The organism is Pseudomonas morbosilactucae, assembly GCF_023241715.1.
GTDB classification, from domain to species: Bacteria; Pseudomonadota; Gammaproteobacteria; order Pseudomonadales; family Pseudomonadaceae; genus Aquipseudomonas; species Aquipseudomonas morbosilactucae.
The window spans coordinates 57672-112549 of sequence record NZ_JALQCW010000006.1 but is presented as its reverse complement, the minus strand read 5'-3'; the positions used below and the strand labels follow the sequence as shown (position 1 = coordinate 112549).

The window sequence follows — 54878 nt, the reverse complement described above, 5'->3', positions numbered from 1 at the left end:
AACGGGCCACCCTGATCGAGGCTGGACGCGTAGGCGATCATGCCCCAGCGCGAAACACGACCGTAGGTCGGCTTGAGGCCGGTGAGGTTGGTCAGGGCCGCGGGCTGGCGAATCGAGCCGCCCGTGTCGGTGCCGGTGGCGGCCGGCAGCAGGCGCGCGGCCACGGCGGCGGCCGAACCGCCGGACGAACCGCCCGGCACGTGTTCCAGGTTCCACGGGTTTTTCGCCGCGCCGTAGTAGCTCGACTCGTTGCCCGAGCCCATGGCGAATTCGTCCATGTTGGTCTTGCCCAGGGTCACGGCCCCGGCAGCGGCCAGCTTGGCGACCACGGTGGCGTCGTAGGGCGCCTTGAAGTTGTCGAGCATCTTCGAGCCGCAACTGGTGCGGATGCCCTGGGTGCAGAACAAGTCTTTGTGGGCGATCGGCGCACCGAGCAGGGCGCCGCTCTCACCGTTGGCGCGACGGGCGTCGGCGCCTTGGCCTGGGTCAGCGCCAGGTCTTCGGTGAGGCTGATGAAACTGTTGAGCTGAGGGTCCAGCTGGGCGATACGCGCCAGCAGGGTTTGGGTCAGCTCTTCGGAGGAAAACTGTTTGTCGGCGAGTCCGCGGGCGATCTCGGCCAGGGTCATGTGATGCATTGCAGGCTCTTTCCCTTTAGTCGATGACTTTCGGAACCAGGTACAGGCCGTTTTCGACCGCTGGCGCGATGGACTGATAAGCCTCGCGGTGATTGGACTCGGTCACAACGTCTGCGCGCAGGCGCTGGCTGGCTTCCAGTGGGTGGGCCAGGGGCTCGATACCGTCGGTATCGACTGCCTGCATTTCATCCACCAGCCCCAGAATGCTGTTGAGGGCGGAGGTGATGTGTGGAAGATCGGCGTCATTGAGGCCAAGGCTGGCCAGATGCGCGATTTTTTCCACGTCGGAGCGTTCAAGCGCCATGGGATTCTCCAGTGGAAAACAGAACGGAAGTCGTCCGTGTGTTAGATTGTCGGAACACTACCGCATTTCTACGGTCTTATGGCCGCGATCGAGGGGGTTGGTGCACAGAAAAGCGGCCAATTTAACATATTGGCGCCTTGCCCAAAATCCCTGTCGTTGTTAGAGTTTGCCGCACTTTTTTACCCACGCGTTGCCTAGGGTCCCTTTCCCATGTTCAAGAAACTGCGTGGCATGTTTTCCAGCGATCTTTCCATTGACCTGGGCACTGCCAACACCCTTATTTACGTGCGCGAGCGCGGTATTGTCCTGAATGAACCATCGGTTGTGGCCATTCGGACCCACGGTAATCAGAAGAGTGTTGTCGCGGTTGGTACCGAAGCCAAGCGCATGCTCGGTCGTACACCGGGCAACATTGCCGCCATTCGTCCGATGAAGGACGGTGTGATCGCCGACTTCAGCGTCTGTGAAAAGATGCTGCAGTACTTCATCAACAAGGTTCACGAAAACAGCTTTCTGCAGCCTAGCCCTCGTGTGCTGATCTGCGTTCCATGCAAGTCCACTCAAGTTGAGCGTCGTGCCATCCGTGAATCGGCCCTGGGTGCCGGTGCCCGTGAAGTGTTCCTGATCGAAGAGCCAATGGCCGCTGCGATCGGTGCCGGCCTGCCGGTTGAAGAAGCCCGTGGTTCGATGGTCGTGGATATCGGTGGTGGTACCACTGAAATCGCGCTGATCTCCCTGAACGGTGTGGTCTACGCCGAATCCGTACGTGTTGGCGGTGACCGTTTCGACGAGGCAATCATCACTTACGTGCGTCGCAACTACGGCAGCCTGATCGGTGAATCCACCGCTGAGCGCATCAAGCAGGAAATCGGCACTGCCTACCCGGGTGGTGAAGTACGTGAAGTCGACGTACGTGGCCGTAACCTGGCCGAAGGTGTGCCACGTGCTTTCACCCTGAACTCCAATGAAGTGCTGGAAGCTCTGCAAGAGTCCCTGGCAACCATCGTTCAGGCCGTGAAGAGTGCCCTGGAGCAATCGCCTCCGGAACTGGCTTCGGATATCGCCGAGCGTGGTCTGGTGCTGACCGGTGGTGGCGCCTTGCTGCGCGACCTCGACAAGTTGCTGGCCCAGGAAACCGGTCTGCCGGTGATCGTCGCCGAAGACCCGCTGACCTGTGTTGCTCGCGGCGGTGGCCGTGCATTGGAAATGATGGATAAGCACACCATGGACCTGCTCTCCAGCGAGTGATTTCGCTGCAGGCATCTATGCTGTTTCGCTCACAGGCAGCACTTTGCAGTGCTGCCTGTGGCGTTTAACTTCTGTCAATCTGCATCCAGGCCGGTTTGATGCCTTATGAATAAAGACAACATTTGCCTGGGAGGAGCGGCTTATTAAACCGCTTTTCGCCAAAGGCCCCTCATTGGGCGTGCGCCTGTTGGTGCTGGTCGTGCTGTCGGTCGCGCTGATGGTGGTCGATGCCCGCTTCACACTGTTCAAGCCAGTGCGTAGCCAGATGTCGCTGGTGCTGATGCAGTCCTACTGGATCACCGACCTGCCGCAACGGCTATGGCAGGGTGTGGCCAGCCAGTTTGGCAGCCGCACCGAATTGGTGGCCGAGAACGAAAAACTCAAGACCGAGAACCTGCTGCTGCAGGGGCGCATGCAAAAGCTCGCGGCCCTGACCGAGCAGAACGTCCGTCTGCGCGAGTTGCTCAATTCCTCTGCGTTGGTCAACGAGAAGGTCGAAGTGGCCGAGTTGATCGGCATGGACCCCAACCCCTTCACCCATCGCATCATCATTAATAAAGGTGAGCGTGACGGCGTGTTCCTGGGGCAGCCGGTGCTCGACGCCCGCGGTCTGATGGGGCAGGTGGTCGAACTGATGCCGTACACCTCCCGTGTGTTGCTGCTGACCGACACCACCCACAGCATTCCCGTGCAGGTCAATCGCAACGGCTTGCGGGCGATCGCCAGTGGCACCGGTAATCCGGAGCGCCTGGAGTTGCGCCATGTGGCCGACACCGCGGATATCAAGGAAGGCGATCTGCTGGTCAGCTCCGGTTTGGGCCAGCGGTTCCCAGCCGGTTATCCGGTGGCGACGGTCAAGGAAGTGATCCACGATTCCGGCCAGCCGTTCGCCATTGTGCGTGCCGTGCCGACCGCAGCGCTGAACCGCAGCCGCTACTTGCTGTTGGTGTTCAGCGACCCGCGCACTGCCGAAGAGCGCGCCAACGACGCTGCCCAGGCCCAGGAAGCCCAGGATCAGCAAGGCGCCGCACCGGTCGTTCCGGCCACTGTGCCCAAGCCTGCGACCGCCGCTCCGGCCACTCCGGCAGCGGCCACCGCTGCGCCAGCGCCTGCGGCTACCCCGGCCAAGCCTGTGGCCACCCCGGTCAAACCGGTCACTAAACCTGTGGTGAAGCCGGCGGCCAGCAAGCCGCCCGCTGCAGCACCGGCCACCACCGGAGGACGAGAATAATGCCGGGTACCAAATACTCCCAGAATGGCTGGATGGTCTGGTTGACGTTCGCCGTCGGCATGTTGCTCAGCGTCTCGCCGTTGCCGCAATTCATGGAAATCCTGCGCCCACTCTGGCTGGCCCTGTTGCTGGCTTTCTGGGCCCTGGCCCTGCCGCACAAGGTGGGCATGGTCACCGCCTGGTGCCTGGGATTGGCAGAGGATGTGCTGTACGGCACCCTGCTGGGCCAGAACGCCTTGATCCTGACCCTGATCACCTTCCTGGTGCTGTCCTTGCAACAGCGCCTGCGCATGTTCCCGATGTGGCAGCAGAGCCTGGTGATCCTGGTGATCTTCGGCCTGGCGCAGTTGGTCCAGCTCTGGCTCAGCGCCCTGACCGGCAACCGCCAACCCACCCTGGCCCTGGTGCTGCCCGCCTTGGTCAGCGCCTTGCTCTGGCCGTGGGTCAGCTTCGGTCTGCGTGGCTTGCGCAGACGTTTCAAAATCAACTAATTCGGTCAGGCATTGGCCCGCACCTCGACAGGGAGATGTCTTGATGAGTCCGCTTTACCTCGCTTCCGGCTCGCCGCGTCGGCGTGAACTGCTGACGCAGATCGGCGTGCCGTTCACCGCCATCAGTGCGGACATCGATGAAACCCCTCTGCTTGATGAGTCGCCTGCGGCCTATGTCGAACGCCTGGCGCGTGGCAAGGCCGCCGCCGGCCTGGGCCTGATCGCCAGCAGCCATTCCCTGGCCCCAGCCTGTGTGCTGGGCGCCGACACCGCGGTGGTGCTCGACGGACGGATCCTCGGCAAACCGCTGGATCAGGCCGACTCCCTGGCCATGCTCACGGCGTTATCGGATCGCGAACATGAAGTGCTGACCGCCATTGCCGTGCTTGACGACCAGCGTTGCGAGTCGCGAGTGGTGCGCAGCCTGGTGCGTTTTCGCCCCATCAGTCCTGAGGAGGCGGCGGCCTACTGGGCCAGCGGCGAGCCCCAGGACAAAGCCGGTGGTTATGGCATTCAGGGGCTTGCTGCGGTGTTTGTCGCGGGGCTCAATGGCAGCTATTCCGCTGTAGTTGGCCTGCCGCTGTGCGAAACCGCAGAACTGCTCGGCCATTTCGGCATACCCTGTTGGCAAAACCTTACAGTGCGCTAAGCGCCGTACCCACCGATGCGGCCTTCTTATCGTGAATATGCCTGAACGAGATCCTGCCATGAGTGAAGAGATTCTGATCAACATCACGCCGATGGAATCGCGCGTAGCGGTGGTCGAAAACGGAGTTCTGCAAGAAGTTCATGTCGAGCGCACCCAGCGTCGCGGCATCGTCGGCAACATCTATAAAGGCAAGGTGGTGCGGGTACTGCCCGGCATGCAGGCGGCCTTCGTCGATATTGGTCTGGATCGGGCGGCGTTTATCCACGCTTCGGAAATCTCCGTACGTGAAGGCCCGGCGGTGGAAAGCATCAGCGCCCTGGTGCACGAAGGGCAGAGCCTGGTGGTGCAGGTCACCAAGGACCCCATCGGTTCCAAGGGCGCGCGCCTGACTACTCAGTTGTCGATCCCTTCACGTTACCTGGTGTACATGCCGCGTACCGCCCATGTCGGGATTTCCCTGAAGATCGAAGACGAAGGCGAGCGCGAGCGCTTGAAGAAAGTGGTCAGCGACTGCGTGGCCCAGGAAGGCATCAAGGAAGCGGGCGGTTTTATCTTGCGCACGGCCGCTGAGGGCGCCGGGGTCGACGAGATCATGATGGACATCCGCTACCTGCGGCGTCTGTGGGACCAGATCGGCACCCAGATCAAGACCATCGGCGCCCCGAGCGTGATCTACGAAGACCTGGGTCTGGCCCTGCGTACCCTGCGTGACCTGGTCAGCCCGAAGATCGAGAAAATCCGTATCGACTCCCGGGAAACCTTCCAGAAGACCACTCAGTTTGTTGCCGAGCTGATGCCGGAAATCGCCGATCGCCTGGAGCATTATCCGGGTGAAAGGCCGATCTTCGATTTGTATGGGGTCGAGGACGAGATCCAGAAAGCGCTGGAGCGCAAGGTGCCGCTCAAGTCCGGTGGCTACCTGGTGGTGGACCCGGCGGAAGCCATGACCACCATCGACGTCAACACTGGCGCCTTTGTGGGCCATCGCAACCTTGAAGAAACCATCTTTAAGACCAACCTCGAAGCCGCCACTGCTATCGCTCGCCAACTGCGCCTGCGCAACCTCGGCGGGATCATCATCATCGACTTCATCGACATGGAAGATGAAGAGCACCAGCGTCAAGTCCTGCGCACCCTGGAAAAACAGCTGGAGCGGGATCACGCCAAGACCAACATCATCGGCATCACCGAGCTGGGCCTGGTGCAGATGACCCGCAAGCGCACCCGGGAAAGCCTGGAGCAAGTGCTGTGCGAACCCTGCAGCAGTTGCCAGGGACGGGGCAAATTGAAAACCCCGGAAACCATCTGTTACGAAATTTTCCGCGAGATTCTGCGTGAAGCCCGGGCTTATCAGGCAGAAGGGTATCGGGTGCTGGCCAATCAGAAAGTGGTCGACCGCTTGCTCGATGAAGAGTCAGGCAACGTCGCGGAGTTGGAAGGCTTTATCGGCCGGACCATCAGGTTCCAGGTCGAAACCATGTATTCCCAGGAACAATACGACGTGGTGCTGCTCTGAATCCGCGTGTTTTTCAGGATTGGAAACGGCTGGTCTCAGCTTTTTGCATGACTATTGCCTTGGGAGCCAACTGACATGGAGCGGCTGATCCGCGTGTTCTCCGCGCTGACTCGCTGGGGGCTGGGCTTCTGCGCATTGGCGCTGGTCCTGGCGGCCTTGTACGTCAGTCTCGGCCGGGAGTTGACCCCGCTGGTGGCCGAGTATCGAGCCGAGGTCCAGGCCAAGGCCGAGGATGCCCTGGGCATGCCCGTGCACATCGGTCGCCTGGAGGGCACCTGGAGCGGTTTCTCTCCGACCCTGTTGGCCCATGACGTGATGATCGGTGACGGTGCCAATGCCTTGCGCCTGGATCAGGTGCGGGTGGTGCCGGATATTTCCGCGAGTCTGCTGGCCCGTGAAGTGCGTATCGGGCTGCTGCAGCTCAGCGGCCTTAGCCTGAGCCTCAAGGAGGACCAGGATGGCCGCTGGCGCCTGGAAGGCTTGCCGGTGCAGGACGACCAGCCGTTCGACCCCGAACAGATGCTCACCCGCATGCAGGTGCTTGGCGAACTGTCGCTGCTCGACAGCCAAGTAACGTTGCAGCCTTTTGAACACCCGGCCCTGACCCTGACCTACGTTGGCCTCAACCTGCGCACCGGCCCAAGCCGCCAGCGCCTGGACGCACGCCTGACCCTGCCCGACGGCCAGCCCCTGGCCTTGAGCTTGCGTACCCGCCTGAAGGCCAACGCCTGGCGCGAAGCTCGGGCCGATGGCTACGTGAGCCTGCCGCAAAGCGATTGGGCCCGGTGGCTGCCGCCGCGCCTGACCCGGCAGTGGCACTTTTCCGAACTCAAGGCCGGTGGCGAGCTGTGGTTCGCCTGGGACAAGGGCGCGTTGCAAAGCGCCAGCCTGCGCCTGAACGCGCCACAACTGACCGGCGCTTATGCGGAGCGCAAACCGATCACCCTCAAAAACCTGGCAGTCAATGCCAACCTCCAGCGCCGCGACGATGGCCTGCGGGTGCAGCTCGACAGCCTGGCGGTGAACCTCGGGGAAACCCGCTGGGAGTCCCGGCTGCAAGTGCAGCAGAAGCGGGCCGACGACCCGGCCCAGGAAGTGTGGAACCTGCAGGCCGACCGTCTCGACCTGACGCCCATCACCCCAGTGCTGGACGCCCTCGTGCCGCTGCCTGAAGGGGTGGCCAAGGCGGTGGACAGCCTCAAGGTCACGGGCGCGTTGCGCAATGTGTTGCTGGACGTGCGGCCCCAGGCCACGGGCGATCAGCGTCTGAGTTTCGCCGCCAACCTGGAGCGGGTCGGCTTTGATGCCTACCACGGTGCCCCGGCGGCACGGAATGTCACCGGCAGCATCAGTGGTGACCTGGGGCAGGGCGAGTTGCGCATGGACAGCAAGGATTTCTCCTTGCACCTGTATCCGATCTTCGCCAAGCCCTGGCAGTACATCCAGGCCAACGCCAAGCTCACCTGGAAGCTGGATCAGGACGGTTTTACCCTGATTTCCCCTTACCTGAAGGTACTGGGCGAGGAGGGCAAGATCGCTGGCGACTTCCTGATCCGCCTGCATTTCGATCACACCCAGGAAGACTACATGGACTTGCGGGTCGGGCTGCTGGAGGGGGACGGGCGCTACACCGCCAAGTACCTGCCGCAAGTCCTGAGTCCGGCATTGGATGAGTGGTTGCGCACGGCGATTCTCAAGGGTGCAGTGGACCAGGGCTTTTTCCAGTATCAGGGTTCGCTCAATCACGGCGCCCTCGACACGGCCCGCAGCATCAGCCTGTTCTTCAAGGTGCATGACGCCGAACTGGCCTTCCAGCCGGGCTGGCCGCACCTGACCAAAGTCAACGGCGATGTGTTTATCGAAGACAGCGGCGTGCGCATTGTTGCCAGCAAGGGGCAGTTGCTGGACACCCGGGTCCGCGATGTTTTCGTCAACATCCCCCATGTTGCCAGCGGCGAGCATTCCCATATGTTCATCGATGGCCAGTTTGCCGGCGGCCTTGGCGATGGCGTGAAGATTCTTCAGGAAGCGCCCATCGGCACCGGCTCGACCTTTGCCGGTTGGCAGGGCGAGGGCGACCTGCAGGGCAAGTTGAACCTGGACATCCCGCTGGTCAAAGGCGACACGCCGAAAATCCAGGTGGACTTCAAGACCGACAAGGCGCGACTCAAGTTGAGCGAGCCCGCCTTGGAGCTGACCCAGCTCAAGGGTGACTTCCGTTTTGACAGCAGCAAGGGCCTGAGTGGGCAGAACATCAGCGCCCAGGCGTTCGACCGGCCCGTGACGGCGCAGATCTTTGCCGATGGCAAGGCCGGCAAGCCCAACACCCGAGTGGTTGCCAAGGGCCAAGTGGCGGTGAAAAAGCTCACCGACTGGCTGAATGTCAGCCAGCCGTTACCCGTGTCGGGGGATGTGCCGTATCAGCTGCAACTGAATCTGGATGGCGCCGATAGCCAGTTGATCGTCAGTTCGAGCCTCAAGGGCGTGGCCGTGGACCTGCCGGCACCCTTCGGCATGGCCGCGAGCACCGGGCGCGAGAGTATTTTCCGCATGACCCTGCAAGGGGCCGAGCGCCGTTACTGGTTCGATTATGGCGACCTGGCCAACTTCACCTTTGCCGCGCCAGCGGGCAACTTCTCCGATGGGCGTGGCGAGTTGTTCCTGGGAGGAGGCGACGCCCAGTTGCCGGCCGGCAAAGGCCTGCGGGTGCGCGGCGTGTTGTCAGAACTGGATGTCGAGCCCTGGAAGGCCCTGGTGGATCGTTACGCCGGCAAGGACCCGGGCGGCAGTGCCAAGCAACTGCTCAGCGGTGCCGATTTCAAAGTGGGCAAGCTCAGCGCCTTTGGCACCACCCTGGATCAAGTCAGCCTGCAATTGGACCGCAAGCCGGCGGCCTGGGCCCTGCAGATCGACAGCCAGCAAGCCAAGGGCAAGGTGAGTATCGCCGACGCCAAGGCGGTGCCGATGACCATCGACATGCAGTACATCCGCCTGCCGGCGGTCGATCCCCAGGTGCAGGCCGACGAGAATGCCCCGGACCCCCTGGCCTCGGTGGACCCCAAGAATGTTCCGGCCATGGATATCTCCATTGCCCAGCTGTTCCAGGGGCCTGACCTGGTGGGCAAGTGGGCGCTCAAAGTGCGCCCCACCGCCAAGGGCATGGCCTTCAATAGCTTGAGCCTGGGGCTCAAGGGCATGGTGCTGGAGGGCGAGGGCGGCTGGGAAGGCTTACCGGGTGCCCGCGGCAGTTGGTATCGCGGGCGCCTGGGCGGCGGCAACCTGGCCGATGTGCTCAAGGGCTGGGGCTTCGCGCCCACCGTGACCAGTGAGGATTTCCACCTGGATGTAGACGGTCGCTGGCCCGGCTCGCCGGCCTGGGTGGCGCTCAAGCGCTTCTCCGGAAGCCTGGATGCCACCTTGCGCAAAGGCCAGTTCGTCGAAGTGGAAGGCGGCGCCCAGGCGTTGCGGGTGTTTGGCCTGCTCAACTTCAACTCCATCGGCCGGCGCTTGCGCCTGGACTTCTCCGACCTGTTCGGCAAGGGCTTGAGCTATGACCGGGTCAAGGGCCTGCTGGTGGCCAGCGATGGCGTGTACGTCACCCGTGAACCCATCACCCTGACCGGACCTTCGAGCAATCTGGAACTCAATGGCACCCTGGACATGGTGGCCGACCAAGTGGACGCCAAGCTGGCAGTGACCCTGCCGGTGACCAATAACCTGCCGATTGCCGCGCTGCTGGTGGGCGCTCCGGCGGTGGGCGGTGCCTTGTTCCTGATCGACAAACTGATTGGTGACCGCGTGGCGCGCTTCGCCAGCGTCAAATACAACGTCAAAGGCCCGTGGAAAGAGCCGAAAATCACCTTCGACAAACCTTTTTGAGAGCCTTGGGTATTGCTCCATGGAGTAGCATGGCGGCCTACCCGATACGGAGTGCGCCATGTCTCTTGCGGTGATTCAAATGGTCAGCCAGAGCGATGTGCTGGCCAATCTGGCCCAGGCCCGACGCCTGCTTGAGCAGGCTGCGGCCGGTGGCGCGCGCCTGGCGGTCCTGCCGGAAAACTTCGCTGCCATGGGGCGTCGCGACGTGGCCGCTATCGGTCGCGCCGAAGCCTTGGGTGAAGGGCCGATCCTGCCCTGGTTGAAACAGACCGCCCGCGACCTCAAGTTATGGATAGTGGGCGGCACGTTGCCGTTGCCACCGTTGCATCAGCCAGAAGGCAAAGCCAATGCCTGTTCGCTGTTGATCGACGAGCACGGCGAGGTGGCCGCCCGTTACGACAAGCTGCACTTGTTCGATGTGGACGTGGCCGATCAGCGTGGCCGTTACCGTGAATCCGATGACTATGCTCATGGCAGCCAAGTGGTGGTGGCGGATACCCCGGTCGGCCGCTTGGGCCTGACGGTCTGTTACGACCTGCGCTTTCCCGAGTTGTACAGCGAGTTGCGCGCTGCCGGGGCGGAGCTGATTACCGCGCCCTCAGCGTTCACCGCGGTAACCGGCGCGGCGCATTGGGAGGTGCTGATTCGCGCCCGTGCCATCGAGACCCAGTGCTACCTGCTGGCGGCTGCCCAGGGCGGCGTTCACCCAGGCCCCCGCGAGACCTTTGGCCATGCCGCCATTGTCGATCCCTGGGGGCGGGTGCTGGCAGAACAGGATCAAGGCGAGGCCGTGCTGCTGGCCCAACGCGATAGCAGCGAACAGGCGTCCATCCGGGCGCGGATGCCGGTGGCCAGTCACCGGCGCTTTTTCTCGCAAGGCGCCCAGCGACTTGCTTAAGAACGACGAATTTAAGGCGCAAAGCATATGAGCGGGTTGTTGTCCTCAGTCAGTGAACACCTTTTAGCCCCTGGTGGCGTGACCATTGAAAGCCTGCAGAGTGTGCTGGGCGATCTGGCCGGCCCTGGGATCGATGCTGCCGACCTGTATTTCCAGGGGCAGATTTCCGAGTCCTGGTCCCTGGAAGACGGCATCGTCAAGGAAGGCAGTTTCAACCTTGATCAGGGCGTTGGCGTGCGGGCGCAATCCGGTGAGAAGACCGGCTTTGCCTACAGCAATGCCATCACCCTCGAAGCGCTGGGCCAGGCGGCGCGTGCGGCGCGCTCGATTTCCCGGGCCGGGCAGAACGGCAGCGTGCAGGCCTTCAGCACTCAGGACGTGGCGCAGTTGTACGCGCCGGACAACCCCCTGGAAGTCATCAGCCGTGCCGAGAAGGTCGAGCTGCTCAAACGCATCGATGTCGCCACCCGTGCCCTGGACCCGCGCATCCAGCAGGTCAGCGTGAGCATGGCCGGGGTCTGGGAGCGCATCCTGGTGGCTTCCACCGATGGCGGCTTGAGCGCCGATGTGCGGCCGCTGGTGCGTTTCAATGTCAGCGTGATTGTCGAGCAGAACGGCCGGCGCGAGCGCGGCGGCCATGGTGGCGGTGGGCGCACCGACTACCGGTACTTCCTCAGTGAAGACCGCGCCATGGGGTATGCCCGTGAGGCGCTGCGCCAGGCCCTGGTGAATCTGGAAGCCATTCCGGCACCGGCCGGCACCTTGCCGGTGGTGCTGGGCTCCGGCTGGTCCGGGGTGTTGCTGCACGAAGCGGTGGGCCACGGCCTGGAAGGCGATTTCAACCGCAAGGGCAGTTCGGCCTACAGCGGGCGCATGGGTGAAATGGTCGCCTCGAAGCTGTGCACCATCGTCGATGATGGCACCCTGGCCGGCCGTCGCGGCTCGCTGACCGTGGACGATGAAGGCACCCCGACCGAGTGCACCACCCTGATCGAAAACGGCGTGCTCAAAGGCTATATGCAGGACAAGCTCAACGCCCGCCTGATGGGCGTGGCGCGCACCGGCAACGGTCGTCGCGAATCCTATGCGCACCTGCCGATGCCGCGCATGACCAACACTTACATGCTGGCGGGCGAAAGCGACCCGGCGGAAATCATTGCCTCGGTGAAAAAGGGTATCTACTGCGCCAACCTGGGTGGCGGCCAAGTGGACATCACCAGCGGCAAGTTCGTGTTCTCCACCAGCGAGGCGTACCTGATCGAAGACGGCAAGATCACCGCTCCAGTCAAGGGCGCGACCCTGATCGGCAACGGCCCGGAAGCCATGAGCAAAGTGTCCATGGTCGGCAATGACTTGTCGCTGGACAGCGGCGTGGGGACCTGTGGCAAGGATGGCCAATCGGTGCCGGTGGGCGTGGGTCAGCCGACCCTGAAAATCGATGGCATCACAGTGGGTGGCACGGGAGCTTGAGGCGTGGAGCGGCGGGTGGGCTGCGTGGCAACCCACCCGGTGCGAGGATCAGCGCAGACCGCGTTGAACTTCGTCCAGCTCACGGATGTACTTGAAGATTTTACGGCTGGAGGCCGGCGCCTTGTTATGGGCCAGCTCATGCTGCGCCTGACGGATCAGGGAGCGCAGTTGTTGACGGTCCGCTTCCGGATAGTCAACGACGAACTTCTCCAGCACGCCGTCATCGCCTGCGATCAGGCGATCGCGCCAGCGTTCCAGGCCGTGGAAGCGTTCGTTGTACTGCCGGGTGGAGGCATCGAGTTGGTCAAGCAGTTGCAGAATCGCCGCAGTGTCCTGGTCACGCATCAGCTTGCCGATGAATTGCAGGTGGCGTTTACGGGCGATGTTCGCAGTGTGCTTGGGCGCATCGGCCAGAGCCCGGCGCATGGCGTCGGTCAACGGCAGTTTTGCCAGCAAGTCGGGTTTGAGTGTTGTAAGGCGCTCGCCGAGGTCAACCAGAGCATGCAGCTCGCGTTTGACCTGGGATTTGCTTTTCTCCCCATCGAGGGAGTCGTCGTAAGAATCAACCATGGTGGCAGTCCGCAAAGAAACGCCGCCATGATAACCAGTCGGGGGCCGCTTGTCCGGCCCGGTCGCTCGAAGGCCTGAGCCGAAAGCAGAATTTGAGTGGAGAAAACCATGAGTGCAGCAGAAAGCGTCGGCCCACAAGCTTTGCCGGCACTGCAGGAACAGGTTGAGCAGATCATCGCCGAGGCCAAGCGCCAGGGCGCCAGCGCCTGTGAGGTCGCGGTTTCTCTGGAGCAGGGCCTGTCCACGTCGGTGCGTCAGCGGGAAGTGGAAACCGTCGAGTTCAATCGCGACCAGGGCTTTGGCATCACCTTGTATGTCGGCCAGCGCAAGGGCTCGGCCAGCACCTCCGCCAGCGGCCCGGATGCCATTCGCGAGACGGTCGCCGCGGCGCTGGCCATTGCCAAGCACACCTCGGAAGACGAGGCGTCGGGCCTGGCCGATGCGGCGCTGATGGCCAAGGACCTGAAGGACTTCGACCTGTTCCACGCCTGGGACATCACCCCGGAACAAGCCATCGAGCAGGCGCTGGCCTGCGAAGCGGCAGCCTTTGCCGCCGACAGCCGGATCAAGAACGCCGATGGCACCACCCTGAGCACCCATCAAGGTTGCCGCGTCTATGGCAACAGCCACGGCTTTGTTGGCGGTTATGCCTCGACCCGGCACAGCCTGAGCTGCGTGATGATTGCCGAGGCCAATGGCCAGATGCAGCGTGATTATTGGTACGACGTCAGCCGCCAGGGCAACCTGCTGGCTGACCCGGCCAGCATCGGCCAGAAAGCTGCACAGCGGGCCGCCAGCCGTCTGGGGGCGCGTCCGGTGCCGACCTGTGAAGTGCCTGTGCTGTTCTCCGCAGAACTGGCCGGTGGCTTGTTCGGCAGCTTCCTGGGGGCGATTTCCGGCGGCAATCTGTACCGCAAATCGTCATTTCTGGAGGGCGCCCTGGGCCAGCAACTGTTCCCGGAATGGCTGACCATCGACGAGCGCCCACACCTGATGCAGGCCATGGGCAGCGCGGCTTTCGACGGTGATGGCCTGGCCACTTACGCCAAGCCGTTCGTCGAGAAGGGCGAGTTGGTGTCTTACATTCTTGGCACTTACTCCGGGCGCAAGCTGGGGCTGCCGAGCACCGCCAACGCCGGCGGTGTGCACAACCTGTTTGTCACCCATGGCGACGAAGACCAGGCGGCGTTGTTGCGGCGCATGGGCCGCGGCCTGTTGGTCACCGAGTTGATGGGCCATGGCTTGAACATGGTCACCGGCGACTACTCCCGCGGCGCGGCGGGCTTCTGGGTGGAGAACGGCGAGATCCAGTTCGCGGTCCAGGAAGTGACCATCGCCGGCAACATGCGCGACATGTTCAAGCAAATCGTTGCCGTGGGTAACGACCTGGAACTGCGCAGCAATATCCGCACCGGTTCGGTGTTGATCGAGCGGATGACCGTCGCGGGCAGCTGATCTGATTGCAGGGCCCCAGGCGCGCCACCTTTTCGGGTGGCGCGCTTTTTTTTGAGCAAAATTCGTACACGCCAGATTGATTTGATTATCAATATCAGATAACAATGAGTCTCATTTCGTAGATGAGCCCCGGTCATGAGTACTGCCCTGCACGAGCAGCATTACCTCGAAAGCTGGCGTTGGATGAGCCGCCAGATCCGTTGTGCCCTTGATCCAGACGAGCCGCGCCTGATCGAACATTACCTGGCCGAGGGTCGCTATCTGGCCTGTTGCACCAGCACTTCCGCCTGGACCGTGGCTGAAACCTCCTTCCGTTTGTTGCTCGATACCGCGCTCGACACGGCCTTGCCCTGGCATTGGCGCAGCCAGTGCCTGGACCAGGCCTGGCGCCCCCTGCGTGATCTGGAGCGACTCTCTTTGTGCAAATGCCGGCTCAAGCGCTGGCAAAGCTATGCCTGGCAGTTGGCGACGTGCTCGCTGCTGCCTTCCATCCCCCTGATCGAACTGGTGCAAGGATTTCCCGATGAGTAATACCCGTATCGAACGCGACAGCATGGGCGAGTTGCAGGTCCCCGAGCACGCGTTGTATGGCGCGCAAACCCAGCGTGCGGTGGATAACTTTCCCATCAGCGGGCAGCGCATGCCGGCGCAGTTCATTCGCGCCTTGATCCTGGCGAAGGCTGCTGCGGCCAAGGCCAACGTCGAACTCCAGCAACTGAGCGAGTCGCAGGGCAAGGCCATTGTCGATGCCGCCCAGGGCCTGCTGGAAGGTGACTACATGCAGCACTTCCCGGTGGATATCTTCCAGACCGGCTCCGGCACCAGTTCGAACATGAACGCCAACGAAGTGCTGGCAACCCTGGCCAGCCGCCTGCTGGGCGAGGCGGTGAACGCCAACGACCATGTCAACTGCGGCCAGAGCAGCAACGACATCATCCCTACCACCATTCACGTCAGCGCCGCCTTGACCCTGCACGAACAACTGCTGCCGGCGCTGTTGCACCTGGTGGCAGTGATCGAGCGCAAGGCGGTCGAAGTTCATCCGTTCATCAAGACTGGACGTACTCACCTCATGGACGCGATGCCTGTGCGCATGAGCCAGGTGCTGGAAGGCTGGGCCCAGCAACTCAAGGCCAATATCGGTCACCTGCAAGACCTGCTGCCGAGCCTGCAGGCGCTGGCGCAGGGCGGCACGGCCGTCGGCACCGGGATCAACGCTCACCCTGAATTCGCCGCGCGGTTCAGCCAGCAGTTGAGCCGCTTGACCCAAGTGACGTTCACCCCGGGCGTGAACCTGTTCGCCCTGATCGGCTCCCAGGACACCGCCGTGGCAGTGTCCGGTCAGCTCAAGGCGATTGCGGTCTCGCTGATGAAGATCGCCAACGACTTGCGCTGGATGAACTCCGGTCCGCTGGCGGGCCTCGGCGAGATCGAACTGGAAGGCCTGCAGCCGGGCTCCTCGATCATGCCGGGCAAGGTCAACCCGGTGATACCGGAAGCCACCGCCATGGTGGCGGCGCAAGTGATTGGCAATGACTCGGTGATCACCGTGGCCGGCCAGTCGGGCAACTTCGAACTCAACGTGATGCTGCCGATCATTGCCCAGAATTTGCTGAGCAGTATCGAGTTGCTGGCCAACTCCAGCCGTCTGCTGGCCGACAAGGCCATCGCCAGCTTCAAGGTCAATGAACCCAAGCTCAAGGAAGCGCTGTCGCGCAACCCGATCCTGGTAACCGCCTTGAACCCGATCATCGGTTATCAAAAAGCCGCGGAAATCGCCAAGACCGCCTACAAGCAAGGGCGTCCGGTGATCGATGTGGCCCTGGAACACACCGATCTTTCCCGTAGCCAGCTGGAAGTCCTGCTGGATCCGGAAAAGCTCACCGCCGGCGGCGTGTAATCCCCGATCCGGCTTTGGAGGCTCACCATGGAACACTGGAAACGCACGATCGAAAGGGCCAATCGCTTCTTCATTCAGGGCGATCTTGTGGATGCTCGCGAGTATTACCTGCAGGCGCTGGCCTTGGCCCAGGTGCTGTTCGAGCGCTGGTCGGATGCCGATGAAGCCGTAGCGGCCTGCGTCATTTCCCACCACAACCTGGCCGACCTGCACTTGCGCCTGAACCAGCCGGAGGAAAGCGCGGAGTACCTCTGCGCTATCCACCAGCGCCTGTTGCAGACCCTGCAGGACAACCGGCTGCCTCTCGCTTTGCGCGAAGCGGCGTTTCGCCAAAGCAGCAAGACCTACGTTGAGCTGCTGAATTTCATCAGTGAACACGGCGAATACCCGCGTACGCATCGCTTGCTGGAGAACCACGTCGCGCAAATGGCGCCTGACGTCGCGATCCCGAATGGCCCACATTACGGAGCACATTGAATGTCCTTTACCTTGCCTGCACTGCCTTACGCCTACGACGCCCTGGAACCGCACATCGATGCGCAGACCATGGAAATTCACTACAGCAAGCACCACCAGACGTACATCAACAACCTCAATGCCGCGGTAGAAGGCACCGAGTGGGCTGACTGGTCGGTTGAAAAGCTGGTGGCCAGCGTCCAGCAGCTTCCAGAAAAACTCCGCGCTGCGGTGATCAACCAGGGTGGCGGGCATGCCAACCATTCGCTGTTCTGGGCGGTCATGACGCCGTCGGGTGGCGGCAAACCCGAGGGCGCTCTGTGGCAGGCCATCGAGGAACAACTGGGGGGCTTCGACAGCTTCAAAGAGGCGTTCACCAAAGCGGCGCTGACCCGTTTCGGTAGCGGCTGGGCCTGGCTCAGCGTGACCCCGGAGAAAAAGCTGGTGGTGGAGAGCAGCGGCAATCAGGACAGCCCGCTGATGAACGGCAACACCCCAATCCTTGGCCTGGACGTGTGGGAACACGCTTATTACCTGCGTTACCAGAACCGCCGGCCGGAATACATCAACGCGTTCTACAACGTCATCAACTGGCCTGAAGTGGCTCAGCGCTATCAAGCAGCCGTGGCTTGAGTCTCCAACCTGACAAGATCTAAGGCCGACTATGGGCACTGAAACACTGGCGATCAGCGGCGGACGAATGTTTCGTTATGCGTTCGGTTCGCTGTTGCTGTTGGCGGGGACCGCATTGCTGGTGGCTCAAGGACTGAGCTGGCTGAACCTGGAGCCGCGACTGTTGCGGGCGTTACAAGGCGGGGCGATCTGTGCCCTGGGCACGGCCCTTGGGGCTGTGCCGGTGCTGGTGATCCGCCGGATGCCTGTGGCGTTGAGCGACACATTGTTGGGGTTTGGTGCGGGCGTGATGCTGGCGGCCACCGCCTTTTCATTGATTGTTCCGGGCATTGCGGCCGCTGAAAGCCTGGGGCTTTCGCCCTGGGCCTCCAGTGGCCTGATCAGCTTGGGCATCATGCTGGGCGCGTTCTGCCTGTTTCTCGTGGATCGTAGGCTCTCCGGCGTCACTCCGGAGGTGCTGGTGGGCACGCCGCAGCACCCGTTGATTCCGCCGCGTATCTGGCTGTTTGTGTTTGCGATCATCGCCCATAACATTCCCGAAGGCATGGCGGTGGGGGTGTCGGCCGGTGGCGGTATGGCCGACGCTGACAGCCTGGCCATGGGCATTGCCCTGCAGGATGTGCCAGAGGGGCTGGTGATCGCGTTGGTGTTGGCAGGGGCGGGGATGTCGCGGGTCAGGGCGTTCCTGATCGGTGCTGCATCCGGCCTGGTTGAGCCGGTCTTTGCCCTGCTCTGTGCCTGGCTGGTCAGCCTTGCCGAGCTGTTGTTGCCCTTGGGCTTGGCCTTGGCGGCGGGGGCGATGCTCTTGGTGGTGACTCAGGAAGTGATTCCGGAGTCGCGACGCAACGGCAATGAAAAACTCGCCAGCCTTGGGCTGTGCATCGGCTTTTGTCTGATGATGGTGATGGATACGGCACTCGCTTGAGTGCCTGGCGGCAGGCTTGCCCTGTCGCCTTTACTCGCCTTCGTCGAAATAATTGTTGATCAGTGCCACCAGCGCATCCAGCGCTTCCTGCTCCTGCTCGCCTTCGGTTTTCAAATGAATCTTGGTGCCCTTGCCGGCGGCCAGCATCATCATGGCCATGATGCTTTTGCCGTCGACCATGGATTCCGGGGTTCTGCCCGCTCTGATCTGGCAAGGAAACTGACCGGCAACGCCGACGAATTTGGCTGAAGCACGGGCATGCAAGCCCAGTTTGTTGATGATTTCAATTTCCAGAGCAGGCATCGCGGGGTAGATCCTTTCAGCTAAGGTCGCGGTGGCGAACCTGGACGTTCTTCAGGGATTGTTGCAGCACCTGACCCAGGCGTTCGGTCAGGTAGACGGAGCGGTGATGCCCGCCCGTGCAGCCAATGGCAATAGTGACGTAGGCGCGGTTGCTGGCAGCGAAGCGCGGCAACCACTTGAGCAGGTAGCTGGAGATGTCCTGGAACATCTCCTCGACATCCGGCTGTGCCGCCAGGTACTCGGCAACCGGTTGATCCAGCCCCGACTGGTCGCGCAGCTCGGGTTTCCAATAGGGGTTGGGAAGGCAGCGCACATCGAATACCAGGTCCGCATCCACCGGCATCCCGCGTTTGAACCCGAATGACTCCACCAGGAACGCCGTGCCCGGTTCAGGCTGGTTCAACAGGCGCAACTTGATGGTGTCGCGCAGTTGGTACAGGTTCAGGTTGGTGGTGTTGACCTTGAGGTCGGCCAGATCGACGATCGGCCCGAGCAATTGGGTTTCGTCGTGAATGGCCTCCGCCAGGGAGCGATTAGCGCTGCTGAGCGGATGGCGCCGGCGGGTTTCCGAGAAGCGCTTGAGCAGGGTTTCCTCGTCGGCGTCCAGGTACAGCACATCGCACTGGATGTGCCGGGCACGGACTTCTTCCAGGAGCTCGGGGAAGCGCGACAAGTGGCTGGGCAGGTTGCGTGCGTCAATGGACACCGCCACCAGCGGTTGTGCCAGCTCGGTGTGGATCAACGCACGCTCGGCCAGCTCGGGCAGCAGCCCGGCGGGCAAGTTGTCGATGCAGTAGTAACCGTGGTCCTCAAGGACATCGAGGGCGGTGCTTTTACCCGAGCCGGAACGGCCGCTGACGATGATCAAACGCATGGCTAGTGACCGTTCTGTTCGTCCAGGACAACCTGATACAGGGCTTCATTGCTGGAGGCACTGCGCAGCCGGTCACGCACTTCCTTGCGATCCAGCATGCTGGCGATCTGCCGAAGCAGTTCCAAGTGAGCATCGGTGGCCGCTTCCGGGACCAGCAATACGAACAGCAGGTCGACCGGAGCGCCATCAATGGCGTCGAAATCGATAGGGGCGTCCAGGTGCATCAAGGCGCTGATAGGCGACTCGCACCCTTTTAGACGGCAGTGAGGAATGGCGATGCCGTTGCCAAAACCCGTAGAACCGAGTTTTTCACGGGCAATCAGGCTCTCGAAGACATCCTGCATCTCCAGATCAGGCACTTCGCGGCTGATCAGGTTGGCAATTTGTTCGAGGGCGCGTTTTTTACTGCCGCCCGGCACGTTCACGAGGGAACGGCCGGGGGTCAGGATACTTTCAAGTCGGATCATGGGAGGGGAGTGTTAGCGACCCGTGCCTTGGAGAAGGTGGAGTTGCTTTTCCTTATGCTTTTTCAGTTGGCGGTCGAGCTTGTCCGTGAGCAGGTCAATCGCAGCATACATATCGTCATGTTCTGCATTGGCGACAACCTCCCCACCGTGGATGTGCAGCGTGGCTTCGATTTTCTGTTTCAGTTTCTCGACAGCCATCGTTACCTGCACATTGGTAATCTTGTCAAAGTGGCGCTCCAGTCGGTCGAGTTTTTCGCCGATATAAGCGCGCAGGGGTTCGGTCACTTCCAGTTGGTGTCCACTGATGTTGACTTGCATACAGCTTCTCCTTCGTTGCCAGTGCATAAGGCGGCAGGCTGGGTTGCCTGCCACTTAGGTTGTGTCCGAAATCATCCTTGCCTGATTGCTGCTCGGTTGCTTTCGAACACACCCTGGAACGCTGTGGCTAGCCCGGCGACTACATCAACCGCTTCCGTTCGCTGGAAGGCGCGATCCCAAGGGATTCGCGGTACTTGGCGACGGTACGACGGGCTACCTGAATGCCTTGTGCCTCCAGTAAACCAGCGATCTTGCTGTCACTCAACGGCTTTTTCTGATTTTCCGCAGCGACCAGTTTTTTGATGATCGCGCGGATCGCCGTGGACGAGCATTCGCCGCCTTCGGAGGTGCTGACGTGGCTGGAGAAAAAGTATTTCAGTTCATATATGCCCCGTGGGGTATGCATGAATTTTTGCGTGGTCACCCGGGAAATGGTCGATTCGTGCATGCCCACCGCCTCAGCGATATCGTGCAGGACCAACGGCTTCATCGCTTCGTCACCGTACTCGAGGAAGCCCCGCTGGTGTTCGACGATCTGGGTGGCGACCTTCATCAGGGTTTCGTTGCGGCTTTGCAGGCTCTTGATGAACCAGCGCGCTTCCTGCAGCTGGTTGCGCATGAAGGTGTTGTCGGCGCTGGTGTCGGCGCGGCGGACAAAACCGGCGTATTGCGCATTCACTCGCAGGCGCGGTACGGATTCCTGATTGAGCTCTACCAGCCAGCGCTCGTTGTCCTTGCGCACAATAACGTCGGGCACAACGTATTCGGCTTCGCTGGACTCGATTTGCGAGCCCGGGCGCGGGTTGAGGCTCTGTACCAGTTCGATGACTTGGCGCAGCTCGTCTTCCTTGAGCTTCATGCGCCGCATCAGTTGGCTGTAGTCGCGGCTGCCCAGCAGGTCGATGTAGTCGGTGACCAGGCGCTGGGCTTCGGCCAGCCATGGGGTCTTGGCCGGCAGTTGACGCAATTGCAGGAGCAGGCATTCGCCCAGGTTGCGGGCGCCGATGCCGGCCGGTTCGAATTGCTGGATGCGATGCAGGACGGCTTCGATCTCGTCCAGTTCGATGTCCAGTTCCGGATCGAAGGCGTCGAGGATCTCCTCGAGGGTTTCATCCAGGTAGCCCTGATTGTTGATGCAATCGATCAGGGTCACGGCGATCAGGCGATCGGTGTCCGACATCGGGGCCAGGTTCAATTGCCAGAGCAGATGGCTCTGCAGGCTTTCGCCGGCGGAGGTACGGGTGGTGAAGTCCCACTCGTCGTCATCGTTGCTCGGCAGGCTGCTGGCGCTGGTCTGGTAGACGTCTTCCCAGGCAGTGTCGACGGGCAGCTCGTTGGGGATGCGCTCGTTCCATTCGCCTTCCTCGAGGTTGTCCACCGTGGGGGCGGTTTCCTGGTAGGAGGGTTCCTGGATGTCGGTGTTGGGTTTCTGCTCGGCGTTGTCGGCCAATGGGTCGCTGTTATCGAAGTCGTCGCCTTCTTCCTGGCGTTCGAGCATCGGATTGGACTCCAGGGCCTCCTGGATTTCCTGTTGCAGGTCCAGGGTCGACAATTGGAGCAGGCGGATGGCCTGTTGCAGCTGCGGTGTCATCGTCAGCTGCTGGCCCATTCTCAGGACTAGCGATGGTTTCATGGCAGGGGCTTAACACCTTATTCGCCGGCGCACATGCGCCATCCACTACAGGGCGCCGAGGCGCCAAACATAAGCAAATTATATGCCTGAAACTGAAGTGTTTGCCTAGAGCGCTGTAACAATAAAAATTGCAGGATTTTATTGCTTGCGGCGCCCTGGCGACTGGCCAAACACCTCAGTGCTTACAGGCGGAACTCATGGCCCAGGTAGACTTCCTTGACCAATTCATTGGCCAGGATGGTCTCGGAGTCGCCTTCGGCAATCAGCTGGCCGTCGTTGACGATGTAAGCGGTTTCGCAGATATCCAGGGTTTCACGGACGTTATGGTCGGTGATCAGCACACCAATGCCCTTGGCCTTGAGGTGATGAATGATCTGCTTGATGTCGCCGACCGAGATCGGGTCGACACCGGCGAAGGGTTCGTCCAGCAGGATGAACTTTGGTGCGGTAGCCAGGGCGCGAGCAATTTCCACACGGCGGCGTTCACCACCGGACAGGCTCATGCCCAGGTTGTCGCGGATGTGGTTGATGTGGAATTCCTGCAGCAGGCTCTCCAGCTCTTTGCGCCGACCGGCCTTGTCGAGTTCCTTGCGGGTCTCGAGGATGGCCATGATGTTGTCGGCCACCGACAGCTTGCGAAAGATCGAGGCTTCCTGGGGCAGATAACCGATACCGGCACGGGCGCGGCCGTGCATGGGCTGGTGGCTGACATCCAGGTCGTCGATCATGACCCGGCCCTGATCCGCCTGGACCAGGCCGACGATCATGTAGAAGCAGGTGGTCTTGCCGGCGCCGTTGGGGCCGAGCAGGCCGACGATCTGGCCGCTGTCGATGGACAGGCTGACGTCACGCACGACCTGACGGCTCTTGTAGCTCTTGGCCAGATGCTGAGCTTTCAGAGTTGCCATTACTGGGCCTTCTGCTCTTCAGTTTTCTTTTTCGGCTGGATCACCATGTCGATCCGCGGACGTGGCGCGGTCACCGAGCTGCCATTGGCGCGGCCGGCATTGGCGACCTGCTTGACGGTGTCGTAGACGATTTTCTCGCCTTCGGTGGTGTTGCCGTCATTGATGACCTTGGCTTTGTCGATCAGCACGATGCGGTTCTGCTGGGCGTGGTACTGGATGGTCACTGCGTAGGCCTGGACCGGTTTCTGGTCGGTGGCTTTCTGCAGTTGCTCGAAGTAGGCCAGGTTGCCCACCGAGGTCACCACGTCGATCTCGCCCGAGGTGGCGCGGGTAATGGTCACGGTGTTGCCGGTGATCTTCATCGAACCTTGGGTAATGATCACGTCACCCTTGTAGGTGGCGATGCCTTGTTTGTCATCCAGTTGCGCGTCATCGGCCTGGATGCGGATGGGTTGCTGGCTATCGTTCGGCAGAGCCCAGGCGCTCACGCTTCCCAGTGCTGCGCCCAGACTGAGCAAAATAGGGAGGGTTTTAACGAGCCTCATACTGTCCTCTTACGTTCGATAGCAGGTTCATCCTGCCGTCTTTCAAATACGCTTTCATTCCCTTGGCAGTCGTCACGCCGCCGGCGCCGTCGATTCTAACGGCTTGCTCGGTCTGCGCATATTGCTTCTGCGGGAATACTGTCATCCGGCTGGTGGTGATCAGCAGGTTGCGATTCTTGTCGTCTTTGCGGGCAACCCGTACCGAATCGATCAGCTCGACCTGGGTGCCGTCCGGGTTGACCTCGCCACGCTCGCTCTGGACGTGCCAGGGGAAGGTGGTGCCGCGGTACATCTGCAGGTCAGGCTTGGTCAGCAGGGTGACTTCGGTGGTCTTGACGTGCTCGACCTTGTCCGAGGTCATTTCGTACTGCATCTTGCCGTCGGGCAGGTACTGCACGCTGCGGGCGTTGATCACGTAATAGTCGATGGCGCTTTCGTCGACCTGGGCCACAGGCTTGTCGAGAAAACGTTCCGGGCTGATGTTCCAGTAGCCCACGGCCGCGAACAGCGCGGTGATGACCCCGAAAATCAGGATGTTGCGAATCTTTTTGCTCAGCATAAGGGGCTCTATAAGTAAGCGGCGTTGGCCGCATCGAGGCTGCCTTGGGCACGCAGGATCAATTCGCAGAACTCACGTGCGGCGCCTTCGCCGCCCCGGGCCTGGGTGATGCCGTGGGCGTGCTCGCGGACGAAGCTGGCCGCATTGGCCACAGCCATGCCCAGGCGACGCGACGGATCACGGGCAGGTCCGGCAGATCGTCACCCAGGTACGCGACCTGTTCGTAGCTTAGGTTGAGTTGGCCGAGAAGCTCGTCCAGGACCACCAATTTATCCTCGCGGCCCTGATACAGGTGGGGAATCCCCAGGTTCTTGGCGCGGCGCTCGACCACCGGGGTCTTGCGCCCGCTGATGATTGCCGTCTGCACACCGGCGGCCATCAGCATCTTGATGCCTTGGCCATCCAGGGTGTTGAAGGTCTTGAATTCGCTGCCGTCTTCGAGAAAGTACAGGCGGCCATCGGTGAGCACGCCGTCGACGTCGAACACCGCCAGTTTGATGTGTTTGCCACGTTGCAGCAGATCGTCGCTCATTACATGACTCCCGCGCGCAGCAGGTCGTGCATGTTCAAGGCGCCGATGGGGCGGTCATCCTTGTCCACCACCACCAGGGCGCTGATTTTGTGATCTTCCATGATTTTCAGGGCTTCGGCCGCGAGCATGTCGGCGCGGGCGGTCTTGCCGTGAGGGGTCATGACGTCATCGATGCTGGCTTCATGGATGTTGATGGCGCGGTCCAGGGTCCGGCGCAAGTCACCGTCGGTGAAGATCCCGGCCAGGCGGCCATCGGCTTCGAGGACCACGGTCATGCCCAAACCTTTACGAGTCATTTCCATGAGCGCGTCTTTAAGCAGGGTGCCGCGCTGCACGTTCGGCAGTTCGGCGCCTTCGTGCATCACGTTCTCGACTTTCAGCAGCAGGCGACGGCCCAGCGCGCCACCTGGGTGCGAGAAGGCGAAGTCTTCGGCGGTGAAGCCACGGGCTTCCAGCAGGGCCACGGCCAGGGCATCACCCATTACCAGGGCGGCGGTGGTCGAGGAGGTTGGTGCCAGGTTCAGCGGGCAGGCCTCGGTCTCGACGTGCACGTTGAGGTTGACCTCGGCGGCCTTGGCCAGCGGCGAGTTCGGGTTGCCGGTGATGCTGATCAGCTGGATGCCCAGGCGTTTGATCAGCGGCAGCAGGGTGACGATTTCGTTGGTGGAGCCGGAGTTGGACAGCGCCAGGATCACGTCGTCCCGGGTGATCATGCCCATGTCGCCGTGGCTGGCTTCGGCTGGGTGGACAAAAAATGCCGTGGTGCCGGTGCTGGCCAGGGTGGCGGCAATCTTGTTGCCGATGTGCCCGGACTTGCCCATGCCGACCACGACCACTCGGCCCTTGCTGGCCAGAATCATCTCGCAAGCGCGTACGAAATCTGCGTCGATATGGGGCAGCAAGCCTTCTACGGCCTGAATTTCGAGGCGGATGGTGCGTTGTGCTGATTGAATCAGGTCGCTGGATTGGCTCATGTCTGAAATCGTATAGCCCGATGAAAAGGCGGCGATTATAGCGGTAATGAACAAATCCCTCACGCAAGTTCGTCAGGCTTTGTTGCGCCGGGCTGGGGAAAGCGCTGAATCGCCTGTCCTCGACCTGAACGGCCTCGGCTTCGGCCTTGGGCGCTCCGTATCAGCAGTGATATAGTTCGCCGCCAGTTCGGCCTGCCCTGAGGATGTACTCCCGGCAGGGAGCCAAGCGTCCTAGTGAAAGGCTGCATCGCAAGGAGTTTAGATGAGTGCCGATAACGCCTACGCGGTCGAGCTGAAGGGACTGTCCTTCAAGCGCGGTGCGCGCAGCATCTTCAATAATGTCGATATCCGTATTCAGCGGGGCAAGGTCACCGGCATCATGGGGCCTTCCGGCTGCGGGAAAACCACGCTGCTGCGGCTGATGGGCGCGCAATTGCGGCCCAGCGCCGGCGAAGTGTGGGTCAACGGGCAGAACCTGCCCGCGCTGTCGCGCAGTGATCTGTTCGATGCCCGCAAGCAAATGGGCGTGCTGTTCCAGAGCGGAGCCCTGTTCACCGACCTCGACGTCTTCGAGAACGTGGCTTTCCCCTTGCGGGTTCATACCGAGCTGCCGGAAGAGATGATCCGCGACATCGTCCTGCTCAAATTGCAGGCCGTCGGGCTGCGCGGCGCCATCGACCTGATGCCGGATGAGCTGTCCGGGGGCATGAAGCGCCGGGTGGCCCTGGCGCGCGCCATTGCCCTGGATCCGCAGATTCTTATGTACGACGAGCCATTCGTGGGCCAGGACCCGATTGCCATGGGCGTCCTGGTGCGCCTGATCCGCCTGCTCAATGATGCCCTGGGCATCACCAGCATCGTGGTCTCCCACGATCTGGCCGAAACGGCGAGCATCGCTGACTACATCTATGTGGTGGGCGATGGCCAGGTGCTGGGCCAGGGAACTCCTGCCGAGCTGATGGACTCCGACAATCCGCGCATCCGTCAATTCATGAAGGGCGATCCTGACGGCCCGGTACCGTTCCACTTTCCAGCGCCGGACTACCGCGCAGATCTCCTGGGGAAGCGCTGATGCGCAAAATATCGTTACTCGAACGGGTTCGCCTCTTCGGTCGTTCAGGCATTGATGTCCTGGCGGTACTGGGGCGTTCCAGTCTGTTTCTGTTCCATGCCTTGTTGGGGCGCGGCGGCATCGGCTGTGGCTTTGGTCTGCTGGTCAAGCAACTGCACTCGGTGGGGGTGATGTCCCTGGTGATCATCGTGGTTTCCGGGGTGTTCATCGGTATGGTGCTGGCCCTGCAGGGGTTCAACATCCTGTCCAGCTACGGTTCCGAGCAGGCGGTGGGGCAGATGGTCGCCCTGACGTTGCTGCGTGAACTCGGCCCGGTGGTGACGGCGCTGCTGTTCGCCGGTCGAGCGGGTTCGGCCCTGACCGCGGAAATCGGCAACATGAAGTCCACCGAGCAGCTCTCCAGCCTGGAGATGATTGGTGTCGATCCGCTCAAATACATCATTGCCCCGCGTCTGTGGGCAGGTTTCATTTCCCTGCCGTTGCTGGCGATGATTTTCAGCGTAGTGGGGATCTGGGGCGGCTCCTGGGTGGCGGTTGACTGGCTGGGGGTCTATGAAGGTTCCTACTGGTCGAACATGCAAAACAGCGTGACCTTCAGTGGTGACGTGCTCAATGGTGTGATTAAAAGTATTGTTTTCGCCTTTGTAGTGACCTGGATTGCCGTATTCCAAGGCTACGACTGTGAGCCCACTTCAGAGGGGATCAGCCGTGCCACTACCAAGACCGTGGTGTACGCCTCCCTGGCGGTGCTCGGCTTGGACTTTATTCTGACCGCCTTGATGTTTGGAGATTTCTGATGCAAAACCGCACCCTGGAAATCGGTGTCGGCCTTTTCTTGCTGGCTGGCATCCTGGCTTTGCTGTTGCTGGCCTTGCGGGTCAGTGGCTTGTCGGCCGCCGCGAGCACCGATACCTACAAACTTTACGCGTACTTCGACAATATCGCCGGTTTGACTGTCAGAGCTAAAGTGACCATGGCCGGTGTGACTATCGGCAAGGTCACGGCTATCGATCTGGACCGCGACAGCTTCACCGGCCGGGTGACGATGCAATTGGAAAAGCGCGTGGATAATCTGCCGACTGACTCCACTGCATCTATTCTGACTGCGGGCTTGTTGGGTGAGAAATACATCGGCATCAGCGTGGGTGGGGAAGAGTCCCTGCTCAAGGATGGTGGCACCATCCATGACACTCAGTCGTCGCTGGTACTGGAGGACCTGATCGGTAAGTTCCTGCTCAATACCGTTAGCAAAGACGCTAAATGAGGAGTTTGTTCATGATCTCTACCTTGCGACGTGGCCTGTTGGTGTTGCTTGCGGCGCTACCTTTGATGGCTAACGCCGTGACCGGGCCTTCCGCCCATGAACTGGTTCAAGACACCACCAACCGCCTGCTGGCGGACCTGGCGGCCAATAAAGAGCAGTACAAGCAGAGCCCGAGCGCCTTCTACGACGCCTTGAACGGTATTGTCGGTCCGGTGGTGGATGCCGATGGCATCTCCCGCAGCATCATGACCGTGAAGTACTCGCGCAAAGCCACCCCGGAGCAGATGACCCGCTTCCAGGAAAACTTCAAGCGCAGCCTGATGCAGTTCTATGGCAACGCCTTGCTCGAGTACAACAACCAGGGCATTACGGTGTCCCCGGCCAAGGATGAAAGCGGCACCCGCACCAGCGTCGATATGCAGGTCAAGGGCAATAACGGGGCGATCTACCCCGTGTCCTACACCCTGGAGAAGATCAACGACCAGTGGAAAGTGCGCAACGTGATCATCAACGGCATCAACATCGGCAAGTTGTTCCGTGATCAGTTCGCCGATGCCATGCAGCGCAATGGCAATAACCTGGACAAGACCATCGACGGTTGGGCCGGGGAAGTGGCTAAGGCCAAGGAAGTGACCGAAGACGCCGCGCAGAAGGCTGCGCAATGAGTGAGGCGGCCGTCCGTTCCGGGGCTGCTGGCGAACTGTTGCTCAGTGGCGTGCTGGACTATCGCACCGGCCCTGGCCTGCGCAAGCAGGGCCAGGCCCTGATCAAGTCCAGCGCGGTGCCGGACCTGGTTGTGGATTGTTCGGCAGTGTCGAAGTCCAGCAGTGTCGGCCTTGCGCTGTTGCTGGCGTTCATGCGTGATGCCCAGGCGGCCGGCAAGGCCCTGAGCATCCGCGCCTTGCCCGAGGACATGCGCGAAATCGCCGAGGTTTCCGGCTTGACCGAAATCCTCACCCATCCTTAGTAACCCACATCTATATAGAAGCCCCCCGTCAGAGTCCTGCTATGCGGGGTTCGCAGGCGCGGGGCTTTTTTTGTATGATGTGCGACCCGCGCGCACAGGGCGCCGATTGAGGTTGAGCATGCAGGCCACCGAAGTGAAGAGCTTCCTTGAAGGAAAGCTGTCCGAGACTCTTTTATCCGTACAGGTAGAAGTTGAGGGCGAAGGCTGCAACTTTCAGCTGAACGTGATTAGTGACGAACTGGCGGCCTTGAGCCCGGTTAAGCGTCAGCAGAGCATTTATGCCCATTTGAACCCATGGATCGCCGATGGCAGCATCCACGCGGTCACTATGAAATTTTTCAGCCGCGCGGCCTGGGCCGAGCGCACCTGAGCAGCCCAAGGGCGTCGAGATTCTTATGGATAAATTGATTATTACCGGCGGCGTTCGCCTTGATGGCGAAATCCGCATTTCCGGGGCCAAGAACTCCGCGCTGCCGATCCTGGCGGCAACCCTGCTGTGCGATGGCCCGGTCACTGTGGCCAACCTGCCGCACCTGCACGACATCACCACCATGATCGAGCTGTTCGGTCGCATGGGCATCGAGCCGGTGATCGACGAGAAACTCAGCGTCGAAATCGACCCACGCACCATCAAGACCCTGATCGCGCCGTACGAGCTGGTGAAAACCATGCGTGCCTCGATCCTGGTACTGGGCCCGATGGTTGCCCGTTTCGGTGAAGCTGAAGTCGCCCTGCCTGGCGGTTGCGCCATCGGCTCGCGTCCGGTGGACCTGCACATCCGTGGCCTGGAAGCCATGGGCGCGGTGATCGACGTCGAAGGCGGCTACATCAAGGCCAAGGCCCCTGAAGGCGGCCTGCGCGGCGCGAGCTTCTTCTTCGATACCGTGAGTGTGACCGGTACCGAGAACATCATGATGGCCGCCGCACTGGCCAAAGGCCGCAGCGTGCTGCAAAACGCCGCCCGCGAGCCTGAAGTCGTGGACCTGGCGAACTTCCTGATCGCCATGGGCGCGAAAATCTCCGGTGCCGGCACCGACACCATCACCATCGATGGCGTCGAGCGTCTGCATTCGGCGTTCTACAAAGTCATGCCTGATCGGATCGAAACCGGCACCTACCTGGTGGCAGCTGCCGTCACCGGCGGCCGGGTCAAGGTCAAGGACACTGATCCGACCATCCTTGAAGCGGTCCTGGAAAAGCTCAAGGAAGCCGGTGCAGAAGTCACCACCGGCACCGACTGGATCGAGCTCAACATGCACGGCAAGCGCCCCAAGGCGGTCAACGTGCGAACCGCGCCTTACCCGGCGTTCCCGACGGACATGCAAGCGCAGTTCATCTCCCTGAACGCCATTGCCGAAGGCACGGGTGCGGTCATCGAGACGATCTTCGAAAACCGCTTCATGCACGTTTACGAACTGCACCGCATGGGCGCCAAGATCCAGGTCGAAGGCAACACTGCCATCGTGACCGGCACTGAAATCCTCAAGGGCGCGCCCGTCATGGCCACCGACCTGCGGGCTTCGGCCAGCCTGGTGATTTCGGCTCTGATGGCCGAAGGCGACACCCTGATCGATCGCATTTACCACATAGATCGTGGTTATGAGTGCATCGAAGAGAAGCTGCAGATGCTCGGCGCCAAGATTCGCCGCGTACCGGGCTAGTCGGTGTCATGGGCACAAGGACGTGCCCACACCTTGATTGAGTTTCAAGTCGAGCCTGTCATCAGGCTCGATCTGTGTCTGGCGCCATTTGCGACCGGGCATCAGTAGCCTGATAAGGACTGACGTTTCCCATGTTGACCATCGCATTGTCCAAGGGCCGTATCCTTGACGACACGCTGCCGCTTCTGGCTGAAGCGGGCATCGTGCCGACCGAGAATCCGGACAAGAGCCGCAAGCTGATCATTCCCACGACCCAGGCCGATGTGCGCCTGCTGATCGTGCGCGCCACCGATGTGCCGACCTACGTCGAGCATGGGGCCGCTGACCTCGGGGTCGCTGGCAAGGACGTGCTGATGGAATACACCGGCCAGGGCCTGTACGAGCCGCTGGACCTGCAGATTGCCAAGTGCAAGCTGATGACCGCCGGTGCCATCGGTGCCGCCGAGCCCAAGGGCCGGCTGCGCGTGGCCACCAAGTTCGTCAATGTGGCCAAGCGTTACTACGCCGAACAGGGTCGCCAGGTCGACATCATCAAGCTCTACGGTTCGATGGAGCTGGCGCCGCTGATCGGCCTGGCGGACAAGATCATCGACGTGGTCGACACCGGCAACACCTTGCGGGCCAATGGCCTGGAGCCCCAGGAGCTGATCGCCACCATCAGTTCGCGCCTGGTGGTCAACAAGGCTTCGATGAAAATGCAGCACGCCCGCATCCAGGCGTTGATCGACACCCTGCGCAAAGCAGTGGAGTCGCGACACCGCGGCTGATTCACATGCGTGGCCTTGAGCCACGCCCATCTATCCGCGTCATAGCCAGAATGCTCAGGTGCCCACGCGGATGGCTTGGTAGTCTTGCGGCGCCTGAGCTTTGCAAAACCAAGCTTGTCCTTTTGAGCACTCGCCAATAAATGAGGCCTTCGCTATGACCGCTCCCACTGCAATTCGCCGACTCAACGCTGCCGACCCGGATTTCGCCCAGCATCTGGATCATCTGCTGAGCTGGGAAAGTGTCTCTGACGACTCGGTCAATCAGCGGGTGCTGGACATCATCAAGGCCGTGCGTGAACGCGGCGATGCGGCGCTGGTGGAATTCACCGAGCGCTTCGATGGCTTGCAGGTCAGCTCCATGGCCGACCTGATCCTGCCCCGTGAGCGCCTGGAACTGGCCCTGACCCGCATCACCGTACCCCAGCGCGAAGCCCTGGAAAAAGCCGCCGCGCGGGTCCGCAGCTATCACGAAAAACAGAAACAGGATTCCTGGACCTACACCGAGGCCGACGGCACCGTGCTGGGGCAGAAAGTCACCCCGTTGGACCGTGCCGGCCTGTATGTACCCGGTGGCAAGGCGTCCTACCCGTCCTCGGTGTTGATGAACGCGATCCCGGCCAAAGTGGCGGGGGTCACCGAGGTGGTGATGGTAGTGCCTACGCCGCGTGGCGAGGTCAATGAACTGGTGCTGGCCGCAGCCTGCATCGCCGGGGTCGACCGGGTGTTCACCATCGGTGGCGCCCAAGCGGTTGCCGCCCTGGCCTATGGCACCGAAAGCGTGCCCCAGGTGGACAAGGTGGTCGGCCCGGGCAACATCTATGTGGCCACTGCCAAGCGCCACGTGTTTGGCCAGGTGGGCATCGACATGATTGCCGGCCCCTCCGAGATCCTCGTGGTCTGTGACGGCCAGACCGACCCGGACTGGATCGCCATGGACCTGTTTTCCCAGGCTGAGCACGATGAAGACGCCCAGGCGATCCTGGTCAGCCCGGACGCGGAGTTCCTCGACCAGGTGGCGGCGAGCATCGCCAAGCTGCTGCCGACCATGGAGCGTGCCGAAATCATCAACACCTCGATCAATGGCCGTGGCGCCCTGATCAAAGTGCGCGACATGCAGCAGGCCATCGACGTGGCCAACCGCATCGCGCCGGAGCACTTGGAGTTGTCGGTGGCGGACCCACAAGCTTGGCTGCCGCAGATTCGTCACGCGGGGGCGATCTTCATGGGCCGTCACACCTCCGAAGCCTTGGGCGATTACTGCGCCGGGCCGAACCACGTGCTGCCGACCTCCGGCACCGCACGTTTCTCCTCGCCACTGGGCGTGTACGACTTCCAGAAACGTTCGTCGATCATCTTCTGCTCCGAGCAGGGCGCATCCGAACTGGGCAAGACCGCGTCGGTGCTGGCCCGTGGCGAGTCGCTGACCGCCCACGCCCGCAGTGCCGAATACCGCATCGTCGACGATCAAGCAAAGGGGCAATGAGCATGAGCAAATTCTGGAGTCCGTTCGTCAAGGATCTGGTGCCTTATGTGCCGGGCGAACAGCCAAAGCTGACCAAGCTGGTCAAGCTCAACACCAACGAAAACCCTTATGGCCCGTCGCCCAAGGCCCTGTCGGCGATGCAGGCCGAGCTCAATGACAACCTGCGCCTGTACCCGGACCCCAACAGCGACCTGCTGAAGCAGGCGGTGGCTGGCTATTACGGCGTGCAGAGCAACCAGGTGTTCCTCGGCAACGGTTCGGATGAAGTCCTGGCGCACATTTTCCACGGCTTGCTGCAACACGATCAGCCGTTGCTGTTCCCGGACATCAGCTACAGCTTCTACCCGGTGTATTGCGGCCTGTACGGCATCGACTTCGAAGCGGTGCCCCTGGATGAGCAGTTCCAGATCCGCACGGCGGACTATGCCAAGCCCAATGGCGGGATCATCTTCCCTAACCCGAACGCGCCCACCGGCTGCCTGCTGCCCCTGGACGCGGTGGAGCAGATCCTCAAGGCCAGCCCGGATTCGGTGGTGGTGGTCGACGAAGCCTATATCGACTTTGGCGGTGAGACGGCCATTGGCCTGGTGGATCGCTATCCGAACCTGCTGGTGACCCAGACCCTGTCCAAGTCGCGCTCCCTGGCGGGCTTGCGGGTCGGCCTGGCGGTGGGTCATCCGGACCTGATCGAGGCCCTGGAGCGGATCAAGAACAGCTTCAACTCCTACCCCCTGGACCGCTTGGCGATTGTCGGTGCAACCGCCGCGTTCGAAGACCGCGAGTACTTCCAGAGCACCTGCCAGCGGGTGATCGACAGCCGCGACTACGTGGTGGCGCAACTGCAGGCCAAGGGGTTCGAGGTGCTGCCGTCGGCGGCCAACTTCATCTTTGCCCGTCACCCCGGGCACGACGCGGCCGGCCTGGCGGCCAAGCTGCGGGAGCAAGGAGTGATCGTCCGCCACTTCAAGCAGCAGCGCATTGCCCAGTTCCTGCGTATCTCCATCGGCACGCCAGAGCAGAACCAGGCGCTGATTGACGGACTGGGCGAGCTTTAAGCCCTTGAAGATAAAAAGCCCGCTCCCTCACAGGAGCGGGCTTTTTTATAGGCTGAGGGTCAGGCTCAGGGTGAAGTTGCGCGGCTCCCCGGGGTTGACCCAGTAGTTGCTGTAAGAGCGCTCGTAGTACTTCTCATCGAACACATTGTTCAGGTTCAGGCCCAAGGTCACCTGCTCACTGGCCTTGTAGTGGGCCAACAGGTCCACGGTCTGGTAGGCCGGTAACTCGAAGCGGCTGCCGGCTTCCCCGGAACGGTCGCCCACGTACGTGAAGGCTGCGCCGACATCCGAGCCGCGCAACGAGCCTTCCTGAAACTCATAGACCCCCAGAAGGCTGCCGCTGCGCTTGGCCACGCCGAGAATGCGGCTGCCAGCGGGAATGGACGGGTCGCCCTCGGTGACCTTGGCGTCGATGTAGGCGAAGGCGCCGATCAGCCGCACCGCGTCGGTGAGTTGCCCGGTCACTTGCAGGTCCAGGCCCTGGCTGCGGGCTTTGCCCATGGCCCGGTTGCTGTTGGTGGCCGGGTCGAGGGCCAGGACGTTTTCCTTTTCGATGTGGAAGGCGGCGAGGGTGCTGCTCAGGCGCTCGTCGAACAGCTCGCTCTTGATCCCCACTTCATAACCGACGCCTTCTTCGGGCTTGAAGGTTTTGCTCTCGGCGTCCAGGCCGTTGTTGGGCTTGAACGAGGTGGAGGCGTTGGCGAACAGGCCCACTTGCGGGGTCAGTTGGTACAGCAGGCCGGCGCGCTGGGTCAGGGCGTCGTGAGTCTGGCGCGAGGGGAGGCCACTGACGTGGTCGTCGATGCGTTGTTCGAAGTGCTCGAAGCGCGCCCCGAGCATGCCCCGCAGGCGGTCGCTGAAGATGATCTGGTCCTGCAGGTTCAATGCCTGGCTTTGCACGTGCTCGGAGAAGTCGGTGCCGGAGCGCAGGCCATTTGGCTTGGGCTGGCCGTACACCGGGTTATAGATATCGATGGGGTAGGTGCTGCCCGTAATGGTGGTGACCCGTTCGTTCTTGCGGTAGTTCTCGTATTCGCTGCCGATCAGCAACTGGTGTTGCCAGCTGCCGATGTCCAACAGGCCGTGGAGTTCCAGCTGGGTGATGCTGTCATGCCAGTTGCTGTCGCGCTCGCGATAGCGCCGATTGACCGTGCGCAGGTCGGCATTCAAAGGCCGGGCTTCCGAGGCGAAGCCCCAGAGCTTGCCCTCTTTGTAGTGGCTGGCCAGGCGCAATTTCCAGGCGTCGTTGAGGTGATGCTCCAGGGCTGCTTGCAGCATGTTGTTGTGGTTGTCGATGTTGCCGTCATTGGGTTCGCCGAGGAAGGTCGAGCGTGACACGCCGCTCCAACGATTGTTCGGCGCGACAATGCCGCGGTCGAAGGTCGAGCTGTGGCGCACGAACTCGCTTTCCAGCAACAGGTGGGTGTCTGGGTTGATCTGCCAGCTCAGGGAGGGTGCGACGAACACCCGTTGGCTGTCGACGTGATCGCGGAAACTCTGGTTGTCTTCGACTGCCAGGTTGACCCGGGACAGGACCTGGCCTTGCTCGTCGAGCGGCGTGTTGAGGTCCAGGGCGGTGCGGTAGCGGTCCCAGCTGCCGACGCTGGTCTGCAGGGTGGTGAAGGCTTCCGGCTGAGGCTTCTTGCTAACAATGTTCACCGTGCCACCCGGGTCGCCACGGCCATAGAGACTGGCGGCGGGGCCTTTGAGCACTTCGATGCGTTCGATATTGGCCGCATCCGGTGTGCTCGGGTAGCCGCGGTTGGCGCTGAAGCCGTCCTTGTAGAACTCCGACGTGGTGAAGCCGCGCACGCTGTATTCGTAGAGCGTCAGGCCGCCGAAGTTGTTTTGCTTGGAGACACCACCGGCGAATTCCAGGGCGCGCTCGACACTCGTGCTGCCCAAGTCCTTGAGCACGCTGGCAGGGATCACGCTGATGGACTGGGGAATGTCACGGATCGCTGTGTCGGTCTTGGTCGCACTGGAGGCGCGGCTTGCCTGATAACCCTTGAGCGGGGCGTTGGTGGATTCGTATTCGGAGGTGATGCTGGTGGCGTCGAGTTCGAGCGGCTGGGGTTCTTCGGCGAGCAGGGGATCGGCCAGCAGGCCCAGGGTCAGGCCTGCCAGAGAGGCAAATGTTCGAGACGTCATGAAAGGGTTCCAATATCGATATTGAAACAATATAACATGACTAATGAGAATTTATATCGTTAGCCCGGCGTGCCGGGCTACGACTTACTCTTCTTCTTTGACTGGCGCCGGTGGCGGACGCAGGCCGATCTCGGCGGTGAGCTTGATCTCCTTGCCATTGCGCATCACCAGGATGCTCACCTTGTCGCTGGGCTTGATCCGCGCGACCTGGTTCATCGAGCGGCGACCGTCGCCGGCGGGTTCTCCGTCGATGCTGAGAATCACGTCACCCAATTGCATGCCGGCCTTCTGCGCCGGGCCATCGCGGAAAATCCCCGCAACCACGATCCCGGGGCGCCCTGACAGGCCAAAGGACTCCGCCAGTTCCTGGGTGAGTGGCTGCACTTCGATGCCCAGCCAGCCACGAATGACCTGGCCGTGTTCGATGATCGACTTCATCACCTCCATGGCCAGCTTGATCGGGATGGCAAAACCGATGCCCTGGGAGCCGCCGGACTTGGAGAAGATCGCGGTGTTGATCCCGGTCAGGTTGCCGTTGGCATCCACCAAGGCGCCGCCGGAATTGCCCGGGTTGATCGCCGCGTCGGTCTGGATGAAGTCTTCGTAGTTGTTCAGGCCCAACTGGTTGCGCCCGGTGGCGCTGATGATGCCCATTGTCACGGTCTGGCCGACACCAAAGGGGTTGCCGATGGCCAGCGCAACGTCACCCACGCGGATGTTTTCCGAGCGGCCAATGGTGATCGATGGCAGGTTTTTCAGGTCGATCTTGAGGACTGCGAGGTCGGTTTCCGGGTCGCTGCCGATGACGCGGGCCAGGGTTTCACGGCCGTCCTTGAGCGCCACCACGATTTGCTCGGCGCCGGAGGTCACATGGTTGTTGGTCAGCAGGTAGCCTTCGGGGCTCATGATCACCCCCGAACCCAGGCTCGACTCCATGCGCTGCTGCTTGGGCAGGTTATCGCCGAAGAACCGGCGAAATTGCGGGTCCTCGAACAACGGGTGGGCGGGTTTGTTGATGACCTTGGTGGTGTAGAGGTTGACCACTGCCGGCGCGGCAATCACCACAGCGTCCGCGTAAGAGACCGGGCCCTGCTGAGTGTTGCTGGTCTGCGGCGCCTGTTGCAGGTTGACGTCCAGGCTGGGCAGCCCGACCCACTCCGGATAACGCTGGATAATCAGTAACGCGATAAGCACACCGGCCAGCAGCGGCCAGCCAAAAAAACGCAGAGCCTTGAACATTGAGCAAGTCCTGGGTGGTTGCGAAGGACCGCGCACGGCCCATAATGTCGCGCATTATACGAGGCCAAGCGCGCCTCTGAACGGGATATTTAGGAGTCTTTTATGGCCGTTGCCCTGAGCACCCTGGTGGAAGAAGCCGACCGTTATCTGGGCAGTTCGCGGATTGCCGACTATTGCCCCAATGGCCTGCAGGTCGAGGGGCGCCCGCAGGTGATGCGCATCGTCAGTGGCGTCACCGCCAGCCAGGCATTGCTCGATGCCGCCGTCGAGGCCAAGGCCGATCTGGTGCTGGTGCACCATGGTTACTTCTGGAAAGGCGAGAACCCGTGCATCACGGGCATGAAGCAGCGGCGCCTGAAAACCCTGCTCAAGCACGACATCAGCCTGCTGGCCTACCACTTGCCCCTGGATCTGCATCCGGACGTTGGCAACAACGTGCAACTGGCGCGGCAACTGGACATCACCGTCGAAGGGCCCCTGGATCCGGACAACCTGAAAATCGTCGGCCTGGTGGGCTCACTCAACGAACCCATGACGCCACGGGACTTTGCCCGACGCGTGCAGGAAGTCATGGGGCGCGAGCCGTTGTTGATCGAAGGCGAGGACATGATCCGCCGCGTCGGCTGGTGCACCGGCGGTGGCCAGGGCTACATCGACCAGGCCGTGCAGGCCGGCGTTGACCTGTACCTGAGCGGCGAAGCCTCGGAGCAGACCTATCACAGCGCCCGGGAGAACGGCATCAGTTTTATTGCCGCCGGCCATCACGCCACCGAGCGTTATGGCGTCCAGGCCCTGGGTGATTACCTGGCCCGGCGCTTCGCCCTGGAGCACCTGTTCATCGACTGCCCCAACCCCATCTAACGCTCCGCCTGTTGGCGCCGGCTTGTCGGCGATCGCCGTTTGAGGGGCATCCGACGTCGCCGCCCCCGGCGATTTCACGAGCGCCAACCTCGGCCAGCCGGCACCCCACAAGCCACGGACAGACCCAAACGAGGCGATATATTCATATATCGTTTCGTTCTATTTGGCGCCCTGAATAGAAGCGGCACGCTGTGCTAGCATGCCCCGCTCGAACACGGCCCGATGGCCGTTCATAAGAAAGCTTTCGTGAGTAGCCATGGTCGACAAACTGACGCATCTGAAACAGCTGGAGGCGGAAAGCATCCACATCATCCGCGAGGTGGCCGCCGAGTTCGATAACCCGGTGATGCTGTACTCCATCGGTAAAGACTCCGCCGTGATGCTGCATCTGGCACGCAAGGCGTTCTTCCCGGGCAAGCTGCCGTTTCCGGTGATGCACGTCGATACCCAGTGGAAATTCCAGGAAATGTACAAGTTCCGCGATCGCATGGTCGAAGAGCTTGGCCTGGACCTCATCACCCACGTCAATCCTGACGGTGTGGCGCAGGGTATCAACCCCTTCACCCACGGCAGTGCCAAGCACACCGACATCATGAAGACCGAGGGCCTGAAACAGGCACTGGACAAGCATGGTTTCGACGCAGCGTTCGGCGGTGCCCGTCGCGATGAAGAGAAGTCCCGCGCCAAAGAGCGCGTGTATTCCTTCCGCGACAGCAAGCACCGTTGGGACCCGAAGAACCAGCGCCCCGAGCTGTGGAACGTCTACAACGGCAACGTCAACAAGGGCGAGTCGATCCGCGTGTTCCCGCTGTCGAACTGGACCGAGTTGGACATCTGGCAGTACATCTACCTGGAAGGCATCCCGATCGTGCCGCTGTACTTCGCTGCCGAACGTGAAGTGATCGAGAAGAACGGCACGTTGATCATGATCGACGACGACCGCATCCTCGAACACCTGTCCGACGAAGACAAAGCCCGAATCGTCAAAAAGAAAGTACGTTTCCGTACCCTTGGCTGCTACCCGTTGACGGGTGCGGTGGAGTCCGAAGCCGAGACGCTGACGGACATCATTCAGGAAATGCTCCTGACGCGAACTTCCGAGCGCCAGGGCCGTGTCATCGACCACGATGGTGCAGGCTCGATGGAAGACAAGAAGCGTCAGGGGTACTTCTAAGCTTCGAGTTACAAGCGGCAAGCTGCAAGTTAAAGGCGGTATGCGTAACTTCGCAGTTTGGCGCTTGCGGCCTGTTGCTGTGAGCCGGGATCGAGTGACTCGTAATGGATTTCGAGAAGCTGATTGTTTGGCAGCGAAGCAAGTGTTTGGCAGTAGGGATCTACAAAGAATTTGCGCGATGTGGGGATTTTGGGTTCAAGGATCAAATCACCCGCTCGGCACTTTCAGTGCCTTCCAATATTGCTGAAGGCATGGAACGTCGCAGTGCCAAGGAGAAGGTTCGTTTTCTCTGGATTGCGAAAGCGTCCTGTGGGGAGCTACGTACCCAAGTCCTTATTGGTCGAGACATTGCTTACATCGCAGACCCGCTGGCCGAAAATTGGATTATGGAAACCCGCGAACTCTCAAGAATGCTGCGCGGGTTGATCAACAAAATTTCTGACTAGCTGTACGCCGACAAGCTTGCCGCTTGAAGCTTACAGCTCGGAGCTTGAACCCAATGAGCCACCAATCTGATTTGATCAGCGAGGACATCCTCGCCTACCTGGGCCAGCACGAGCGCAAGGAAATGTTGCGCTTCCTGACCTGCGGCAACGTCGACGACGGCAAGAGCACCCTGATCGGGCGCCTGCTGCACGACTCCAAGATGATCTACGAAGATCACCTGGAAGCCATCACCCGCGATTCGAAGAAAGTCGGCACCACCGGCGACGATATCGACCTGGCGTTGCTGGTTGACGGCCTGCAGGCCGAGCGTGAGCAGGGCATCACCATCGATGTCGCCTACCGCTACTTCTCCACTGCCAAGCGTAAATTCATCATCGCCGACACCCCCGGCCATGAGCAGTACACCCGCAACATGGCCACCGGTGCGTCCACCTGTGACCTGGCGATCATTCTGATCGACGCCCGCTACGGCGTTCAGACCCAGACCCGTCGCCACAGCTTTATCGCCTCGTTGCTGGGGATCAAACACATCGTGGTGGCCGTCAACAAGATGGACATCAATGGCTTCGATCAAAGCGTATTCGAGCAGATCAAGGCCGATTACCTGAAGTTCGCCGACGGTATCGCTTTCAAGCCGAGCACCCTGGCTTTCGTGCCGATGTCGGCGCTCAAGGGCGACAACGTGGTGAACAAGAGCGAGCGTTCGCCTTGGTACACCGGCCAATCGTTGATGGAGATCCTGGAAACCGTCGAGATCGCCAACGACCGCAACTACACCGACCTGCGTTTCCCGGTGCAGTACGTCAACCGTCCGAACCTGAACTTCCGCGGTTTCGCCGGCACCCTGGCCAGCGGCATCGTGCACAAGGGCGACGAAGTCGTGGTCCTGCCGTCGGGCAAGAGCAGCCGGGTCAAATCCATCGTCACCTTCGAAGGTGAGCTGGAGCACGCCGGCCCAGGCCAGGCCGTGACCCTGACCATGGAAGACGAGATCGACATCTCCCGTGGCGACCTGCTGGTGCATGCCGACAACGTGCCGCAAGTGACCGACGCCTTCGACGCCATGCTGGTGTGGATGGCCGAAGAGCCGATGCTGCCCGGCAAGAAGTACGACATCAAGCGCGCCACCAGCTACGTGCCGGGTTCCATCACCAGCATCGTGCACCGTGTGGATGTGAACACCCTGGCCGAAGGCCCGGCGAGTTCGCTGCAACTGAACGAGATCGGCCGGGTCAAGGTCAGCCTCGACGCCGCCATCGCGTTGGACGGTTACGACAGCAACCGCACCACCGGTGCGTTCATCGTGATCGACCGTTTGACCAACGGCACCGTGGCGGCGGGCATGATCATCGCTCCGCCGGTCACCCACGGCAGCTCGGCTCAGCACGGCAAGTTGGCCCACGTGGCCACCGAAGAGCGCGCCCTGCGCTTCGGCCAGCAACCGGCTACCGTGCTGTTCAGCGGCCTGTCGGGTGCTGGCAAAAGCACCCTGGCTTATGCGGTTGAGCGTCGCCTGTTCGACATGGGCCGCGCGGTGTTCGTCCTCGATGGCCAGAACCTGCGTCACGACCTGAACAAGGGCCTGCCTCAGGACCGCGCCGGGCGTACCGAGAACTGGCGTCGTGCGGCCCACGTGGCCCGTCAGTTCAACGAAGCCGGCCTGCTGACCCTGGCCGCTTTTGTTGCACCGGACGCTGAAGGCCGTGAACAGGCCAAGGCGCTGATCGGCAAGGAGCGTTTGCTGACCGTTTACGTCCAGGCTTCTCCAGCGGTGTGCGCCGAGCGCGATCCGCAAGGCCTGTACGCGGCGGGCGGGGATAACATCCCGGGCGAGTCCTTCCCTTACGACGTGCCGTTGAATGCCGATCTGGTGATCGACACCCAGGCCCTGTCGCTGGAAGAAAGCGTCAAGCAGGTGCTGGATCTGTTGCGTCAACGCGGCGCGATCTAAACCACGCGGCCACAAAAAAGCCCGCCACCGAGTGATCGGTGGCGGGCTTTTGCATTGTGGGTGTTGCGGCTGATGTCATCGCCGGCAAGTCGCCTCCTACATGGGAATGCGATCAACCGTAGGAGCCGGCTTGCCGGCGATGGAACCCTCAAGACCGGCCAGGATATTCCTGATGCAACCGCTCGAGCAGTGCATCTTTGTCTTCCCACAGCTTATTGATCCACCCCTGGAACGCCAACCGGTACTCCCCATCCTGCTCATAATTCTTGCCAATGAACTGTGGCGGAATCTGCAATTCTTCAAACTGCACCACCACGTCTTTGACTCGACCGCACAGCAGGTCCCAGTAACCGGGCCGTCCGGCTGGGTAGTGGATGGTCACGTTGACGATGGACTCCAACTGTTCGCCCATGGCATCCAGCACAAAGGCAATGCCGCCGGCCTTGGGTTTGAGCAGGTAGCGAAACGGTGATTGCTGCTGGGCGTGCTTGCCCTCGGTAAAGCGCGTGCCTTCAGCGAAGTTGAAGATGCCCACCGGCTGGTTGCGAAACTTCGCGCAGGTCTTGCGGGTGGTTTCCAGGTCCTTGCCTTTCTTTTCCGGGTACTTCTCCAGGTAGGCCTTGGAATAGCGCTTCATAAAGGGAAAGCCCAATGCCCACCAGGCCAGGCCGATGACCGGCACCCAGATCAGTTCCTGCTTGAGAAAGAACTTCAGCGGGCGGATGCGTCGGTTGAGCACGTACTGCAGCACCATGATGTCGACCCAGCTCTGGTGGTTGCTGGTCACCAGATAAGAGTGCTGGTAGTCCAGGCCCTCCAGGCCGCGCAGGTGCCAGCGGGTGCGGCAGACCAGTTGCATCCAGGCCTTGTTGTTGCTGATCCAGGCCTCGTGGGTGTGGTTCATCAGCCAGAGGCTCAAGCGCTGGGTGAGGGCGAAGGGCAGGGCCTTGACGATCGCCACGCAGAACAGAAACGAGCACAGCAGGATGGTGTTCAGCGCCAGGAGCAGCGAGGCGATGACCCCGCGCAGGGCGGCAGGCAGAAATTCCAGCATTTAGACATCCATAGGTCGGTTGGCGGCTTGGATCGCGGTGAGGGCGATGGTGTAGACGATGTCATCGACCTGGGCGCGCGCGGCAGGTCGTTCACCGGTTTGCGCAGGCCTTGCAGCATCGGCCCCAGGCTCACGCAATCGGCGCTGCGTTGCACCGCCTTGTGGGTGGTGTTGCCGGTGTTCAGGTCGGGGAACACAAAGACCGTGGCCTTGCCGGCGACCTGGCTGTTGGGGGCCAGTTGCCGGGCCACGTTTTCATTGGCAGCGGCGTCATATTGCAGCGGGCCGTCGATCAGCAGCGTGCTTTGCGCTTCATGGGCCAGCAAGGTGGCTTCGCGGACCTTTTCCACTTCTTCGCCGCTGGCCGAGTCGCCGCTGGAATAGCTGATCATCGCCACTCGCGGGGTGATGCCGAAGGCGGCGGCCGAGTCGGCGCTTTGCAGGGCAATCTCCGCCAGTTCGCTGGCGCTGGGGTGCGGGTTCATCACGCAGTCGCCGTACACTAGCACCTGCTCGGGGAACAGCATGAAAAACACGGAGGACACCAGGGTGCAGCCGGGTGCGGTCTTGATCAGTTGCAGGGCCGGGCGAATGGTGTTGGCGGTGGAGTGAATGACCCCCGAGACCAGGCCGTCGACTTCATCCAGGGCCAGCATCATGGTGCCGATCACCACCGGGTCTTCCAGTTGCTGCTCGGCCATGGGCGCGTTGAGGCTTTTACTCTTGCGCAAAGCCACCATGGGCTCCACGTAGCGCTCGCGCACCAGGTCCGGGTCGAGGATCTCCAGGCCCGGCGGCAACTCGATGCCGTGGGCGCGGGCCACGGCCTGCACGTCTTCCGGTTTGGCCAGGAGCACGCAGCGGGCAATGCCCCGGGCCTGGCAGATAGCCGCCGCTTGTACGGTCAACGGCTCGCTGCCTTCCGGCAGGACGATGCGTTTGTTGGCCTCCTGGGCACGCTGGATCAACTGATAGCGGAACACCGCCGGTGACAGGCGCATTTCCCGCGGGGTGCCGCAGCGCTGGTGCAGCCAGCGGGCGTCCAGGTGGCTGGCGACGAAGTCGGTGATGATTTCCGCGCGCTCGCGGTCATCGATGGGGATTTCCTTGTTCAGGCCATTGAGCTGGTTGGCGGTGTCGTAAGAGCCGGAGCTCACCGACAGCACCGGCAGGCCGGCATTCAGCGCGCCGCGGCACAGCTCCATGATCCGTGGGTCGGGCAGGGTGTCACTGGTCAGCAGCAGTCCGGCCAGAGGCACGCCGTTGATCGCTGCCAGGCTGACAGCGAGGATGATGTCGTCGCGGTCGCCCGGGGTTACCACCAGCACGCCGGGCTTGAGCAGTTCCACGGTGTTGCGCATGGTGCGCGCGCAAATGATGATTTTGCTCATGCGCCGGCTTTCATAGTCGCCGGCATTGAGCACTTGGGCGCCCATCAGGTCCGCCACATCGCGGGTGCGCGGGGCATTCAGTTCCGGCTGGAAGGGGATGCAGCCCAGCAGGCGGAAGTCGCCGCTGCGCAACAGCGGCGAGTGTTCTTTCAGGCGCGCGGAGAATTGCTCCATGCTTTCGTCGGTGCGCACCTTGTTGAGGATCACCCCGAGCACTTTCGGGTCTCGCGGGCCGCCAAACAGCTGCGCTTGCAACTCCACGCGCCCGGACAGTTCGGTGAGCACTTCGTTTTCCGGCGCCGAGACCAGGATCACCTCGGCATCCAGGCTTTTCGCCAGGTGCAGGTTGACCCGGGCCGCGTAGCTGGCGCTGCGGGTCGGCACCATGCCCTCGACGATCAGCACGTCCTTGCCGATGGCGGCTTCCTGATAGAGGGTGATGATTTCTTCCAGCAGCTCATCCAACTGACCGTCGCCGAGCATCCGCTCGACATGGGCCAGCGCCAGGGGCTGCGGCGGCTTGAGGCCGTGGGTGCGGGCCACCAGCTCAGTGGAGCGCTCGGGGCCGGTATCGCCGGGATGGGGCTGGGCAATGGGCTTGAAAAAGCCGACTTTCAGGCCGGCCCGTTCCAGGGTGCGCACCAGCCCGAGGCTGATGGAGGTCAGACCCACACCAAAATCGGTGGGCGCGATAAAAAAAGTTTGCATGCGAATTCTCAGAAGGTGCATGGCAAAGGTGGCGGTCTATGGCTGGCCGCCTACCTGATCGTCAGGCGCTAAGGTTATCGTTATCCGCGCCCTGCGCACACCAGCCACAGGCAAAGGCCTGGCCTATTTTTTCCTGGCGTTGCGCGGGGTCCAGGACCCAGCTGCGGGATTGCCAGGGCGGCAGGTGGCGCAAGTGCTGGGTGTGGCCGCAGGACAGTTCGACGACCCAATGGCTGTCTTCATCCTGATGAAAACCGGTGACTGTGGAGGGTTTCATGGGTGTCCGTCTGTCTGGGTTCCGTTCGCTTTCGAGCGATGGCTTCGCTAAACTTGCTGCTCTTCATTTCTAATGCAAAAGGTCTCGCCCCATGCTGATCGCCGCCAATAAGGCTGTCTCCATCGACTATACCCTGACCAACGACGCTGGTGAGGTCATCGACAGCTCTGCCGGCGGCGCCCCGCTGGTCTACCTGCAAGGCGCAGGTAACATCATCCCAGGCCTGGAAAAAGCCCTGGAAGGCAAGCAGGTTGGTGATGAACTGACCGTTGCCGTAGAACCTGAAGATGCCTACGGCGAATACGCGGCCGAACTGGTCAGCACCTTGAGCCGCAGCATGTTCGAAGGCGTCGACGAGCTGGAAGTGGGCATGCAGTTCCACGCGTCCGCTCCGGACGGCCAGATGCAGATCGTCACCATCCGTGACCTGGACGGCGACGACGTGACCGTTGACGGCAACCACCCGTTGGCCGGCCAGCGTCTGAACTTCCAAGTAAAAATCGTCGCCATCCGCGACGCCAGCCAGGAAGAAATCGCTCATGGCCACGTCCATGGCGAAGGTGGCCATCACCACTGATTTTCTGCGCTAAGCTCAAGTTGACTGGAGAGGCGCCCGAGGGCGCCTTTTTAGTCGGCGCGGTTATTGCCGTGGGCACAGGGTGTGCTGTCGAGAGGCTGTTTTCTGTTAGAACACGGGAATTTGGAGTTCGTCATGAGTGCTTTTCACGACCTTAAATTGAAAGCCCTGGATGGTCAGGAGCTACCGCTCGCCCCTTTCAAAGGGCACGTCGTGCTGGTGGTCAACGTCGCCTCCAAGTGTGGCCTGACACCACAATACGCGGCGCTGGAGAACCTCTATCAGCAGTACAAGGGCCAGGGGTTCAGTGTCTTGGGCCTGCCGTGCAATCAGTTCGCCGGGCAGGAGCCAGGCTCCGAGCAGGAGATTCAGGACTTCTGCAGCCTCAACTATGGCGTGACCTTTCCGCTGAGCAGCAAGCTGGAGGTGAATGGTCCGGAGCGTCACCAGTTGTACCGTCTGCTGGCGGGCGAAGGCGCGGAGTTCCCGGGGGATATCACCTGGAACTTCGAGAAATTCCTCCTGGGCAAGGACGGTCGCGTCCTGGCGCGTTTCTCCCCACGCACGGCACCGGATGATCCGGCGGTGGTTCAGGCGATCGAAAAAGCCCTGAGCTGACCCTGACTGCCGGGCCCCGCTGCCCGGCCAGTTCCCTCCGAGTTTCCTTGAATTCCCTTCTGCGCTTTTGCACCTTAATCACCCTGATCAATAGTGCTGTGCTGCGCTTCAGACGATGAATATTATCGCCATCATAAGTTTGTCGGCCCGCGTCCTGTCGGGTGTCGACGTCCCGATCAATGATCCGAGCCCGCTGATCCCCGGAGTGCCGCATGCCCGTACAAGCCTTGTTCAAACCTTTCCAGCTCGGCGCCCTGGAGTTGCCGACCCGTGTGGTCATGGCGCCCATGACCCGTTCGTTTTCCCCGGGTGGCGTCCCCAACTCGAAAGTCATCGAATACTACCGGCGTCGTGCCGCAGCCGGCGTGGGCCTGATCATCACCGAAGGCACCACCGTCGGGCATCCGGCCGCCAACGGCTACCCCAACGTGCCGCATTTCTACGGTGAGGCAGCCCTGGCCGGCTGGAAGAAAGTGGTGGATGCGGTCCACGCGGCAGGTGGCAAGATCGTTCCGCAACTCTGGCACGTGGGCAACGTGCGACGCCTGGGCACTGAGCCGGACGCCAGCGTGCCGGGCTTTGGCCCCTGCGAGAAGCTCAAGGACGGGCAGGTGGTGGTGCACGGCATGACCCATCAAGACATTCAGCAGGTCATCGCAGCGTTCGCCCAGGCGGCCAAGGATGCCCAGAGCATCGGCATGGACGGCGTGGAGATCCACGGTGCCCATGGCTATCTGGTGGACCAGTTCTTCTGGGAAGGCAGCAACCAGCGCACCGACGAGTACGGCGGCGACCTGGCCCAGCGTTCGCGTTTTGCCATTGAGTTGATCCAGGCGGTGCGTGCGGCGGTGGGCCCGGACTTCCCGATCATCTTCCGTTTCTCCCAGTGGAAGCAGCAGGATTACAGCGCTCGCCTGGTGCAAACCCCGGAAGCCCTGGGCGCGTTCCTCAAGCCTCTGGCGGATGCCGGCGTGGATATTTTCCACTGCTCGACGCGGCGTTTCTGGGAGCCGGAGTTCGAAGGTTCCGAGCTCAACCTGGCTGGCTGGACCCGCAAGCTCACCGGCAAACCCACCATCACCGTGGGCAGCGTCGGCCTGGACGGCGAGTTTCTGCAGTTCATGGTCAACACAGACAAGGTGGCGCAACCGGCGAGTCTGGAAAAGCTCCTGGAGCGCCTGAACAACGACGAGTTCGACCTGGTGGCCGTGGGCCGCGCCCTGTTGGTGGATCCGGATTGGGCGCAGAAGGTGCGTGAAGGTCGTGAGCAAGACATCCTGCCCTTCAGCCGCGAGGCGTTGATGACCTTGGTTTAAGCGCGACCTGATCACGGGCAGGCCCACGCCTTCGACCGAGATGGCGTGGGTTTGCCGATGATGGGTTCAGATCAGCCCGGTCTCAGTGCTGCAGTGTTCAAGGCAGTAACCGGCCGTCAGGCAGCCCTTGCTCGACCTGGCAGGCCCCGCGCAATTGGTTCTCAAACTGCTCGATGATTGCCGGCCAGCCCTGGCGGCTGGCATGTTGCCGAGCATTGAGCCGCACCCGACGCAGGGTTTCCTGCTCCTCCAGCAGCCAGGTGGCGGCGTCGCAGAAGGCGCTTTCATCCCCCGGCATGGCCAGCACCCCGTTATAGCCGTGGCGAATGTGCTGGGCGGCCGCGGCTTGGTCATACGCCACCACGCCCAACCCCGATGCCAGGGCTTCGAGCACCACGTTGCCGAAGGTCTCGGTCAGGCTGGGAAAAAGAAACAAGTCCCCCGACGCGTAATGACTGGCCAGGGTTTCGCCGCGCTGGCTGCCACAAAAAATCGCCTCGGGCAGTTCCTGCTGCAAGTCCGCCCGCTGTGGCCCATCGCCCACCACAATCAGCTTCATCCGCCGTTGTGGATAGGCGTTGCTCAGGCTGTTGAAGCAGCGCTTGAGCAGGCCGAGGTTTTTTTCCGGTGCCAGGCGCCCGACGTGGATCACCGCAACATCGTCGGGCCCCAGGCCCCAGCTTTCCCGCAGCTCGTTGCGGCGCCTGGTGGGGTGGAAGAGTTGGCTGTCGACGCCTCGGGCCAGCAGGGCCAGGCGTTCGAAATGCCGACGTTCCAATTCCAGGCGCTGGCTGGTGCTGGGCACCAGGGTCAATTGGGAGCGGTTGTGAAACCAGCGCAGGTAATGGGTCAGCAGGCGGGTCAACAGGCCCAGGCCGTACTGGCTGGAGTACTGTTGGAAGTTGGTGTGGAAACCGCTGACCACGGAAATCCCCAGGCGCCGCGCCGCCCGTAGGGCAGACAGCCCCAAGGGGCCTTCGGTGGCGATGTACAACACGTCCGGGCGCTGGCGCTTCCAGCGGCGTAACAGCTTGTGCATCGACGACTGGCCCCATTGCAGGCCTGGATACCCCGGCAGCGGCCAGCCGCGGCATAACAGCAAGGCGTCGTCGCTGGGGCGGGTCTGATCACAACCCTGGCGTGGGCGGATCAGCTCAACCTGGTGTCCACGGGCGCGCAGGCCGTCGCACAGGCGGCCCAGGGTATTGGCCACGCCGTTGATTTCCGGGGGGAAGGTTTCGGTGATCAGGGTGATGTGCAGGGCTGTCGTCATGACCTCAGTGTCGGCTGAGGCCATGTCGCCCGCATGACGTTGCGATGATGGATTTGTGACCCGATCAGCCTTGCTCGGCCACCAGCTTCTCGGCCCCGCGTTCGCGGACCCAGAACAGGGTGGCCCCGGCCACGGCGGCCGGCATCATGAGGATGTTGACGAAGGGGATCATCAGCGCCAGGTAGACGATGCCGCCGAACCCCAGGCTCTGCCAGCGCTTCTCACGCAGCCAGGCGAGCATTTCGTTCCAGCCCAGCTTGTGGTTGTCCGCCGGGTAGTCGATGTACTGGATCGCCATCATCCACACGCCGAACAACAGCCACAGCGGCGCCGCGATCAGGTTCACCACGGGAATGAACGAAAGGATGAACAGGCCGATGGCCCGGGGCAGGAAATAGCCCAGCTTGCGCATTTCCCGCGCCAGGGTGCGGGGGATCATGGCGATCAGCTCGCCCCAACTGAACGCCGGGAACTCGTCGGTGCCACGTACCACGATCTCGACTTTCTCCGCGAGAAAACCGTTGAAGGGCGCGGCAATGATATTGGCCAACATGGTGAAGGTGAAAAACACCATCAGCGCCACCAGCACCACGAACAGCGGCCAGAGCAGGTAGCTGAGGAAACTCAGCCAATCGGGGAGTGAGGGCATCAGGGTGTCGACCCACAGGCTGAACTGATGGCCGGCCAGATAGATCAATCCGACGAACAACACCAGATTGATCATCAGGGGCAGGAGGACGAACAAGCGCAGGCCCGGGCTGAGGACCAGCTTCAGGCCTTCACGCAGGTATTGCGGGCCGGACAGTACGGGGGCGGGCATAAAAGTGCTCCGAGCAGTGGAAAACGCGCCGACCTTACCGGCTTTGCCCGAGTGGTGAAAGCGCGGCGAACAGGTCGACATCAACGGTAACAAAGCCCCTTTGAAATGGAGCGTTACCGGATAGAGACCGCCTATGAGCTGGATTGTTAAACCGTATTTCCTTAATCTTCGCCCCCTCTATACGCTTCACCCATATTTTTTGGGACGGGCGAGTTTTAACCTTCCCCAAGGTTTCGCCGTCCTTTTTTATTCCAGCCGGCTATCCGGCGTTCCGCGCCAGGTCACCCGGGCCGGTCGATAGGAGTGACTCATGTCTGAAGTACGCCATTCGCGTGTGATTATTCTCGGTTCCGGCCCTGCCGGTTACAGCGCTGCGGTCTACGCGGCCCGCGCCAACCTCAAGCCTTTGCTGATCACCGGCATGCAGGCTGGCGGCCAACTGACCACCACCACCGAAGTCGACAACTGGCCGGGCGACGTCCACGGCCTGACCGGCCCGGCGCTGATGGATCGCATGCGTGAACACGCCGAGCGTTTCGAGACCGAGATCGTTTTCGACCATATCAACGCCGTGGACTTCGCCGCCAAGCCTTACACCCTGACCGGCGACAGCGCGACCTACTCCTGCGATGCCCTGATCATTGCCACCGGCGCTAGCGCTCGTTACCTGGGCCTGCCATCGGAAGAAGCGTTCATGGGCAAAGGTGTTTCCGCCTGCGCCACCTGCGACGGTTTCTTCTATCGCAACAAGCCTGTGGCCGTGGTCGGTGGCGGTAACACCGCTGTCGAAGAAGCCCTGTACCTGGCCAACATCGCCAGCAAGGTCACCCTGATCCACCGTCGCGATACGTTCCGCGCCGAGAAGATCCTGATCGACAAGCTGAATGCCCGGGTTGCTGAAGGCAAAATCGAACTCAAGCTGAACTCCAACCTGGACGAAGTGCTGGGCGACAACATGGGCGTGACCGGTGCGCGCTTGAAGAACAACGACGGCAGCTTCGACGAGCTGAAAGTCGACGGCGTGTTCATCGCCATCGGCCACACCCCGAACACCTCGCTGTTCGAAGGCCAGCTGGCGCTCAAGGACGGTTACCTGGTGGTGCAGGGCGGTCGTGATGGTAATGCCACTGCCACCAGCGTCGAAGGCATCTTCGCGGCCGGTGACGTGGCTGACCACGTTTACCGCCAGGCCATCACCTCGGCCGGTGCCGGCTGCATGGCGGCACTGGACACCGAGCGTTACCTGGACGGCCTGCAGAACGCGTCGTTCTAAATCCGTTGCAATAAAAAAAACCGGCGCAAGCCGGTTTTTTTATGGGCAACCCTCTGACCAACGCCGCTCCTACGGGGTGGCGTGTGGGGCAGGGATCAGCGCCGGGTCAGGGGCTGGGCCGCCAGCTTCACGCCGGCCAGGCCATGGGCGATCAGGGCGCGGATGTTGCCGTGGTCGCTGCCTTGCGGGGTGGCCAGTACGGAGCGGTAATGCTCACCGAAGGCCAGCAGGGCTTCTTCATCGCTCAAGCCTTCCAGCAGGGCCAGGCCCAGGGTCTTGCACGAGCCTTCGTTCTGCCCGGCGGCGTTTTCCACGTCGCCATTGGTGAAGGCTTGCGGCTGGTAGTCGTAACCGGCGGCGATAAAGGCCAGTGTGTCAGCGAAGGCGTGTTCGCCGCTCTTGAGGCTGGCGCGCAGGGTGTTCAGGTCAGTCATGGGTTTTTCCTTTGGCGAACGCCGCTTGCTGCTCGGCGCTGGCTTCTTTCTGGTAGAGATTTTTCCATTCGGCGTAGGGCATGCCGTACACCACTTCACGGGCGTCATCGAGGCTGAGCTCGATCTGGCGCTCGTCGGCCTCGGCCTTGTACCACTTGGACAGGCAATTGCGGCAGAAACCGGACAGGTTCATCAGGTCGATATTCTGCACATCCTTGCGGCTGTCCAGGTGCGCCACCAAGCGGCGAAAGGCCGCGGCCTCAAGTTCAAGACGTTCTTGGGAAGTCATAAGGTTCACTGCGAAAAAAGTGGAAGACAGCAGCCGCTGCAAGCCAAAGCCGTTCGGCTTTCGACGTGCAGCTTGCCGCTAACGACTGGCCGCCAAGGTAATTGACACCGACTCGGCAAAACGCAGGGCGTGGGGTTTGTCGACTTCGACTTCGGCGTACAGCACCGACCCATTGCTCATCACCAGGTCCAGCAACTCCTGGGTCAGGCGTTCGAGCAGGGCAAAACGGTTGCCCTCTACATGGGCGATCACCGCCTTGGTGATGGTGCGGTAGTTCAGGGCGTGGTCGATGTCGTTATCGCGCACGGCTTCCTGGGCGGCATAGAGGATGGTCAGGTTGATCAACACATCCTGCTTGTTGAGGATTTCGTCCTCGTTGATGCCGATAAAGGTTCGCAGGCGCAGGTCCTTGACCCGGATGCGAGCCATTCCTGGCTGAAGTTGTGGCATTGCTACTTACTCCGTCCAATCAATTGCAGGAATTCCTGGCGTGTGGTGCTCGAGTCGCGGAAGGCGCCGAGCATCACCGAGGTGTGCATGGTGGAATTCTGTTTCTCGACGCCGCGCATCATCATGCACATGTGCTTGGCCTCGATCACTACGGCCACGCCGGCGGCCTGGGTTACACGCTGCACCGCGTCGGCGATTTCCCGGGTGAGGTTCTCCTGGATCTGCAGGCGCCGGGCGAACATGTCGACGATTCGCGCGATCTTCGACAGGCCCAGCACTTTGCCGGTGGGAATATAAGCCACATGGGCCTTGCCGATGAAGGGCAGCAAGTGGTGTTCGCACAGTGAATACAGTTCGATGTCGGCCACGATCACCATTTCATCGCTTTGCGAGGCGAACAGGGCGCCGTTGACGATCTCTTCCAGCGACTGCTCATAACCGTGACACAGGTATTGCATGGCCTTGGCCGCGCGTTGCGGCGTGTCGAGCAGGCCCTCGCGGTCGGGGTTTTCGCCAAGACCCTTGAGAATCTCGCGGTAGTGCTGGGGCAGGGATAAAGACATACAACATCCTCGCGGGAAGGCTTACTTGACGTGTCGTCCGCCATTAACGGTCAGGGTCGTGCCGGTGACATAGGGGTTGTCCAGCAGATAGCGCAGGCTCTGGTAGATCACTTCGCTGCCGGGTTCGATGCCCAGCGCGGATTTGGCCAGGGCCTTGGCGCGGTACGCCGCGTCGTCGCCGGGGTTGAACAATAGCAGGGCCGGGGCGATGCCGTTGACCTTGATGCGCGGCGCGTACTGGGCGGCGAACGACAGGGTCAGGCTCTCCAGGCCGGCTTTGCTGGCGCAGTAAGCGATGTGCTTGCTGCTGCCTTTGCGGGTCACGTCGTCGCTGATATGGACGATATCCGCCGGTGTGGAGCGTTCCAGCAGTTCGGCGCAATGCAGGTTGATCAGGTAGGGCGCGAGCATGTGCACGCTGAACATGCGGGTGAAGGCAGCGCCTTCCTGGTCCTGGGTTTCCGCCAGCCACTCTGAAGCGTTATGGACGATGGCCCGCAAGCGGTCGGTATGGTTTTTCAACTCGCCGATCAAGGCCAGGATTCCGGCTTCACTGGAGAAGTCGGCGAACAGCAGGGTCGCGCCCTTTTCGCGCAAGGTCTGCAGGCCGGGGCGATCGCTGCGATAGGTGACGATGACCGGGTGCCCGTCTTCCAGCAGGCGCAGGGCGCAATGCAGGCCGACACGCTGGCTGGCACCCGTGATCAGGATCGGGGCGGAGGAGGGGTTCATGGAGGGCTCGCGTCGCGGGTGGAGCAAAACTATACCAGCGGGTGGCGCGCTGTGCCTGTTGTGGCTGTTGCGCCCGGGGGGAGCATCGCTGGCAAGCCGGCTCCTACAGGTGGGAGCCGGCTCGCTGGCGAATCACGGGTTTTGGGTCGATGGAGTGGCTGGCAGCGTGCGGACCGGGGTGCTGTGGAGCCAGTTGGCCAGCAACCGGGTCGACAGCGGGATGAACAGGTAGACCATCAGCGGCGTCAGGGCCAGGGTGCTGACGAAGACCCGGGGCAGCAGGCTCAGGTCGCTCAGCAGCGGGCCGAGGACGAAGTTGAACAGCAGGGACACCGGAAAGAATGCCAGCCAGATCGCCACGGCCTGTTTCCAGCGCGGTGGGCGTTGATCGATGGCGCCAAACCAGCCGTCGATGCCACTGACCCGATGCTCGGACGGGTGGGCGAACAGGTCGCTGCCGCGGGCCAGCCAGGCGGTGCGCGACGCCGAGTGCTCCCAGGTGTGCAGAGTCTGCTCGTCGGCAAAGCGGAAGATGATCTGGAATTCGTCATCGTCGGGCGGCGGGGCCAGGACGCCGGAGCCCAGGTAGCCGGGAAAGTCGGTGGCCAGTTGCTCGCCTTCGCGCAGCCAGGCGATCAGATCCTGGTAACGCCCGTCGGCAACGCGCCGGGCAACCATCAAGGTGACGGGTGAGGTAGACATTATGTATCTCCGTAAAGCCTATGCGCTGCCTGGATAAGGCAGGCGCCGAACGTGGCCCGGGGTGTTGGGCCGCGTTTGCGAACAAGCAAGGATTATTCCTGATTCCTGGCCAACCACCAACGACATTGGTCGGCTTTTGTCTGGCTTGAGGCACAGCGGCCCAGGAAGAGTAGAATGGCCGCCACTTTGCTTAATCGGTGTTTTCTCCCCAGATGCCCGTCATGACTGAACTTGCCCGCGTCTCCCAGCCCGCCAGCCCCCTGGTGCAGGACGATCTGTTTCCGATCCGCGAAGTTTCGCGGCTGACCGGGATCAACCCTGTGACCTTGCGCGCCTGGGAGCGGCGCTATGGTTTGATCCAGCCCACGCGCACTGAAAGTGGGCATCGCCTGTACTCCATGGGCGATGTCGAGACGGTCCGCGAGATCCTCGGCTGGATCGAGCGCGGCGTGTCGGTGAGCAAGGTTGGCAAGATCCTGGCCAAGACCCAGGTGGCCCAGAACCTGGACCGTGTGGCGCCGGATGAGGGGTTGCAGGGCGAATACGCGCAGTGGCGCAGCCAGTTGGGGGTGGCGGTCAGTGCCTTTGACGAGGCGCAACTGGAGCGGTTGTACGGGCAGATTTTTTCCAGCTATTCACTGACCGTGGTGTTCCAGGACATTCTCATGCCGTTCTGGAGGCAACTGCTGCAGGCCCAGGAAGCGTTTGGACGTGCCTGTGAGTGGTTGTTTCTCGACGGCTTTTTGCGGGCGCGGATCAGTCAGTGCCTGGCCTTGCAACGAGGTGCCCAGGCGCGGCCGTTGCTGTTGGCGGCGCTGGGTGATCAGGGGCGTGAGTTGGAGTTGCTGGTGACGGCCCTGATGCTGGGCAGCGGCGAGTTCGAGGTCCGGGTGCTGGGGCAGGGTGCGCCCCTGGATGAATTGACCCTGGTTTG

The 54878-nt window shown here is 61.7% G+C and carries 55 protein-coding genes and 4 pseudogenes (2 of these 59 cut by a window edge); 33 read left to right on the top strand and 26 right to left on the bottom strand.

The window, feature by feature from the left end; all coding sequences use genetic code 11:
* Both gatA and gatC read right to left on the bottom strand, forming a co-directional pair.
* Positions 1 to 637, bottom strand: a pseudogene (gene gatA / locus M1B34_RS03810) (Asp-tRNA(Asn)/Glu-tRNA(Gln) amidotransferase subunit GatA); it reaches 814 nt to the left of the window's first position.
* A gap of 16 nt (positions 638 to 653) precedes the next feature.
* Entirely contained in the window at positions 654 to 941 is a 288-nt protein-coding gene (gene gatC / locus M1B34_RS03805) for an Asp-tRNA(Asn)/Glu-tRNA(Gln) amidotransferase subunit GatC (protein WP_044461215.1), read from the bottom strand.
* A 210-nt stretch (positions 942 to 1151) separates the two neighbouring features.
* On the opposite strand from gatC, the gene mreB reads away from it, so the two are divergent.
* The 8 genes from mreB (at position 1152) to tldD (ending at position 12323) form a co-directional block, all read left to right on the top strand.
* On the top strand, positions 1152 to 2189 hold the full coding sequence (gene mreB / locus M1B34_RS03800; protein WP_002555108.1) for a rod shape-determining protein MreB: 1038 nt from the start codon (positions 1152 to 1154) through the stop codon (positions 2187 to 2189).
* Positions 2190 to 2331: 142 nt separating this feature from the next.
* Positions 2332 to 3420: a rod shape-determining protein MreC gene (mreC, locus tag M1B34_RS03795; protein WP_268264486.1), complete on the top strand. Its 1089-nt coding sequence runs from the start codon at positions 2332 to 2334 to the stop codon at positions 3418 to 3420.
* Complete coding sequence (gene mreD, locus M1B34_RS03790) at positions 3420 to 3911, top strand: rod shape-determining protein MreD (RefSeq protein ID WP_123337206.1); 492 nt, start codon at positions 3420 to 3422, stop codon at positions 3909 to 3911. Before mreC ends, mreD begins: the two co-directional genes overlap by 1 nt.
* Before the next feature lie 43 nt (positions 3912 to 3954).
* The gene (locus M1B34_RS03785; RefSeq protein WP_268264469.1) at positions 3955 to 4560 is read left to right on the top strand and encodes a Maf family protein; all 606 of its coding nucleotides are present in this window, start codon (positions 3955 to 3957) and stop codon (positions 4558 to 4560) included.
* 58 nt (positions 4561 to 4618) lie between these two features.
* Positions 4619 to 6076 (top strand): ribonuclease G, encoded by a 1458-nt coding sequence (rng, locus tag M1B34_RS03780; protein WP_123337202.1) that lies wholly within the window; start codon positions 4619 to 4621, stop codon positions 6074 to 6076.
* Between the two features lie 75 nt (positions 6077 to 6151).
* Positions 6152 to 9955, top strand: a complete 3804-nt coding sequence (locus M1B34_RS03775; protein WP_268264468.1) for a YhdP family protein — start codon at positions 6152 to 6154, stop codon at positions 9953 to 9955.
* A gap of 58 nt (positions 9956 to 10013) precedes the next feature.
* Positions 10014 to 10853, top strand: a complete 840-nt coding sequence (locus M1B34_RS03770; RefSeq protein ID WP_123337198.1) for a carbon-nitrogen hydrolase family protein — start codon at positions 10014 to 10016, stop codon at positions 10851 to 10853.
* Between the two features lie 27 nt (positions 10854 to 10880).
* Complete coding sequence (gene tldD / locus M1B34_RS03765; RefSeq protein WP_268262870.1) at positions 10881 to 12323, top strand: metalloprotease TldD; 1443 nt, start codon at positions 10881 to 10883, stop codon at positions 12321 to 12323.
* 48 nt (positions 12324 to 12371) lie between these two features.
* On the opposite strand, the gene yjgA is transcribed toward tldD, so the two are convergent.
* The gene (gene yjgA, locus M1B34_RS03760; protein ID WP_123337194.1) at positions 12372 to 12893 is read right to left on the bottom strand and encodes a ribosome biogenesis factor YjgA; all 522 of its coding nucleotides are present in this window, start codon (positions 12891 to 12893) and stop codon (positions 12372 to 12374) included.
* 108 nt (positions 12894 to 13001) lie between these two features.
* Between yjgA and pmbA the strand changes: the two genes are divergently transcribed.
* From pmbA to M1B34_RS03730, 6 genes are all read left to right on the top strand, one after another.
* The gene (gene pmbA, locus M1B34_RS03755) at positions 13002 to 14348 is read left to right on the top strand and encodes a metalloprotease PmbA (protein WP_268262869.1); all 1347 of its coding nucleotides are present in this window, start codon (positions 13002 to 13004) and stop codon (positions 14346 to 14348) included.
* Positions 14349 to 14483: 135 nt separating this feature from the next.
* A complete protein-coding gene (locus M1B34_RS03750) occupies positions 14484 to 14879 on the top strand; it encodes a FagA protein (RefSeq protein ID WP_123337190.1) in 396 nt (131 codons plus the stop codon).
* A complete protein-coding gene (locus M1B34_RS03745) occupies positions 14872 to 16248 on the top strand; it encodes a class II fumarate hydratase (RefSeq protein ID WP_123337188.1) in 1377 nt (458 codons plus the stop codon). Before M1B34_RS03750 ends, M1B34_RS03745 begins: the two co-directional genes overlap by 8 nt.
* Before the next feature lie 27 nt (positions 16249 to 16275).
* Complete coding sequence (locus M1B34_RS03740; protein WP_123337186.1) at positions 16276 to 16725, top strand: hypothetical protein; 450 nt, start codon at positions 16276 to 16278, stop codon at positions 16723 to 16725.
* Positions 16726 to 17337 (top strand): superoxide dismutase, encoded by a 612-nt coding sequence (locus M1B34_RS03735; protein ID WP_123337184.1) that lies wholly within the window; start codon positions 16726 to 16728, stop codon positions 17335 to 17337.
* A gap of 31 nt (positions 17338 to 17368) precedes the next feature.
* Positions 17369 to 18262 (top strand): ZIP family metal transporter, encoded by an 894-nt coding sequence (locus tag M1B34_RS03730; protein WP_123337182.1) that lies wholly within the window; start codon positions 17369 to 17371, stop codon positions 18260 to 18262.
* 30 nt (positions 18263 to 18292) lie between these two features.
* Here the strand turns inward: M1B34_RS03730 and M1B34_RS03725 are convergent, their stop codons facing one another.
* The 10 genes and pseudogenes from M1B34_RS03725 to M1B34_RS03680 form a co-directional block, all read right to left on the bottom strand.
* Complete coding sequence (locus M1B34_RS03725; protein ID WP_060837549.1) at positions 18293 to 18565, bottom strand: HPr family phosphocarrier protein; 273 nt, start codon at positions 18563 to 18565, stop codon at positions 18293 to 18295.
* A gap of 16 nt (positions 18566 to 18581) precedes the next feature.
* Positions 18582 to 19439 carry an RNase adapter RapZ gene (rapZ, locus tag M1B34_RS03720; protein WP_123337179.1) on the bottom strand — a complete coding sequence of 286 codons (858 nt, stop codon included), beginning with the start codon at positions 19437 to 19439 and terminating at the stop codon, positions 18582 to 18584.
* A 2-nt stretch (positions 19440 to 19441) separates the two neighbouring features.
* Positions 19442 to 19906, bottom strand: a complete 465-nt coding sequence (gene ptsN / locus M1B34_RS03715) for a PTS IIA-like nitrogen regulatory protein PtsN (RefSeq protein ID WP_123337177.1) — start codon at positions 19904 to 19906, stop codon at positions 19442 to 19444.
* Between the two features lie 12 nt (positions 19907 to 19918).
* A complete protein-coding gene (gene hpf / locus M1B34_RS03710; RefSeq protein WP_016966642.1) occupies positions 19919 to 20224 on the bottom strand; it encodes a ribosome hibernation-promoting factor, HPF/YfiA family in 306 nt (101 codons plus the stop codon).
* 139 nt (positions 20225 to 20363) lie between these two features.
* Positions 20364 to 21857 (bottom strand): RNA polymerase factor sigma-54, encoded by a 1494-nt coding sequence (locus M1B34_RS03705; RefSeq protein WP_123337175.1) that lies wholly within the window; start codon positions 21855 to 21857, stop codon positions 20364 to 20366.
* Between the two features lie 182 nt (positions 21858 to 22039).
* Complete coding sequence (lptB, locus tag M1B34_RS03700) at positions 22040 to 22765, bottom strand: LPS export ABC transporter ATP-binding protein (protein ID WP_123337173.1); 726 nt, start codon at positions 22763 to 22765, stop codon at positions 22040 to 22042.
* On the bottom strand, positions 22765 to 23310 hold the full coding sequence (gene lptA, locus M1B34_RS03695) for a lipopolysaccharide transport periplasmic protein LptA (RefSeq protein WP_123337171.1): 546 nt from the start codon (positions 23308 to 23310) through the stop codon (positions 22765 to 22767). Before lptA ends, lptB begins: the two co-directional genes overlap by 1 nt.
* Complete coding sequence (lptC, locus tag M1B34_RS03690; protein WP_268264467.1) at positions 23297 to 23869, bottom strand: LPS export ABC transporter periplasmic protein LptC; 573 nt, start codon at positions 23867 to 23869, stop codon at positions 23297 to 23299. The genes lptA and lptC overlap by 14 nt, the downstream gene beginning before the upstream one ends.
* Positions 23870 to 23877: 8 nt before the next feature.
* Positions 23878 to 24401 (bottom strand): annotated as a pseudogene (locus M1B34_RS03685) (KdsC family phosphatase).
* The gene (locus tag M1B34_RS03680) at positions 24401 to 25375 is read right to left on the bottom strand and encodes a KpsF/GutQ family sugar-phosphate isomerase (protein WP_123337165.1); all 975 of its coding nucleotides are present in this window, start codon (positions 25373 to 25375) and stop codon (positions 24401 to 24403) included. The pseudogene M1B34_RS03685 and the gene M1B34_RS03680 overlap by 1 nt, the downstream one beginning before the upstream one ends.
* Positions 25376 to 25637: 262 nt before the next feature.
* Between M1B34_RS03680 and M1B34_RS03675 the strand changes: the two genes are divergently transcribed.
* The 10 genes from M1B34_RS03675 (at position 25638) to hisC (ending at position 33644) form a co-directional block, all read left to right on the top strand.
* On the top strand, positions 25638 to 26447 hold the full coding sequence (locus M1B34_RS03675; RefSeq protein ID WP_123337163.1) for an ATP-binding cassette domain-containing protein: 810 nt from the start codon (positions 25638 to 25640) through the stop codon (positions 26445 to 26447).
* Positions 26447 to 27244, top strand: coding sequence for a lipid asymmetry maintenance ABC transporter permease subunit MlaE (mlaE, locus tag M1B34_RS03670; protein WP_268264466.1), 798 nt, complete (start codon positions 26447 to 26449; stop codon positions 27242 to 27244). The genes M1B34_RS03675 and mlaE overlap by 1 nt, the downstream gene beginning before the upstream one ends.
* The gene (gene mlaD, locus M1B34_RS03665; RefSeq protein ID WP_123337159.1) at positions 27244 to 27711 is read left to right on the top strand and encodes an outer membrane lipid asymmetry maintenance protein MlaD; all 468 of its coding nucleotides are present in this window, start codon (positions 27244 to 27246) and stop codon (positions 27709 to 27711) included. Before mlaE ends, mlaD begins: the two co-directional genes overlap by 1 nt.
* An 11-nt stretch (positions 27712 to 27722) precedes the next feature.
* Entirely contained in the window at positions 27723 to 28376 is a 654-nt protein-coding gene (locus M1B34_RS03660; protein ID WP_268262865.1) for an MlaC/ttg2D family ABC transporter substrate-binding protein, read from the top strand.
* Positions 28373 to 28678 (top strand): STAS domain-containing protein, encoded by a 306-nt coding sequence (locus M1B34_RS03655; protein ID WP_123337154.1) that lies wholly within the window; start codon positions 28373 to 28375, stop codon positions 28676 to 28678. Before M1B34_RS03660 ends, M1B34_RS03655 begins: the two co-directional genes overlap by 4 nt.
* Positions 28679 to 28796: 118 nt before the next feature.
* Positions 28797 to 29048 (top strand): BolA family protein, encoded by a 252-nt coding sequence (locus tag M1B34_RS03650; RefSeq protein WP_123337152.1) that lies wholly within the window; start codon positions 28797 to 28799, stop codon positions 29046 to 29048.
* Between the two features lie 25 nt (positions 29049 to 29073).
* Entirely contained in the window at positions 29074 to 30339 is a 1266-nt protein-coding gene (murA, locus tag M1B34_RS03645) for a UDP-N-acetylglucosamine 1-carboxyvinyltransferase (protein ID WP_123337150.1), read from the top strand.
* A gap of 131 nt (positions 30340 to 30470) precedes the next feature.
* Entirely contained in the window at positions 30471 to 31106 is a 636-nt protein-coding gene (hisG, locus tag M1B34_RS03640; protein ID WP_123337148.1) for an ATP phosphoribosyltransferase, read from the top strand.
* Between the two features lie 154 nt (positions 31107 to 31260).
* The gene (gene hisD, locus M1B34_RS03635; protein ID WP_123337146.1) at positions 31261 to 32589 is read left to right on the top strand and encodes a histidinol dehydrogenase; all 1329 of its coding nucleotides are present in this window, start codon (positions 31261 to 31263) and stop codon (positions 32587 to 32589) included.
* Positions 32590 to 32591: 2 nt separating this feature from the next.
* Positions 32592 to 33644 (top strand): histidinol-phosphate transaminase, encoded by a 1053-nt coding sequence (gene hisC, locus M1B34_RS03630; RefSeq protein ID WP_268264465.1) that lies wholly within the window; start codon positions 32592 to 32594, stop codon positions 33642 to 33644.
* Between the two features lie 45 nt (positions 33645 to 33689).
* On the opposite strand, the gene M1B34_RS03625 is transcribed toward hisC, so the two are convergent.
* Both M1B34_RS03625 and algW read right to left on the bottom strand, forming a co-directional pair.
* The gene (locus tag M1B34_RS03625; protein ID WP_268264464.1) at positions 33690 to 35795 is read right to left on the bottom strand and encodes a TonB-dependent siderophore receptor; all 2106 of its coding nucleotides are present in this window, start codon (positions 35793 to 35795) and stop codon (positions 33690 to 33692) included.
* 84 nt (positions 35796 to 35879) lie between these two features.
* Positions 35880 to 37034, bottom strand: a complete 1155-nt coding sequence (gene algW, locus M1B34_RS03620; protein ID WP_123337140.1) for a Do family serine endopeptidase AlgW — start codon at positions 37032 to 37034, stop codon at positions 35880 to 35882.
* Positions 37035 to 37136: 102 nt separating this feature from the next.
* Here algW and M1B34_RS03615 point away from each other — a divergent pair, with 102 nt between their 5' ends.
* From M1B34_RS03615 to cysN, 4 genes are all read left to right on the top strand, one after another.
* Positions 37137 to 37895 carry a Nif3-like dinuclear metal center hexameric protein gene (locus M1B34_RS03615; protein WP_268262862.1) on the top strand — a complete coding sequence of 253 codons (759 nt, stop codon included), beginning with the start codon at positions 37137 to 37139 and terminating at the stop codon, positions 37893 to 37895.
* A 256-nt stretch (positions 37896 to 38151) separates the two neighbouring features.
* The gene (gene cysD, locus M1B34_RS03610) at positions 38152 to 39069 is read left to right on the top strand and encodes a sulfate adenylyltransferase subunit CysD (RefSeq protein WP_123337137.1); all 918 of its coding nucleotides are present in this window, start codon (positions 38152 to 38154) and stop codon (positions 39067 to 39069) included.
* Positions 39070 to 39173: 104 nt separating this feature from the next.
* Complete coding sequence (locus M1B34_RS03605) at positions 39174 to 39515, top strand: four helix bundle protein (RefSeq protein WP_268262861.1); 342 nt, start codon at positions 39174 to 39176, stop codon at positions 39513 to 39515.
* A gap of 53 nt (positions 39516 to 39568) precedes the next feature.
* Complete coding sequence (gene cysN, locus M1B34_RS03600) at positions 39569 to 41467, top strand: sulfate adenylyltransferase subunit CysN (RefSeq protein WP_123337135.1); 1899 nt, start codon at positions 39569 to 39571, stop codon at positions 41465 to 41467.
* Positions 41468 to 41615: 148 nt separating this feature from the next.
* Here cysN and M1B34_RS03595 read toward each other — a convergent pair whose 3' ends face one another.
* The 3 genes and pseudogenes from M1B34_RS03595 to M1B34_RS03585 all read right to left on the bottom strand — a co-directional run bounded on the left by M1B34_RS03595 (position 41616) and on the right by M1B34_RS03585 (position 45020).
* Positions 41616 to 42521, bottom strand: coding sequence for an acyltransferase (locus tag M1B34_RS03595; RefSeq protein WP_268264463.1), 906 nt, complete (start codon positions 42519 to 42521; stop codon positions 41616 to 41618).
* A pseudogene (gene pta, locus M1B34_RS03590) lies at positions 42522 to 44620 on the bottom strand (phosphate acetyltransferase).
* Positions 44621 to 44681: 61 nt separating this feature from the next.
* Positions 44682 to 45020 (bottom strand): annotated as a pseudogene (locus tag M1B34_RS03585) (DUF3565 domain-containing protein).
* On the opposite strand from M1B34_RS03585, the gene M1B34_RS03580 reads away from it, so the two are divergent.
* The 3 genes from M1B34_RS03580 (at position 44989) to M1B34_RS03570 (ending at position 47408) form a co-directional block, all read left to right on the top strand.
* The gene (locus M1B34_RS03580; protein ID WP_123337129.1) at positions 44989 to 45474 is read left to right on the top strand and encodes an FKBP-type peptidyl-prolyl cis-trans isomerase; all 486 of its coding nucleotides are present in this window, start codon (positions 44989 to 44991) and stop codon (positions 45472 to 45474) included. The pseudogene M1B34_RS03585 and the gene M1B34_RS03580 overlap by 32 nt on opposite strands.
* A 135-nt stretch (positions 45475 to 45609) precedes the next feature.
* A complete protein-coding gene (locus M1B34_RS03575) occupies positions 45610 to 46092 on the top strand; it encodes a glutathione peroxidase (protein WP_123337127.1) in 483 nt (160 codons plus the stop codon).
* Between the two features lie 212 nt (positions 46093 to 46304).
* Positions 46305 to 47408, top strand: coding sequence for an NADH:flavin oxidoreductase (locus M1B34_RS03570; protein ID WP_123337125.1), 1104 nt, complete (start codon positions 46305 to 46307; stop codon positions 47406 to 47408).
* Between the two features lie 97 nt (positions 47409 to 47505).
* On the opposite strand, the gene M1B34_RS03565 is transcribed toward M1B34_RS03570, so the two are convergent.
* Both M1B34_RS03565 and cysZ read right to left on the bottom strand, forming a co-directional pair.
* Positions 47506 to 48705, bottom strand: coding sequence for a glycosyltransferase family 4 protein (locus M1B34_RS03565; RefSeq protein ID WP_123337123.1), 1200 nt, complete (start codon positions 48703 to 48705; stop codon positions 47506 to 47508).
* 40 nt (positions 48706 to 48745) lie between these two features.
* Complete coding sequence (cysZ, locus tag M1B34_RS03560; protein ID WP_268264462.1) at positions 48746 to 49501, bottom strand: sulfate transporter CysZ; 756 nt, start codon at positions 49499 to 49501, stop codon at positions 48746 to 48748.
* A gap of 310 nt (positions 49502 to 49811) precedes the next feature.
* Between cysZ and trxB the strand changes: the two genes are divergently transcribed.
* Entirely contained in the window at positions 49812 to 50774 is a 963-nt protein-coding gene (gene trxB, locus M1B34_RS03555; RefSeq protein WP_268264461.1) for a thioredoxin-disulfide reductase, read from the top strand.
* 95 nt (positions 50775 to 50869) lie between these two features.
* Here the strand turns inward: trxB and M1B34_RS03550 are convergent, their stop codons facing one another.
* The 6 genes from M1B34_RS03550 to M1B34_RS03525 all read right to left on the bottom strand — a co-directional run bounded on the left by M1B34_RS03550 (position 50870) and on the right by M1B34_RS03525 (position 53944).
* Positions 50870 to 51208: a HopJ type III effector protein gene (locus M1B34_RS03550; protein WP_123337117.1), complete on the bottom strand. Its 339-nt coding sequence runs from the start codon at positions 51206 to 51208 to the stop codon at positions 50870 to 50872.
* Entirely contained in the window at positions 51201 to 51497 is a 297-nt protein-coding gene (locus tag M1B34_RS03545) for a DUF1244 domain-containing protein (protein ID WP_123337115.1), read from the bottom strand. Before M1B34_RS03545 ends, M1B34_RS03550 begins: the two co-directional genes overlap by 8 nt.
* A gap of 78 nt (positions 51498 to 51575) precedes the next feature.
* The gene (folX, locus tag M1B34_RS03540; RefSeq protein ID WP_123337112.1) at positions 51576 to 51947 is read right to left on the bottom strand and encodes a dihydroneopterin triphosphate 2'-epimerase; all 372 of its coding nucleotides are present in this window, start codon (positions 51945 to 51947) and stop codon (positions 51576 to 51578) included.
* Positions 51948 to 51949: 2 nt separating this feature from the next.
* Positions 51950 to 52510, bottom strand: coding sequence for a GTP cyclohydrolase I FolE (folE, locus tag M1B34_RS03535; protein ID WP_268264460.1), 561 nt, complete (start codon positions 52508 to 52510; stop codon positions 51950 to 51952).
* Between the two features lie 21 nt (positions 52511 to 52531).
* Entirely contained in the window at positions 52532 to 53242 is a 711-nt protein-coding gene (gene folM, locus M1B34_RS03530) for a dihydromonapterin reductase (RefSeq protein ID WP_268264459.1), read from the bottom strand.
* Between the two features lie 132 nt (positions 53243 to 53374).
* Complete coding sequence (locus M1B34_RS03525; RefSeq protein ID WP_123337106.1) at positions 53375 to 53944, bottom strand: antibiotic biosynthesis monooxygenase; 570 nt, start codon at positions 53942 to 53944, stop codon at positions 53375 to 53377.
* A 212-nt stretch (positions 53945 to 54156) separates the two neighbouring features.
* Here M1B34_RS03525 and M1B34_RS03520 point away from each other — a divergent pair, with 212 nt between their 5' ends.
* Positions 54157 to 54878, top strand: partial view of a MerR family transcriptional regulator gene (locus M1B34_RS03520; RefSeq protein ID WP_268264458.1) — the 5' portion only. 238 nt of this gene lie beyond the right edge of the window; only the first 722 of its 960 coding nucleotides appear in the window; it begins with the start codon at positions 54157 to 54159; its stop codon lies beyond the right edge, outside the window.

What these genes read in the sequence shown, in the direction of transcription:
- gatC (WP_044461215.1), bottom strand. Translation starts at nt 941, where the DNA reads ATGGCGCTTGAACGCTCCGACGTGGAAAAAATCGCGCATCTGGCCAGC.
- mreB (WP_002555108.1), top strand. Translation starts at nt 1,152, where the DNA reads ATGTTCAAGAAACTGCGTGGCATGTTTTCCAGCGATCTTTCCATTGAC.
- mreD (WP_123337206.1), top strand. Translation starts at nt 3,420, where the DNA reads ATGCCGGGTACCAAATACTCCCAGAATGGCTGGATGGTCTGGTTGACG.
- M1B34_RS03785 (WP_268264469.1), top strand. Translation starts at nt 3,955, where the DNA reads ATGAGTCCGCTTTACCTCGCTTCCGGCTCGCCGCGTCGGCGTGAACTG.
- rng (WP_123337202.1), top strand. Translation starts at nt 4,619, where the DNA reads ATGAGTGAAGAGATTCTGATCAACATCACGCCGATGGAATCGCGCGTA.
- M1B34_RS03775 (WP_268264468.1), top strand. Translation starts at nt 6,152, where the DNA reads ATGGAGCGGCTGATCCGCGTGTTCTCCGCGCTGACTCGCTGGGGGCTG.
- M1B34_RS03770 (WP_123337198.1), top strand. Translation starts at nt 10,014, where the DNA reads ATGTCTCTTGCGGTGATTCAAATGGTCAGCCAGAGCGATGTGCTGGCC.
- tldD (WP_268262870.1), top strand. Translation starts at nt 10,881, where the DNA reads ATGAGCGGGTTGTTGTCCTCAGTCAGTGAACACCTTTTAGCCCCTGGT.
- yjgA (WP_123337194.1), bottom strand. Translation starts at nt 12,893, where the DNA reads ATGGTTGATTCTTACGACGACTCCCTCGATGGGGAGAAAAGCAAATCC.
- pmbA (WP_268262869.1), top strand. Translation starts at nt 13,002, where the DNA reads ATGAGTGCAGCAGAAAGCGTCGGCCCACAAGCTTTGCCGGCACTGCAG.
- M1B34_RS03750 (WP_123337190.1), top strand. Translation starts at nt 14,484, where the DNA reads ATGAGTACTGCCCTGCACGAGCAGCATTACCTCGAAAGCTGGCGTTGG.
- M1B34_RS03745 (WP_123337188.1), top strand. Translation starts at nt 14,872, where the DNA reads ATGAGTAATACCCGTATCGAACGCGACAGCATGGGCGAGTTGCAGGTC.
- M1B34_RS03740 (WP_123337186.1), top strand. Translation starts at nt 16,276, where the DNA reads ATGGAACACTGGAAACGCACGATCGAAAGGGCCAATCGCTTCTTCATT.
- M1B34_RS03735 (WP_123337184.1), top strand. Translation starts at nt 16,726, where the DNA reads ATGTCCTTTACCTTGCCTGCACTGCCTTACGCCTACGACGCCCTGGAA.
- M1B34_RS03730 (WP_123337182.1), top strand. Translation starts at nt 17,369, where the DNA reads ATGGGCACTGAAACACTGGCGATCAGCGGCGGACGAATGTTTCGTTAT.
- M1B34_RS03725 (WP_060837549.1), bottom strand. Translation starts at nt 18,565, where the DNA reads ATGCCTGCTCTGGAAATTGAAATCATCAACAAACTGGGCTTGCATGCC.
- rapZ (WP_123337179.1), bottom strand. Translation starts at nt 19,439, where the DNA reads ATGCGTTTGATCATCGTCAGCGGCCGTTCCGGCTCGGGTAAAAGCACC.
- ptsN (WP_123337177.1), bottom strand. Translation starts at nt 19,906, where the DNA reads ATGATCCGACTTGAAAGTATCCTGACCCCCGGCCGTTCCCTCGTGAAC.
- hpf (WP_016966642.1), bottom strand. Translation starts at nt 20,224, where the DNA reads ATGCAAGTCAACATCAGTGGACACCAACTGGAAGTGACCGAACCCCTG.
- M1B34_RS03705 (WP_123337175.1), bottom strand. Translation starts at nt 21,857, where the DNA reads ATGAAACCATCGCTAGTCCTGAGAATGGGCCAGCAGCTGACGATGACA.
- lptB (WP_123337173.1), bottom strand. Translation starts at nt 22,765, where the DNA reads ATGGCAACTCTGAAAGCTCAGCATCTGGCCAAGAGCTACAAGAGCCGT.
- lptA (WP_123337171.1), bottom strand. Translation starts at nt 23,310, where the DNA reads ATGAGGCTCGTTAAAACCCTCCCTATTTTGCTCAGTCTGGGCGCAGCA.
- lptC (WP_268264467.1), bottom strand. Translation starts at nt 23,869, where the DNA reads ATGCTGAGCAAAAAGATTCGCAACATCCTGATTTTCGGGGTCATCACC.
- M1B34_RS03680 (WP_123337165.1), bottom strand. Translation starts at nt 25,375, where the DNA reads ATGAGCCAATCCAGCGACCTGATTCAATCAGCACAACGCACCATCCGC.
- M1B34_RS03675 (WP_123337163.1), top strand. Translation starts at nt 25,638, where the DNA reads ATGAGTGCCGATAACGCCTACGCGGTCGAGCTGAAGGGACTGTCCTTC.
- mlaE (WP_268264466.1), top strand. Translation starts at nt 26,447, where the DNA reads ATGCGCAAAATATCGTTACTCGAACGGGTTCGCCTCTTCGGTCGTTCA.
- mlaD (WP_123337159.1), top strand. Translation starts at nt 27,244, where the DNA reads ATGCAAAACCGCACCCTGGAAATCGGTGTCGGCCTTTTCTTGCTGGCT.
- M1B34_RS03660 (WP_268262865.1), top strand. Translation starts at nt 27,723, where the DNA reads ATGATCTCTACCTTGCGACGTGGCCTGTTGGTGTTGCTTGCGGCGCTA.
- M1B34_RS03655 (WP_123337154.1), top strand. Translation starts at nt 28,373, where the DNA reads ATGAGTGAGGCGGCCGTCCGTTCCGGGGCTGCTGGCGAACTGTTGCTC.
- M1B34_RS03650 (WP_123337152.1), top strand. Translation starts at nt 28,797, where the DNA reads ATGCAGGCCACCGAAGTGAAGAGCTTCCTTGAAGGAAAGCTGTCCGAG.
- murA (WP_123337150.1), top strand. Translation starts at nt 29,074, where the DNA reads ATGGATAAATTGATTATTACCGGCGGCGTTCGCCTTGATGGCGAAATC.
- hisG (WP_123337148.1), top strand. Translation starts at nt 30,471, where the DNA reads ATGTTGACCATCGCATTGTCCAAGGGCCGTATCCTTGACGACACGCTG.
- hisD (WP_123337146.1), top strand. Translation starts at nt 31,261, where the DNA reads ATGACCGCTCCCACTGCAATTCGCCGACTCAACGCTGCCGACCCGGAT.
- hisC (WP_268264465.1), top strand. Translation starts at nt 32,592, where the DNA reads ATGAGCAAATTCTGGAGTCCGTTCGTCAAGGATCTGGTGCCTTATGTG.
- M1B34_RS03625 (WP_268264464.1), bottom strand. Translation starts at nt 35,795, where the DNA reads ATGACGTCTCGAACATTTGCCTCTCTGGCAGGCCTGACCCTGGGCCTG.
- algW (WP_123337140.1), bottom strand. Translation starts at nt 37,034, where the DNA reads ATGTTCAAGGCTCTGCGTTTTTTTGGCTGGCCGCTGCTGGCCGGTGTG.
- M1B34_RS03615 (WP_268262862.1), top strand. Translation starts at nt 37,137, where the DNA reads ATGGCCGTTGCCCTGAGCACCCTGGTGGAAGAAGCCGACCGTTATCTG.
- cysD (WP_123337137.1), top strand. Translation starts at nt 38,152, where the DNA reads ATGGTCGACAAACTGACGCATCTGAAACAGCTGGAGGCGGAAAGCATC.
- M1B34_RS03605 (WP_268262861.1), top strand. Translation starts at nt 39,174, where the DNA reads ATGGATTTCGAGAAGCTGATTGTTTGGCAGCGAAGCAAGTGTTTGGCA.
- cysN (WP_123337135.1), top strand. Translation starts at nt 39,569, where the DNA reads ATGAGCCACCAATCTGATTTGATCAGCGAGGACATCCTCGCCTACCTG.
- M1B34_RS03595 (WP_268264463.1), bottom strand. Translation starts at nt 42,521, where the DNA reads ATGCTGGAATTTCTGCCTGCCGCCCTGCGCGGGGTCATCGCCTCGCTG.
- M1B34_RS03580 (WP_123337129.1), top strand. Translation starts at nt 44,989, where the DNA reads ATGCTGATCGCCGCCAATAAGGCTGTCTCCATCGACTATACCCTGACC.
- M1B34_RS03575 (WP_123337127.1), top strand. Translation starts at nt 45,610, where the DNA reads ATGAGTGCTTTTCACGACCTTAAATTGAAAGCCCTGGATGGTCAGGAG.
- M1B34_RS03570 (WP_123337125.1), top strand. Translation starts at nt 46,305, where the DNA reads ATGCCCGTACAAGCCTTGTTCAAACCTTTCCAGCTCGGCGCCCTGGAG.
- M1B34_RS03565 (WP_123337123.1), bottom strand. Translation starts at nt 48,705, where the DNA reads ATGGCCTCAGCCGACACTGAGGTCATGACGACAGCCCTGCACATCACC.
- cysZ (WP_268264462.1), bottom strand. Translation starts at nt 49,501, where the DNA reads ATGCCCGCCCCCGTACTGTCCGGCCCGCAATACCTGCGTGAAGGCCTG.
- trxB (WP_268264461.1), top strand. Translation starts at nt 49,812, where the DNA reads ATGTCTGAAGTACGCCATTCGCGTGTGATTATTCTCGGTTCCGGCCCT.
- M1B34_RS03550 (WP_123337117.1), bottom strand. Translation starts at nt 51,208, where the DNA reads ATGACTGACCTGAACACCCTGCGCGCCAGCCTCAAGAGCGGCGAACAC.
- M1B34_RS03545 (WP_123337115.1), bottom strand. Translation starts at nt 51,497, where the DNA reads ATGACTTCCCAAGAACGTCTTGAACTTGAGGCCGCGGCCTTTCGCCGC.
- folX (WP_123337112.1), bottom strand. Translation starts at nt 51,947, where the DNA reads ATGCCACAACTTCAGCCAGGAATGGCTCGCATCCGGGTCAAGGACCTG.
- folE (WP_268264460.1), bottom strand. Translation starts at nt 52,510, where the DNA reads ATGTCTTTATCCCTGCCCCAGCACTACCGCGAGATTCTCAAGGGTCTT.
- folM (WP_268264459.1), bottom strand. Translation starts at nt 53,242, where the DNA reads ATGAACCCCTCCTCCGCCCCGATCCTGATCACGGGTGCCAGCCAGCGT.
- M1B34_RS03525 (WP_123337106.1), bottom strand. Translation starts at nt 53,944, where the DNA reads ATGTCTACCTCACCCGTCACCTTGATGGTTGCCCGGCGCGTTGCCGAC.